The following is a 57,671-nucleotide window of genomic DNA, read 5'->3' as shown; positions in this document are numbered from 1 at the left end:
TTCGGATACGATTCAAATCGAGGAGTTCAGTTTCCATGTGAAAAAGGTGATCAAAGAGGAAATCCTGCCTAACGATGAAATCGGGAATATTGTAAAAAGCATTCTGCTGGTGGTACCGGATGAACAAACAATCATAGAGATGAAGAAACTCTATGGCTATGAGGGGGCAGACCGGCTTTCCTATGGGGATCATTTCGACCTTGCCGGGGATGAGAAAGCCAAAGAAGCCGCGATGGCTGCAATGAAGCAGCGTATTACGGAAGAAACAGCGGAATCGAGCTCGGAATATAAGTCAGAATACAGGGAAGCATTCTATATGCTGTATGGCGGATTACTGTTTTTGGGAATCTTTGTGGGGGCATTGTTCCTGATGGCGACAGTCCTGATTATCTATTACAAACAGATTTCCGAAGGATATGATGACAGGAACCGCTATCAGATCATGCAGAAGGTAGGAATGAGCAAGAAGGAAGTGCGGCGCTCCATCAAGAGCCAGATTCTCATGGTCTTCTTCCTGCCGCTTATGGTGGCGATCCTGCATGTGGCATTTGCATTTAAAACCGTGACCAAGCTGCTGGCAGTCCTGAACCTGACGAATGTACATCTCTTCTTTCTGTGTACCGTGGGGACAGTGCTTGTGTTCGCAGTGTTCTATGCAGGCGTGTTCTGGATTACATCCAAGGAATATTACAGGATCGTCCAGTAGAAGAATAGAGGGGGGCGCCGTGGAGGAGATGGTCTCGACCGTCCGCCTTGGCAGGTTATATACCTGAATTCTTAGCGGGGTCTTTTACGAGCTTAGTATTCATGGTATAATGCTCGAAGTTGGCGAGGTTATTTCGAGCCTACGGAGACATATACCTGAATTCTTAGCGAGGTCTTTTACGAGCTTAGTATTCATGGTATAATCAATAGATAATATTGGGGCTGATATCGGGTGCTTTTTTAGGAAGGGATGGATTTTTATGTCTGAATACAGGGATGCTGTAGATGGTGTGGTTCGGGAAGTGAAGAAGGCTGTGGTCGGGAAGGGGGATGTGATCGGGAAGATTATGATGGCGATCCTGGCCAGGGGACATGTTCTGGTGGAGGATATTCCGGGGACGGGGAAGACGACGATGGCGCTGGCTTTTTCCAGGGCAATGGGGCTTGAGGAGAAGAGGGTCCAGTTTACTCCGGATGTGCTGCCGGCAGACCTGACGGGGTTCACGGTGTATCAGAAGGCGACAGAGTCGTTTGTCTACCAGCCGGGGGCCGTGATGTGTAATCTGCTGCTTGCGGACGAGATCAACAGGACTTCCCCGAAGACGCAGTCGGCTCTTCTGGAGGCGATGGAGGAACGGCAGGTGACGGTCGACGGGGTGACCAGGCCTGTGGGGAATCCGTTTGTCGTGATCGCGACGGAGAATCCAATCGGGTCGGCAGGAACGCAGCTGTTACCGGAAGCGCAACTGGACCGGTTCATGATCTGTGTGAATATGGGTTATCCGACGGTAAAGGAGGAGGTCGAGATCCTGAAACGGAATCAGCTGGGGCGGACTACGGATGCCGTGGAGCAGGTGATGAATGCACAGTGGCTTTTGCAGGCGCAGGAGGAAGTGGAGAATGTATTTGTGCATGATGTGATTTATACTTATATCGCACAGTTGGCAAAGAAGACCAGGGAGATGAACTGGATCACCATGGGCTTAAGTCCCAGGGGGGCTGTGGCGATGACTGCGATGTCCAGGGCAGGAGCGTTTCTAAAGGGACGTAATTATGTGATTCCAGAGGATGTAACGGATGTTTTTTCCTGTACGGCGATGCATAGAATCCAGCTCAGCACAAAGGCGAAGGTCGGACATATTCAAAAAGAGGATGTTCTTGAGAAGATTCTGGAAGAGGTCAAAAAGCCGTCTGTTTCAAAACGTTAAGAATAGGAGCAGGATATGAAAAAAAGGATTGGCATTTATCTGGCCGTTGTGCTGGCTACCACATATTTGTTCCTGATGTATGATGAGCCGGCATTGACAGCAGTCCTTGTGTTAGAGTGTCTTTATCCGGTGTTCTCCTTTTTCTATTTGCGCTGGATGAATAAAAGGATTGCAGCCGAATTGTATAAAGTGCCTTCCATGGGGGAGAAGCATGGTAAGATCCGCATCCGGGTCCGGGTGAAGAATTCATCGCGTGTCTGGAGTGCCCGTTACCGGGTGGAAATCCGGGCGGGCAGCAGTCTGTTCAATGGGCGGGCAAAAGGGATGCAGGTCTGTAAGCGGTTATCTGGAATGGTAGAAAGCCATGGAATAAAGTCACAGGAATACATTTTAGACATCCCGTTTTGTGGAAGGACGTCCATTCGTCTGGAAAAGCTCTGGGTGTATGACTTCCTGGGGATTTTTAGCAGCCGGATCAGGCTTAGAGAAGAGGCTGTGATTGGGATTCTGCCTGCATTTGAATTGATGCCCTTGGAAATAACAAGAAGGACAAGGGAGTTCCTGGCAGATGCGGATGAACATTCTATGGAAAAAGGCGGAGATGATCCGGCAGAGACGTATCGTATCCGGGAATATCGTCCCATGGATTCGGTTCATGACATTCACTGGAAGCTGACCGCAAAGGAGGGAGAGCTTATGGTGAAGGAACGGGGATTCCCATTGGGCTGTGTTGTACTGATCTGGCTGGATTTCCCAGAGGAGGGCATGAGCGCAGAGGGATTTGACCGTATGCTGGAGAAAGCTGCCTCTCTATGTATGACCCTTGCAGAAGAAAAGTGCATTCACATGGCGGCCTGGTTCGAAGAGAAAAATGAACGGGTGGTGAAATATAAGATCAGCAATGCAGAGGATGCCTATGAGCTGGTATGGAGGCTTTTGGATATGGAGCCGTATAAAAACCATGAGATGGAGCAGATCGCTTACGAGGATGCATTTTTGGGAGACCATTTCAGCAGTACTATAGAAATAGACGGACAGGGACAGATTAAAGTAAATGGGGAGATACAGGAATTACTTCAAGTGTAAAACATCCAAGCCAAAGTCGACAGGATGTACTTTGTAACTAAGGCTTGAAAAAACCAAGCCTAAGTTACATAAGCAGGAGGATTTTATGATTAGCAATCGAAGGGGGCAGCCGGGGATCTGTCTGTATGAAGTGAAGAACAGAAAAGTGCCGGAATCGGGCGGGGGACGGGGACCGCTGCTATTTTTGGTGCGGTCACTGCTTGTCTGGCTATTGGCGGTGGCTTGGCAGAGGGGATTCCAGTCTGTATTCCCGATTCGCATGAATGAGAAGTGGATGTATGGTTTTCTGCTTCTCTTTTCTGTATTGGCCTGCCTGTGGGCGGCGGTATCCTTTTGGAAGCGTGCAGTCAGTCTGCTGATCTGCGGAGGGATGTGTGTTGTCTGGTTCTGGAAGAAACAGACGCTGTTGGTGGCGATGGTGAATCCGATTGCCAATGCCTATCTGCGGGTCCATAATGAGGGGGATATCCCTCTTAAGCTCTATCAGGAACCGACGGTTCCTGTGTGGATGAAGGGACTTTTATTGGCCGCTGCCATAGTCCCCTTACTTCTTATGTGGTCTTATGTGATTACAAAAAATCGGGGCAGAGTCCTGGTGTTTCTTTCCTTACTTGCACCGGCTGTCTTAGCGGCAGTGGAAGGATATTTTATCACACTTTCCTCCTGTTGGTTCTTATTGTTCAGTGCAGGAATATACTTTGCAGTATGTGGAGGCTATTCTGGGAAAATGGCACTAAAAAGCGGAATGTGTGCCTGCCTGTGTATGCTTGTTCTGCTTTTGGCTGGTTCAGCGGCTGTGAGGCCATTGGAAACGATGAAAAGATCTGAAAATGGGATTTATTTGAAGGCACGCAATGAGGTTTCTAAGAATGTCGTTCAAAAACTGGAGGATCTAACGGGCAGTTCTGAGAAGAAAGAGAAGAAAACAGACCAGACAGGCCCCGAAAAGCAGAAAGAGGAAGAGCAGAACAAAACAGATTTGGAAGAGCAGAAGACGGCAGAAGAGACGGAACAGGAAAAGGAGAAGAAAGAGCAGGGAACTACGCTTTCTGATCAAATATCCAACGAAAGTTTTCTGCCGGACAAAACGCAGAATCTAAAAGCAATCGCGGCATTTTCTCCGGGGGATGGAGATGGAATCATAGTCAAGACCTCTGAGCGCCCGAAGGGAACGTATTATTATCCAGAGGAATATGGTGGAAGCTATGACGGAAATTCTTGGAGTCCGGAGGCACTGGGGGATGATGTATCCCCAAAATACAGTGAATACCCAGAAAATTTGGAACGACTGATTTCTTTCTGCCAAGAGCAGAAGGTGGAGAATATAGAGGATGCGGCACGCTTCATCCAGCAGGAATTTGAAAAACAGACCGTGTATGATTATCAGCCGGGACCGACTCCAAAGGATCAAGATTTTGCTGAATATTTTTTGTTTGAGAATAAAAGAGGCTTTTGTGTACATTTCGCTACCACAGCGACGTTGATGTACCGAATCTTCGGTTATCAGGCAAGATATGCCCAGGGCTATGCAATCCCGGCATCGGCCTTTGAGAAGCAGCCGGATGGAACTTATGCGGCAAAAGTCACGGGGGATATGGGGCATGCATGGTGTGAGACCTATGAAAATGGATGGAAGGTCCGGGAGCACACACTTCCATATACGGGAAAGGAACCGCAGGTTCTTCCTCCAGCTCAGAACAGTAGTGAGAATTCCCCGGTAAAGGAGCCGGTGGTTCAAAAGGTGTTGACAAAAGTCCTGACAGCAGTGATTCTCCTCGTCCTGGCAGTAGGTCTCTTTCTATTTCAGTCAGCGGTGCGCAGGAAGCAGAGATTTCTCAGATGCAGGAAGTACCGACAGGGCAGAGGCATACTGGAACTGTATGAGAGTCTGTACGAGATTGCACTGTTTTTAGGAATGGAAAAATCTGATCCGGTCAGCACGAAAACATTCCATACGATGAAACAACTGATCGGTGAGATCCCGGAACAAGAATGGGAGTGGATTCATCAGATTGTTCTACAGACCTTGTTCGGGCAGTCATGTCCAAGTAAAGAGGAGCATGAAAAACTGTTTAGAATCGTATCTGATATGGTAAAGAAAGTCGGCCGGAAGCAAAGCGGACTCAAACGATTAGAATATCGATATATTAAAAGCCTGGGGTAAAATGATATGTTCCCTCTTTATTGGACAGAACCAGTAAGGAGGGTACATACAAAAAACCAGGCTTTTTATATCCTTTTTATTTCTTAGAAAAGAGTATCCTGAATATAATTCCTAAGGTCAGTCCACCTGATATGATATACCCAATGAAGCTAAGCCATGGAATACCGAACCATGTGGGCATAGAGGCGGATTCTACGATTAAGCTGGAACCGATAAAAAGGCCGACTGCTAAGATGCTCAATATAAAACGATTGGCCGTCCGGAGGATATCCATGCGGATTTCCTCCGAATCGGCAACCTGTAAGTTCAATTGTGCCTGACCGTTTTTGGTGATATTCAAAAGGTCAGAAAGCTGAGCCGGAATATCCAGCGATTTGTCCATGGATGTGTAGAATTGCCGTCCTTTATGTTTGAGCAGACTTTTCACATCCAATTCCTTCAATAGAAGAGTGGACATATGAAGCCTTAGGATTTGGAGAATATTTACTTCAGGAGCGCAGGCGGCCAGAGTTCCCTCCATGGTGATCATGCTGCGTCCCAGTAATGTGACATCCGGGGTGATTGCAAGCTTATGCTCTTTTACCAGCTCCAGCATTCGTTCAATGAGTTCGCCTAGCTTCATGGCTCCAAAATCCATGGACATATATTTACTCAGAATATCGTCGATATCTGTGTACAGACGTGCATGATTCACCCGTTCCCTTGGTTCCCCGAATGCCAGAAGCACATTTTTTAAAGCATAGATATCACCCTCCAGAATGGCAGTGATCGCCTTTTTCAAAAGCAGCTTATTATGCTGTGTCAGCTTTCCGGTCATCCCCAGATCGAGCCAGGCAATCTTGCCGCCCACGACCCAGAGATTACCTGGATGCGGGTCAGCATGAAAGAAACCATCCTCCAGAATCTGCTTACAGTAATTCTCTGCAGCCTTTTGACCAATCTCGGTCATATCGTATCCGGCTTCTGTTAAATATTTTGTCTCATCGATCTGAACTCCATCCATATATTCCATCACCAGAAGGCGCGGTGTTGTCAGACTAGGGAATACCTTTGGGCATGTGACATACACGATGTCCTTTTGATTCTCATAAAATAAATCCAGATTGGCGGCTTCCTGGATAAAATCCATTTCTTCTTGGGTGGTCTTCCACAATTCATCCAGGATAGTCTTAAAATCAATCAGATCCTCGGTTCCAATAGCCACCTTTAAGATTCCGGCAGCTCGTTTTAATAGTAGTATATCATTCTGCATCGTCTGTTTGATCGCAGGCCGTTGAATCTTGATTACCACTTTTGTACCATCTTTTAAAACAGCGGGATGTACCTGGGCGATGGAGGCGGAGCCGAGAGGAACTTCTTCAATATTAGAAAAAACATCTGTCAGCGGCTTCTTTAGTTCTTCCTCCAGTACTTTGGTAACAACAGAAAAAGACAGAGGCTTTACTTCTGTCCTTAACTTGGTCAGTTCTTTACAATAGGGCTCCGGCAGCATGTCCGAACGCATGGACATGATCTGCCCAAGCTTGACATAAGTAGGCCCCAAATCTTCTAGGATCTCCCTAAGCTTGACCGGGGTCAGACCGTGTGTGATCTGATGACGTCTCAGTACACCCAGAATCTCCTTAAGCCTCCGGTCGGAGGCGGGAGATTCTGTATTATTTTGTTCCTGCATTACTTTCGTTTCTTCCATAATAAGCTCCGTGTCTGGATTATCAGTATGTGATCAGTTTAGGATTCCAGCCTGATCTTCAAGAAATACTACAGAGGTGCGTTCTCGTTACAAGTCTTGGAATCCACATCTGCAGCATCACAGGGATTGGAAGCTTCCTCCTGAGAAGCCTCTTCACTTTCCGAAACAGCTTCAGGAGCATCTTCCTGGCTGCATTGGCATGTATCAGGAGTCTCCTCTGCAACAGCTTCCTCTGTGCATCCGCATCCGCAGGTACATTTCTCGGCCTTATCGTCTGCTTCCTCATTCGGTTCTTCACATTTCTGAGCGCGGACTGTCTCAGCTTCCGCAATCTTTGCTTTCAGGGCCTCAAGCTCCTCGGCAGTCATGTGGTCGACAGCGGCCATGGCATCCTTATATTCCTTTACAACGGTAACGGAAACGTGTTCTTTGACCTTCTCTTTAGCGCTCTGTTTGAGCTCCTCATTTAATACCTTGCCCTGCTCCATGGTCAGTTCTCCCTTTTTGACCAGGTTGTCTACAACATCCTTTGCAGTCTCTGCCGTAGTGGCAACAGCACCTACACCTGCTAAAAATATCTTTTTTAATCCTTCGTTCAGTTCCATATAGCACCATCCTTCCTTTGTGTGGTAAAAATAAAGTCAATTTATAAGTATATTATAGCACAAAGGTGACAACAAAAATCTTAAAAAAGGAGAAAAATAGTAAAGGAACTCTTAGGATTTCCCTAGAAGTTTTGGTAGAAATGTGATACCCTAAGGGCATCCCGCAATACATGTCCATTCGACAGTACACAAACAGATCGGAGGATTATGTACAAAGGGGTTCATTTCTCCAAAAAAGGAGTGTTTGACAGGAGGTTTTTATGATACGAGAATTGAAACAGGAAGACAGAGAACTCTATTTAAAAATGGCACATGATTTTTACCATTCACCGGCAGTACTGCATCCGGTTCCAGATTCTTACCTTGAGCGGACTTTCGAGGAATGTATGAATGGCGGGACTTATGCAAAGGCATTTATCCTGGAATATGAAGGGGAGCCAGCAGGATATGGTCTGGTGTCCAAGACATTTTCTCAGGAGGCGGGCGGACATGTCTATTGGCTCGAGGAACTTTACATCTTAGCTCAATATCGTTCCAAAGGGTTGGGAAGCGAGTTCTTTGCCTATGTGGAGGAACATAAGGAAGAAGGCGTTGCCAGATTCCGTCTGGAAGTGGAAGAGGATAATACCAGGGCAGCAGCACTTTATGAAAGACTGGGATATAAACCGCTTGATTATAAGCAGATGATAAAAGAATTTGAAGTTTAGGAGGAATTTATGATGACAAAAGCAGGAGAACGTAGTGTGGAGACTGTGGAGAAAGTGAACGGAGGGGCCGGATTTATTATGAAGGAAGCCCTGCTTACACCGGAGCAGTTAGGTGAGCACTGTAAGATGTTTTCTAAAGTGATTCTGAAACCGAACTGTGAGCTGGGACACCATGAACATCATGACGAGACCGAGACATATTATATCCTATCTGGGAAGGGAATGTATGATGACGACGGAAAAGCAGTTCCGGTCGAGGCAGGAGATGTGACATTCTGCGAGGATGGAAAAGGCCATGGAATGAAGAATACAGGAAGTGAAGACCTGGAATTTGTAGCCTTGATCTTAAAGAAGTAGTGTGTGGATGTCGGGCAGCATATAGAAGGTAAGACTTAGAAATCTGGAAGTTTATTCACATATTTAGATTGCATCTGATTTTGCCAGAACAAAAAAGTGCTCTGGAAATGTAATAAGAACATTTCCAGAGCATGTTTTTTATTATATTAGGAAAGTCCGAAGAACTATCCTATATAATAAAACCCCTCCGGGGGATGCGCACTTCGCGCAAGAGGAAGATGGCCGCAAGCGGCCGCGCTTCGTCGCGAGATTTCGGCCCGCCGAAATCTTTATTTTAAATCTTTGCTTTAATATCTCTGTGTTATATTTCAATATAGATATTATAATGCAAAGATTGTAATGCAAATATTATAATGCAATTATCCTAGAAGTTCCTTCAATATATGCAAGAGCCGTGTATTATCCTCTGGCATCATTACGCAGAATCTTACATATTCACCTTCCAGGCATTGGAAGGAGGAACAGTCACGAATCATAAGGCCCTGTCTGATGCATGCTTCGAAAACGTCAGGCGCGGTAATTCCATCCTTATGAAGCTGGATGAGGATGAAATTGGCATATGCATCGAAGACGGTGATATTCTTTAACTTTTTTAATTCTTTTTGCATCCGGTCGCGTTCACTTAAGATCAAATCACGGGTCTTACTGATATATTCATGGTCTCTCAACATGCGTTCCCCTGCAAAAGCACCGATACTGTTGAGTGACCAGGGAATCTGATGTTCCTTGACGCGCTCAAGAAAGGCTTGATTGCTTGTGACACCATACCCAAGCCGAAGACCGGGGGCGGCAAAAAATTTAGAAATACCGCGCAGTACCATGAAGTTGTCAAATTCTTGAACAAAGGACATGGCAGTAACTTCGCTGATGTCCGGTGCAAATTCTACATAGGTCTCATCGATCATGACAAAAGTGTTGGTATCTAGGCAGGCTGCTAAAATCTGCCTCATATCATCTGTTTTGATGACAGAAGAGGTAGGATTATTGGGATTACATATAATTAAGAGGTCAAAGCTTTCTTTCAATTTTTTTAAAAAGTCTGCAAGAACTAGGGAAAACCCGTTGTCAGGTGTCAGATGATAATATTCCTGAGTGCTGTCTGAAAAGGAAAGCTCTCTGGCATATTCTGAATAAGTCGGCCCCAGTATCAAAGTTTTTTTCGGACAGCGCTGTCCGATCAGCAGAGAAATTAATTCCGTTGAACCGTTCCCTACAAGAACATGATCAGGAGAAACACTGCAGTAATCTCCAATGGCGCGGCGCAGTGATTGATACTCTCTGTCAGGATAGGAGGAGATAATGTCCAGGTTCTGCCGGATATCCTCCTTAACGTTTTCGGAAAGCCCAAGTGGATTGACATTAGCTCCGAAAGAGATGATGGATTCCTTTGGAATTCCGTAATATTCCTCTATTTTTTCCAGGTCACTGCCGTGAAATTCTGGTTTTGTACTCATGTATACAATCCCCCTTCAAATAATTTCATTCACCCGTTGCAAGAAATACTATAATGATGATATAATTCATTATAGCGTGCTTATGAAAAAAAGCAAGAAAGCGAAAACATATCCATGTTACCAAAGCTCGAAAAGACCGAGCCCAAGTCGACAGGATGTACTTTGTAACTAAGGTTTGAAAAAACCAAACCTAAGTTACGGGAGCAGGGTAACATCCATGTCACTAAGGCTCGAAAGGACCGAGCCCAAGTCGACAGGATGTACTTTGTAACTAAGACTTGAAAAGACCAAGTCTAAGTTACATAAGCAGCATAAGAAAATGAGTAGGTGACGAACTTGAAGAGTAAAATTAAACGTCTTTCCAAAGGAGATTTTCACATTTCACAGCCAGAGATTATTTTCCCGGAGACACGGATTATTATGCGTGTTGGTGAGGGGGAGATGTATAAGGGGAGTTTCTCTTTGCAGAACCAAGGTGAGGGGACTATCAGAGGGTTAGTATATCCCTCTTCTTATCGTGTCCATTGTGAAGAACAGGGCTTTGATGGGAACCCGGTTAATATCTATTATACATATGATGGTTCCGGACTCGTGCCGGGACATGTTGAGCATGGTAAGTTTACGATCGTCTGCAATGGTGGGGAATATGATGTTGCATTTACTGCAATCATCGAGAAGCCATTTGTAATGACAAGTTATGGGAAGGTTCAGAGTCTGGAGGATTTTAAGAAGCTTTCCTTTAGAGATCCGGCAGAAGCGGAAAAACTGTTCCGTTCCAGAGATTTTTATGAAATATTGAAATATGAAGATAAGCGTATCCAGGCCCTGTATGATAATATGCGTAAATGGGAACTGGATCAGCAGGCGTTGGAGGAGTTCCTTGTCGGCTGCAAGCAGAAGGAAAAGATTTTCCTGACACTTGAGGAGGAGAGCCGTGCTTTCATGGAAGTGGAAGAGGCGCGCAAAGAGACTCTGACGGTGAAAAAGAATACGTGGGGATATCTCACAATTGATGTGCATACGGTAGGGGATTTCCTGACAGTAGAGCATTCCAAGCTGACGACGGAGGAGTTCATTGGGAATTCCTATCGTCTGGAATATATTATTACAACAGAGCAGCTACATCGGGGCAGTAATTTTGGGCAGATCATTTTAGAGACACCGTACGAGACTCTCGTCTATGAAATTGTGGTGGAGAAAGATGTGAAGCGTGAGGAGGATTACCGAAGCGCTGACCTTGAGTTCGCGAGCATCGTGAAGCGTTATCTGACCTATGAAGCCGGACGGATGGATTTGAATACGTGGACGGATGAGTCATTGAAGAAGATTGAGCATCTGCGTGAGGGGGATAATAAAAACGAGATTTATCTGCTTGTGCATGCGCATATCTGTCTTCTCGGTAAACGGTTTGAGGAGGCAAAATGGATTCTGGAATCCTATAATTATAACCGATTCGCAATCGGTAAGAACGTGGAGATGAGTTCTTACTATCTGTATCTGACCACTCTTTTGAGCAATGATTCCATCGGACAGCGCAGGGTGGCGGAGGAGCTTTCCAAATCCTATATGAAGCATCCAGAGAGCTGGATGATTCTCTGCATGCTTGTGAATGTGGATTCAGAGTATAAGATATACAGTGAACGGCTGCGTGTGCTGGAGCAGCATTTTGATGAAGAGAAGAGTCATAGCATTTGGTTTTATATGGAAGCCTTCAAGTGTTTCCGGGATAAGAGTTCTTCCCTTAAAAAACTGGGGACTTTTGAAGTACGGGTATTGTATTTTGCCGCAAAATATAAGCTGATGACGAAAGAACTGGCATTGTATACAGCGAATCTGGCGAGCCAGTTGAAAGGCTTTGACAAGCATTTGTATGAGACACTCGTACTTGCCTATAAGATGTATGAGGAATCCATGATCCTGACAGCGATCTGCACGCTGCTTATTAAAGGGAACTGTGTGGATAATCTCTATTTTAAGTGGTACGAAAAAGCTGTGGAATCAGAGCTAAAGATTGCGCAGTTATATGAATATTATATGGCGTCCATCCGGGTGCAGCATTTCCACAAGGCGCTCCCGAGGTCGGTATATCTGTATTTTATGCACGGAAATAATCTGGACTACCGTAAGTGTGCACTGCTGTATTCGAATCTGATTACACATGAGGATGAATCCAGTGAGATTTATGCGCACTACCGTGATGAGATGGAAGCCTTCGCATGGAATCAACTGGAACGGCGTCATATTGATGAACAGCTGCGCATTATTTACAAACGTTTTGTGACGGAGCGTTCCATGAATCCAGAACGGATCAAGGCATTGTATGATATCTGCCACGCTTATGAGATAACAACGAAGGTGCCGAACATGAAGTTCATCCACATCATTTCGGATAACGGCACGATTACGCAGAAGGTACCTTATACGGACCGCGGTACCCAGGTGTTTTTGTATGCAAAGACGGACAGGCTTGTATGGGAGGCCAGAGACGGAAGACATTTTACGGATTCCATCCCTTACGAGAGCCGGAGGCTGTTCTATGAACTGCGGTACATGGATATGTGCAAGAAGTATTTGAACAGCATGCGCCTCAACCGGATGGAGGAGGAAGAAGAGCCTCTGACGCTGGAGGTGGTAAGAGAACGCGGTGTGGAGAGCTATGAAGAGGATGAGTTATTCGCACTGTGCAGCAAGACGATCCGGGAAAATAATTATGAAAATGATGATTTCCTGACCTATATCTGTTTTGAATTATTTAAGAAGGGACAGTATGACAAGGTGATTCTGACCTACCTGTCCAACTATTATTGCGGCGCGACGTCGGATATGAAACAGCTCTGGCGGGAGGCACGGGAATATGAAGTGCACACCCATAAGCTGGGCGAGCGGATTCTGACCCAGATGCTTTTCTCAGAAGAATTATTTGCAGAGGTACAGGTGTTTGAGGAGTATTACGCGGAGGGTGCTTATTTCCGCCTACAGCAGGCTTATCTGGCATATATGGCAAGAGGTTATGTGGTGGAAGAGCGCAAGATCAGTAAGAGTGTGATCGATATTATCTGCCGTGAGTATGAGAAGGGCGAGGATACGATAGATATCAGTAAGATCGCGGTCCTGAAATATTATTCTACAAGGGAATATAATTCCACGATTCGTAAGACCTTAAAGAAGTTCCTGCAGGAGCTGTGCGGAAAACAGATTTATTTCCCATTCTTCCTGGCATATGAGAAGGACTGGCTGGTAGAGCTGCAGTTGTGGGACAAGACCTTGATTGAGTACAAGGGACAAAAAGGCAGCAGGGTCATGCTGTATTATCAGCTGCAAAAAGGAGAGACGGAGGCCGTGGATTACTCCACAGAGGTGCTGACGCCAATGTATGAGAATCTCTATGTGAAGAAGTTCGTACTGTTCTCAAATGAAAAGCTGAAATATTACTTTAAGGAAACGATAGACGGCAATACTTACCGGAGTGATAAGGAAAGCTGTGTAAAAGAAGTGACGCAGGGAGAATCAGGAAGATATGGACGTCTGAATGATATCCTTTTAAGTGAAGGCCGGGAGAAGGAAATGAAAATGAAGGCTTACGCGGCGGAGGACGCGATTGCGGCACACATGTTTGAACAATATTAGAAATAAAACATCCATGTCACTAAGGCTCGAAAGTACCGAGCCAAGTCGACAGGATGTACTTTGTCACGTAAGGCTTGAAAAGACCAAGCCTAAGTGACATAAGCAGGAGGAAACATCCATGTCACTAAGGCTCGAAAGTACCGAGCCAAGTCGACAGGATGTACTTTGTCACATAAGGCTTGAAAAGACCAAGCCTAAGTGACATAAGCAGGAGGCTAGTATGGGACACGGCAATATTATTGGGTATGAGATTAATGAGAAGACCTGCCAGATTAGTTTCTATAATGAGCAGCAGCTTGAACCGGAGACTATGGAGGTGGATGCGGATAATTATCAGATTCCGCTGATCATCGGAAAGCTTAGGGATACTTGGGCTTATGGTAAGGAAGCGAAGCGTCTTGTGACAATCAAGGAAGGTTTTACAGTCACGAGACTTCTGGATAAGAGCCTGGCAGGGGAGAAGATTGAGTTTGGGGAGGAGACTTATGATGCAGTCTGGCTTCTGTCCAAATTTGTGCAGATGTCACTGCAGTCTTTTCCGCAGATTGACGGGATTGTGTTCAGCGTGCCGGAGCTGACAGAGGAACTGGCACAGCTCCTGCGGGGAATTGCAGTGCGTATGAACATTGATAAGCGTCATATTTTTATTCAGGATTACAAAGAAAGTTTCTGCAACTATCTGTTTTATCAACCAAAAGAATTATGGCAGTATGAGGCGGCCCTGTTCTGCTGTGACAGGAATGAGATCAAGGCTTATATGCTGCGCCGGCTGAAACCGGGATTAGGCGGTGGAAAGACGACGTTTGTCACTGTGGATGAGGTGGCAAGCGCACATATGAAAGAATTGGCTGCTGTCTATCCCGTGCTGAATGAAGATAAAGCGAAGGAAGCGGATATGCGGTTCAGGAAGTTTATTGAGGGAGTTTTTGATAAACGTATTGTTTCTTCAGTCTTTTTGACGGGGGAAGGATTTGAAAATAACTGGTATCCGACATCTCTGCGCGTGCTTTGTAATGGAAGGCGGGCGTTTATCGGGAACAACCTTTACAGCAAGGGGGCCTGCTATACAGCATACCGCAAGATGTACATGCACATCGAAGACCCGGTATATTTGTCTGAGTCAAAGCTGACTGACCAGATTACAGTCAATATGCGGGTGGATGGACAGGAAATGTGGTATCCGATCGTATCCTGGGGCGCGCATTGGTATGAATCAAACAACCAGTGGGAAGTCCTTTTGGAGGATGTGGAGGATATCGAGCTACATGTAGAATCTCTTGTCCAGGGAACTTTGAAGACAGAAGTGATTCCTCTGGAGAATTTTCCGAAACGCGGAGAGTATTCCATGAGGCTGCAGTTAGAAACGCTGTTTCTGGATGAGAAGACATGCAAGATTACAGCAAGAGATGTAGGCTTCGGGGAATTTTTCCTGCCTACAGATTTTCAGGAAGAGAAGATTATTCACTTAGGAGGCAATGATGGGAAGTTTAATTCTTTGTCATGACAGACATGCAACGCATCCTTATGAAATTACGAGGATTCATTGCAAAATATATACAATTGAAGAATTGTGCTATTATCTGTGCAATAATCTCTACCTGATTGATTACACGATCATGAATGACCAGCTCTGCAACTGGCTGGAGGAGGAACTGGGGCTTGCCACACTTGCGGGGAATCTAAGAGATGTGATTCGTCTGCATGGTTCGGTGGAGAAGTTTGTACTTACGATTCTGAAAAGCTCGAAGATATTCAGGGAGCCAGAGATGATTCGCATCCAGAATGTATTAGAGCGATTGAAGAACCAGAAGGATATTGAACGCCAGAAATATAAGGGCGACAACCTATTAGAGAGCGGTGAGATTGAGGAGGCTATACTTGTGTATCAGGCTATTTTGAATGAAGAACCTGATGAGAGCGTAGACCCCAAGTTCTATGGGAAGATATATGCAGGACTCGGTGCCGCATATGGAAGGTTATTCCTGTATCAGGAATCGGCCAGGATGTATGACAGAGCTTACCAGATCTGCGAGGATAAAGCACTGCTTAAGCCATATCTTTATGCATCTTACAAATATATGTCTCTGGAGGAGTATCATATTCTTCTGACCAAACATGACGATTACGTAGAAATCAACTCACAGATGAGGCAGGAGATGGAAGATATCAAAGAACATCTGCAAATGGAGCCGAGTAACATTATGCTGGAAAAGTGGAAACAGCAGTACCGGCGGAGCCATATCTAAGGATAGTAAAAGGAGACGAAAGTCAGACTGCGTATAAAAAGGGAACAGACACTGTATGTATACAGTCTGTTCCCTTTCTTAGTTATCAGAGTTTAAGCTAAGCGCCTGTTTCGTTCGTTGAGACAGGCATCCGACCATTCTCAACATTCATATCTACCTTAATAGTGACCTGAATTACGGCGAGCAGATTCAGAAAAGTCCCTTCCCTACATTCTTGACATTAGCAGGGAAATATGATATTATATCGAAGTGATTTAGCGTGGTAAAGTAATCAATTGGTAAAATAATAAAGCGCCGCGCAAGGGAGGACGAACTTATGAAAAGAAAACTGGCATTAGCTCTGGCAGCGACACTGATGTTAACGACTGCGTTGGCAGGATGCGGAGGAAAAGAAGCGGATTCAAAGGATTCCGGTGACTCTGATAAGAAGGCAGCAAAGACAGAGGCTGCTAATGAGGAAAAAGAAAAGGGAGATAAATTTGTTCTTGGTTTTGACGCCAACTTCCCTCCTTACGGCTATAAAGATGATAATGGGGAATATGTAGGCTTTGACTTAGATCTGGCACAGGAAGTCTGTGACAGGAACGGATGGGAACTTGTGAAGCAGCCAATCGAGTGGGATGCAAAGGATATGGAACTGAATTCCGGTACCATCGACTGTATCTGGAACGGCTTTACGATGGATGGACGTGAGGATGAATATACATGGTCAGATCCATATGTAGATAACAGCCAGGTTGTGGTTGTTGCGGAAAGCTCAGGAATCAAAACCTTGGCAGATCTGGCAGGAAAGATTGTGGAAGTACAGGCAGATTCCTCAGCCCTGGCGGCTCTGGAGGGAGATCAGAAAGAGCTGGCAGGAACCTTTGCAAGTCTGACACAGGTGCCGGATTATAACACAGCATTCATGGATCTGGAAGCTGGCGCAGCGGAGGCCGTTGCTATGGATGTTGGAGTTTCCAAGTATCAGATCGAGTCCAGAGGCGGCGGATATGCAGCATTGGAGGAACCGATTTCTTCTGAACAGTATGCAATTGGATTCAAGAAGGGGAATGAAAAGTTAAGAGACCAGGTACAGAAGGCATTAGATGAGATGGCAGAAGACGGAACATTCATGACGATCGCAGAAAAGTGGGGCGTTGAAGAGTCTGTCTGCTTAGGAAAGTAAGAAAAGTAAAAATAAGATGAGTAAAAGGCCGGGATTCATCTCTGGCCTTTTATCCAGTTAAGAACCCGGAGGATGAATCAATGAAAATTAGTATTATGGCGATGGTAAGCCAGATGTCAGGCGGTATGTTGGTCACGCTTGAAATATTTTTTTCCACACTTTTGTTTTCCCTGCCGTTGGGATTGATTGTGGCATTCGGAAGGATGTCTAAGATCAAACCGATCCAGTGGATCACAAAAGCGTATATTTCTATAATGCGCGGTACCCCGCTCATGCTGCAGCTTATGGTAGTTTATTTCGGGCCGTATTACATATTTGGAATTCAGATTACTATGAGCTACAGGATCACAGCAACCTTGATCGCGTTTGCAATCAACTATGCGGCCTATTTTGCGGAGATATACCGCGGAGGGATCGAGTCCATGCCCGTCGGACAGTACGAGGCGGCAAAGCTTTTAGGCTACAGCAGAGTTCAAACTTTTTTCCGTATTATTTTCCCACAGGTGATCAAACGGATCATGCCTTCTGTAACAAATGAAGTCATTACTCTTGTAAAGGATACGTCCCTGGCATTTGCGATTGCGGTGGCAGAGATGTTTACCACAGCCAAACAGATCTCAACTGCACAGACCTCTGTAGTACCGCTGATTGCAGCCGGTGTTTTCTATTATATCTTTAACCTGGTCGTAGCGGTCATCATGGAAGGCATCGAGAAGAAGCTGAATTACTATCAATAGGAGGAAATGTCATGAGTTTGTTGGAGATGAAGCATATCAAGAAAAGTTTTGACGGCTTTGGAGTGGTGGAAGACATTTCCCTGACAGTGGAGGAAGGGGAGGTCCTTGCAATTATCGGCCCTTCTGGTTCTGGTAAATCCACACTTTTGCGCTGTGCAACGAATCTGGAGACGCCGGATGCGGGCGAGATCCATTACGAGGGGGAATATGGGCTGGTATTCCAGAATTTTAACCTGTTCCCACATTTTTCAGTATTAAAGAATATTACGGATGCTCCTATCAAGGTGCAGAAACGGAATAAGGATGAGGTATATAAAGAGGCAAGGGTCCTGCTTGAGAAGATGGGGCTGGCAGATAAGGAGAACGCCTATCCATATCAATTATCGGGCGGGCAGCAGCAGAGAGTATCCATCGCGCGGGCACTGGCTATGAATCCGAAAATTCTCTTTTTTGATGAACCCACCTCTGCTTTGGACCCGGAGCTGACAGGGGAAATCCTGAAAGTCATCAAGGATCTGGCAGCGGAGCATATGACCATGGTGATCGTAACACATGAGATGAATTTCGCAAGAAATGTGGCAGATCAGATTATTTTTATGGATAAGGGCGTCATTGCAGAACAGGGGACGCCGGAGGAGGTATTCAGTTCTGATAATACGAGAATGAGGGAATTCCTTGGAAAACTATCAGAAGAATATTGATAAATAGGCGATATAATATAAGTGATGCTTATATATAACTGCGAAAATAAATAATGAACATTAGATGATACAAGGCAGAGGGTATATTGATTTTCCCTCTGCCTTGTATTATAATCAGTGTGCAAGACCACAATTTTACCTGATACAAAAGATGGTCGTACTATATCAATCACGAAAAATACAAGAAGGATAGGTGTAAACGTATGAAAAAATTAGAGCAGCTTTACGAAGGAAAAGCAAAGAAAGTGTTTTCTACAGAGGATCCAGATATTGTAATCGTAGACTATAAAGATGACGCTACAGCATTTAACGGAGAGAAAAAAGGAACAATCGTTGGAAAAGGTGTGATCAACAACCGTATGACCAACTACATTTTTCAGGTCCTGGAAAAAGAAGGCGTGCCGACACACTATGTGGAGGAATTAAGCGACCGTGAGACAGCAGTAAAGAAAGTAGAGATCGTTCCGCTTGAGGTGATTGTGCGTAATGTGGCAGCAGGAAGCTTTTCTAAGAAGCTGGGAATCGAAGAGGGAAGAAAGTTACTTGCACCAACTCTGGAATTCAGCTATAAAGACGATGATCTCGGCGATCCGATGATCAACGATTACTTTGCAATTGCTATCGGAGCAGCAACAAGAGAAGAAATCGATAAAATCACAGAATATACATTTAAGGTAAATGATGTATTAAAGAAGTTCTTTGATGAGGCAGGCATTGAGCTGATTGACTTTAAGATTGAATTCGGAAGATTCCACGGAGACATCATCCTGGCTGATGAGATTTCACCGGATACATGCAGACTGTGGGATAAAGAGACTCATGAGAAGCTGGACAAAGACCGTTTCCGCAGAGACATGGGCAATGTAGAGGATGCTTATCAGGAAGTTTTCAAACGTATCGGCATCAAATAAGATAGAGAGATAAATCAATACCAGCCGCGTACCCAAATACGCGGCTGATATACAAATGGACAAAATTCAGGAGTATTCCCGGAACAATCATATATTAAGAAACGAATAGGAGATTACATTTATGAGTACGGATCGTTATGTCAGCCCTCTTTCTGAGCGCTATGCCAGCAAAGAGATGCAGTATATATTTTCACCGGACAAGAAATTCAGGACATGGAGAAGACTCTGGATCGCTCTTGCTGAGACAGAGAAGGAGCTGGGACTGAATATCACAGAAGAACAGATCGAGGAATTAAAGGCACATGCTGAGGATATCAATTATGATGTGGCGAAAGAGCGTGAAAAGGTAGTGCGCCATGATGTTATGTCACATGTGTATGCTTATGGTGTACAGTGCCCGAAGGCAAAAGGAATCATCCATTTAGGGGCAACTTCCTGCTATGTAGGAGATAATACAGATATCATCGTGATGTCTGAGGCATTGAAATTGGTCCGCACGAAGTTGGTGAATGTCATCGCAGAACTGGCGAAGTTCGCGGATGAATATAAGGCACAGCCAACTTTGGCTTTCACACATTTCCAGCCTGCACAACCGACGACTGTTGGTAAGAGAGCAACACTGTGGATGCAGGAATTTGAGATGGATTTAGAAGATCTGGATTATGTTCTTGGCAGCTTAAAGCTTCTTGGTTCTAAGGGAACAACAGGAACACAGGCAAGCTTCCTTGAATTGTTCGACGGAGATCAAGAGACCATCGACAAGATCGATCCGATGATCGCACAGAAGATGGGATTCAAAGCCTGCTATCCGGTTTCCGGGCAGACCTACTCCAGAAAGGTAGATACAAGGGTACTGAACGTACTGGCAGGAATCGCTGCAAGTGCACACAAGTTCTCCAATGATATCCGTTTGCTCCAGCACTTAAAAGAGGTAGAAGAACCATTTGAAAAGTCACAGATCGGTTCCTCTGCCATGGCATATAAGAGAAATCCGATGAGAAGCGAGAGAATTGCTTCCCTATCCAGATATGTGATGATCGATGCATTGAACCCTGCAATCACATCTGCGACCCAGTGGTTCGAGAGGACTCTGGATGACTCCGCTAACAAGCGTTTAAGTGTACCGGAAGGATTCCTGGCAATTGATGGTATCCTGGATCTGTGCTTAAATGTTGTGGATGGTCTTGTTGTATATCCGAAAGTCATTGAGAAACGTCTGATGTCCGAGCTGCCATTCATGGCAACCGAAAACATCATGATGGATGCCGTAAAGGCCGGTGGAGACAGACAGGAACTGCACGAGAGAATCCGTGAGCTTTCCATGGAAGCTGGAAAGAACGTCAAAGAAAAAGGCTTGGACAACAACCTGCTAGAACTGATCGCAGCAGATGAAGCCTTCAACATGAGCCTGGATGACCTCCAAAAGACGATGGATCCTGCAAAATACGTAGGACGTGCAAAAGAACAGGTGGAGGCATACTTAAAGAATGTCATTCATCCATTGTTGGAAGAAAACAAAGAAATCCTAGGCGTAAAAGCAGAAATTAATGTGTAGGTGAGGTTTTAGCTGCCGGGAGGGTTGATTTAAGTGGGTCGCTTTCGAAAAGCGGGACAAGACGGCGTCAGGGGTGCCTGCGCTGGTTGGAATACAGAGCGCTGCGATAAGCAGCAGTAAGAGAAAATACGAAAAATCAGGCGGAACCAGCCGGATTCACCGCCTACTCTGATGAGTAGACGGCTCAGCCGGCTTTAAAAGTTGTTTTGGAGAACAACTTTTATCCACCTGATTTTTTGTATTTTCCCTAACTGCTGCTAATCTCGCTAGATGTACTCCAACCAGCACAGGCACCCCTGGAGTCGTCTTGTCCCGCTTTTCGAAAGCTGCGCTCATCCAAGGTGGGCGGCAGATAAAATCTGCGCCGGTACGGGAGCGGGAGACCGGATGGTGATTGAGAGGCAGGAGGAAGAAAAATTGATGAATGATACAAAAGCATCCATCCATCTCCAGGTAGAATCTTCCACCTGGCGAATTAATCCGCTTCCCAGCCTAAGTTTCCCACCGATTACTAGGGGGCACTTCTGATTTGATGAGCCGAGCCGAAGAGGAAGGAGCAGGGCGGGGGTGTACCAGGGGAGGGGGACAGGCGGCATTCAGCGTGTGATTAGAAACACTTGGTGTCAAAGAGGAGAATCCTGTGGGCGCAGATTGATTACCGAATCAATCTGCGAGGACGGCTGAGCTGTGAAAGCATCGGCTTTCACAGTGAATCCGTCCGATCCCACAGGTTTCCCCTCTTTGACACCAAGTGATTCTTCACTAAGCGTCAGCCCCTGCCCCCCTTTCCTGGTACGCCCCCGCCCTGCTCCTTCCTCTTCGGCGTCCCCCTTTCACCTTTCATACTCCCCCCTCGTAATCATAAAAACTTTCTTGCGGCATTGGATGGGATGGGGTACAATGATAGAAAAGGAGGCTGATTATATGGCAGTATGGATTATTCTTATTATTGTAATCATCATTGTGATTTGGCTTGTGACTTCCTATAATGGATTTGTCACGCTGAGGAACAAGACAGAAGAGGCGTTTTCAGCAATGGATGTTTCGCTGAAAAAGAGATACGATCTGATTCCCAATTATGTGGAGACGGTCAAAGGATATGCGAAGCATGAATCAGGGACGCTCGAGAGGGTGATTTCTGCACGGAATGCTGCGATGAATGCTTCCACAGTGGAGGAAAAAATCGAGAAGGATAATATCTTAAGTGGTACTTTGAAATCACTGTTCGCATTGTCTGAGGCATATCCAGATTTGAAGGCGAACCAGAATTTCCTGCAGCTCCAGGAGCAGCTTTCACGGATTGAAGAGGAGATTGCAGGCTCCAGACGATACTACAACGGCGTGGTGAATCGCTTTAATACGAAGATCGAGATGTTTCCGGGGAATGTGGTGGCAGCGATCTTTGGATTTAAGAGGAAAGCACTGTATGAAGTGACAGAGGCAGACCAGAGAGAGAATGTGAAGGTTTCTTTTTAATCTCATCAAGGAGATCGTAAAGCGGATTGTACAGATCCGCTTTTCCATCTCTTTTGACAGAGAAAAGGAAAAGAGGGTAGTTTCAGACAGAGAGACAGGGAGATATGCTTATGAAAAGATACAGTAACAAGGCCATTCCTATGCTGATCTGGATTTTGATATGGCTGGTCGTGACGTATGGTGCCGGGTTCGTAGAATCTTTGGGAGCTTCCCAGACGGAGCTTCAGAATGATCCTAATATGCGGACCGATTATTTCAATACAGACATTGTGGTAAGGGAAGACCGGGCTTATGAGGTGACGGAACACATCGGAGTGGATTTTTTGGAGTCGCGCCATGGGATTTACCGTCATATTCCATATAAAGGTCTGGTCTATACGGCTGCAAAGGACGGCGGGAGCAAGGCGGTTCCGTACTATGCAAAGTTGACAGATATTAAGGTCAGTGAGGGATATACCATAGATTCGACGAATGGAAGTAAAGTTCTTAAGATCGGTTCGGAGAATTCTTATCTGTATGGTCCGAAAGAGTATCAGATCAGTTATACCTTTACCCCAAAAGTGCAGGAAAAGGGGTACAACGATGCCGTGTATAATGTCCTGCCGGGGCAATGGCAGAACCCGATTCCAGAGGGCAGTCGGTTTTCCGTTACATTTCCTAAGGAGTTCAACCGAAATGACCTTCGCTTTTACTATGGAAGTTATGGAGAAGACAGGGATGCACGGGAGGTCTTAAAAATCTCCTGGTCAGGGAATACGATGACCGGAATCTTGAAATCAGATTTAAAGCTTGGAGAGGGAATTACATTCCGAGTTCCGATGCAAGCAGGATATTTTACAAATGACGGCCGCCTGGACTTTCTTACATGGCTGCTGCTTGTACCAGGAGTCGTGATTTTCTTGCTGATTCTGCTCCTATTCTTCCTGTTCGGAAAGGATGAGCAGATGATTCCGTCCATTCAGTACCAGCCGCCGGAAGGACTGGACAGTGCTGCAGTTGGTTATATCATTGACGGAAAGGCACAGGACAAGGATATGCTTTCCCTGATTATTTACTGGGCAGATAAGGGATATCTTCGAATCGAAGAACTGGCTGACCATGAATTATGTCTGTATAAGCTGAACAGTCTGCCGCCAAATTCTCCGAATTACCAGCATACGATTTTTAATAAGCTGTTTGAAAAAGGAGACGAGCGCAAGATTAAGGATCTTCAGTATAAGTTCGCCGGCACACTTGATGTTGCCAAGACACAGCTTAAAGATTTCTTTCATACGCAGGGGAAAGATATGCTGTATACGCGGTCTTCCAAGATTTCGCGTTGGATTTCCACAGGCTTATGTACGCTTCCTATGGTCTGGTTCATCATTGTGACGGGAATTTATACGTATACGACTCTGGTCAGAGGAGTAGTGCAGTTGCTTTTATGGGGAGTGCTGCTGATCGGGGCACTTGTTTTCTGTATCAATATAGATGATTGGTATGCCAAAGGTGCAGCTTCCAGAAAGGGAACAGCGGCCGTTACATTAGGTGTTTGCTTTTTGTCAATGGCCGTTTACACAGGGAGCTATGTAGTGCGGGTCCGTCAGCGGGAAATATTTGATTTCACCTGGATTCTGGTGCTCCTCCTTCTGATGACTGGTGCGATGGTCGTGATGGCCGGATTCATGAAACGCCGTACCACGAAGTGCATCGAGTGGATGGGTAGGATTGCAGGATTACGGGACTTTATAGAGACTGCAGAGCTGGAACGTATGAATGAACTGGGGAAGACAGACCCACAGTGGTTTTATCATATCATTCCTTATGCCTATGTATTTGGGCTGTCTGATGTTTTTGCAGAAAAGCTGAAGAGTCTGGCCCTGCCGGCACCGCAATGGTATGCACCTTATCACAGTTATACATTCTTCGACTATTATATGTTTAACCGCTTGATGGTAAGCGGGTTGAATAAGACCGCATCGACGCTGGCAGTCACACGCCCGTCAGGTTCTGTCAGTACAGGATCAGGTGGATTCTCAGGTGGAAGCTTCGGCGGAGGCGGAGGATTTTCCGGCGGCGGCTTTGGCGGCGGAGGCGGCGGAAGCTGGTAGGACGAAGAACTGTCCATTTTAAGAAAATGTAAAGGAATGTTGCAAAATCGGTTGCAGGATTCCTTTTTCTTTTGTAAAATCTATAATCGTGGGTGTTTATTGGAAAATTATAGAAAATACAGGTGATTAAAATGGAATATTGTGCAGATGATTTCGAAATCGAAAGGAATAAGAGAAGATTTGCAAGGGCGGTCTATAAGACTTTGGCTGCCGTTTGTATCCTTGGTACAGCATGTGAGATGCCATCCATGGATGGAGAAGAAATAGCGGCAGTAAATGAAAGTGCAGTGGAAGAAAATGATAGAATGCGTGAAGGCAATATTTTTTCAGAATTATCAGTCAGCAGTTTGGGAGCGATCAAGCTTCCGAGGAGAAGTCTGAATGAGAGTTTAGAAAAATTGAAACAGGAGGGTCATAAGACGTCCGCTTTGCTTATGCCGCCAAGTTCAGGCAGATATACAGAGTGGGTGGACAGTTTATTTGATTCCTATACAGGAACAGAAATAACAGCAGAAATCCCGGAAGAAGGCGGAATAGCTGGCTCGGGAATAAGTCAGGCAGTCATAGATATGACAGAAAATGGCGGGATGTCTGGCACAGTGGGACAGGATATGCCGCCTGTTACACCAGAACATTCGACAGGACCGAACCATTCGATAGTGCCAAGTGTTCCAGACCAACCGGTCGCACCGGATACTCCCGATGTTCCGAATCATCCTGTGATTCCTGATATACCGGATGTGCCAGATTATCCAGATATTTCAGATACACCGGACAATCCGGATATCCCGGATGGTTCTGTGGTTCCAGAGGAACCAGATATTCCAGATACGCCAAATGAGCCGACAGTACCGGATTCACCGTCGGAGGAAGGGGATGCAGTTCCATCACCGCCAGGCGTTCTAATAAATGAAGAGGGAATGATCTATGGATTTTCGTCAGTGGAGGAGGTACTCATAGATGGGTATCTGGAACTGCCCGCCGAGGGATGTATTGGAATCTTAAGCAGTGCATTCGCAGGCATTGAGTCGGAGATTATGGAGATCCACGTTCCTACAAATATTACTTATATTGAAGAAGGTGCATTTTCTGGTATGCCGAATCTGTTCGGGATCTGGGTAGATGAAGGCAATCCCAGTTATTCCTGTATGGAGGGTGTGCTGTTCGATAAAGGTGTGACCACTCTTTTAGCATTTCCTGCAGGAAGGATCGGAGTCTATAATATGCCGGGGAGTGTGACCAGGCTTGCCGATTATTCACTTATGAATACAGGGTTAGGAAAACTTGAGATGAGAGCATGTGGACCAATCGAGATTGGAAGTGCAGTGTTTGGTGGAGGAAGTGGTAACGGCCTGGTCATCTTCGCACCATCCGATTATCTGACACAGTATGAGGAGGCTTTTGCAGGATTCGATGTCGTGATAAGAAAGTAATCTATCCTTCTGTCAGTTTTGGCGCATAGCTTGACAGCAAGTGCCAAGCTTGCGAGTGAACAATAACAAGTAATCATCAGAGTAATCTTAAGAGAAAGTCAGGGGTTCCACAAGGCAGAAATTTGTGTTAGAATGTCTAGGTGTTTGGAAGAAAGGGAGGGACGATTTTTATCGAGATTGAACTCTCTGAATGACTAAAAAGGCAGGACATACAATGATAGATTATAAACTTGTAATGAACACTGCCATATTGGCAGGAGAATTAATGCTGTGCAGCGGTGCGGAGACATACCGGGTAGAAGATACGATGAATCACATTCTGAATACGACCCATGCCCAGACCGTAGAGGTGAGCGTGATGATGACCGGAATCGTGGCAACTCTCGGGAATCCTGATATGGAACCGATTACTGCTACAAAACGGGTCCAGGAGCGGGGGACGAATCTGAATAGTATTATGGAAGTGAATGAGATTTCCCGGAGATACTGCGCTGGTGACCTGCCTTTGGAAGAGGCATATGAGAGGTTGCAAAAAATTGGTCCCAAGCAGTATCGTGTCTGGCTGTTCAATCTGGCGGTCATCATGGTATCGTCGGGATTTGCTCCGTTATTTGGAGGCGGTCTGATAGAAATGGCTGCAGCGATTGTTACAGGTGGAGTATTGGCACTTGTTATGACTGCTGGCAAGAAACTGCAGATCAGCGGGTTCATTCAGACATTGCTTTCTTCATTTGCAGTTGCCGTGTCAGCTATTTTATTAAAACAGGTGCTGCCTATGGTGGATGATAATATTATCACGATGAGCTCAATCATGCCTTTGGTTCCGGGGGTAGCAATCACTAATGCAGTCCGAGACACACTGCTGGGAGATTATATCTCGGGAGCCGCCAGAATTTTGGAGGCATTTCTGATTGCCGCTGCCGTAGCCTTAGGAGTAGGTACTGGAATGGCACTGATGGGTGTATTCTTTCCGGGAGGTGGTCTGGCATGATGTTTGTTCTAGGCGTATTGGGCTGTTTTGCCGCGGTATCGGCATTCGCGATTATCCTGGAAACTCCGCGTAAATATGTACTTCATGATGGAATTGTAGGCGGAATCGGGGGTTTTGTGTACTTGCTCAGCATCCAGATGGGGCAAGACGTAGTAATGGCATCGTTTCTCTCTGCGCTTGCGATTGCGTTGATGTCTCATACGTTCGCGAGGATTTTTAAGGCACCTGTGACTATTTTCTTGATTGCGGGAATTCTGCCGACTGTGCCGGGAGCGGGAATGTACAGAATCGTATACTACTTGATTGCAAATGACAGTGAGCGAAGCAGTTATTATCTGGTCCAGACACTCGAAGTTGCAGGAGTGATCGCACTGGCTATTTTTATCATGGATTCCATCTTCAAAGTGCGTATAAAAAAGACGGAGTCATAGCTATAATCACACGCTTTTGTTTGTTGAACAATTGCAGGTCTTGCTTTATAATAAAGGTAGGAAAAGAACCTGCGGCAATTGTTTGATGGAAATGAGAAAGGCGGGATGGGTATGCTGAGCAGTAATATCATACAAATGTTAGAAGATAGCAAGTATACGGTAGCCATGAGTGGGATTGAGATGCTTCACGAGAATGGATATTCCGGGTTAAGGGATGGAGAAGAAGCCTATGACATTGAACAGAAATATGGATACTCTGCTGAAGAGATTCTAAGCAGCACCTTTTATGCCACACGGAAAGAACTTTTCTTCGATTTCTATAAGAAGGAGATTCTTGCGCAGACGGAGATTCCTCCGGGAAAAGGGTATCTGAATTTACAGAAGTTGGAGGAGTACGGCCTGGTACAATGCGAGGTCAGTAAGAGGATCTTCGGTCTGTTAGAAAGGGCCGGATGCACACATGCAGTGAATCTGCATGGCTCCGTATATCACAATTTCTGCCCCCATTGTGGAAGAGAATATTCTTTGGATTATGTAAAGACGTCAAAGGGAGTTCCACTGTGCGAGAAATGTAAGACGCCAATCCGTCCGGGCATCTGCCTGTATGGGGAGATGGTGGATAATGGGGTGATGACCAGGGCAGCGGAAGAGATTCGCAAGGCAGATGTCCTTCTGGTCCTAGGAACCGGGCTTCATGCAGCTCTGTGTTATCGGCTCCTTCCATATTATACCGGAGATAAGCTGATTCTCATTACAAATAAAGAGCATTATTCTGATAAACTGGCCGATGTGGTGATCTATGGCAGAGTAGATGATGTACTGGAAAAACTGGTGAAGGAATATCAGACAAAATTAAAATAAAATAAGAAACAGAAAGTGGAGAAGAGAACATGAGTAAAGTAAGAACAAGATTCGCACCAAGCCCGACAGGGAGGATGCATGTAGGAAACTTAAGGACAGCATTGTATGCATATCTGATCGCAAAGCATGAAGGAGGAGATTTCATCCTGCGTGTGGAGGACACAGATCAGGAGCGTTTTGTAGAGGGCGCACTTGATATCATTTACAGGACCTTGGAAAAGACAGGGCTGATCCACGATGAAGGACCAGATAAGGATGCCGGCTATGGTCCATACGTACAGAGTGAAAGGAATGCATCCGGCCTGTATTTAAAGTATGCGAAGCAGCTCGTTGAGCAGGGCGATGCGTATTATTGTTTCTGTGATAAAGAAAGACTGGAGTCCTTAAAGACCTCCGTATCCGAGGATGGAACAGACATTGTCGTGTATGACAAGCACTGTCTCGGACTTTCCAAAGAAGAGGTCGAGGAGAATTTAAAGGCAGGGAAGCCATGGGTCATCCGCCTGAATGTACCGAATGAGGGAACGACGACCTTCCACGATGAGATTTATGGAGATATTACTGTTCCGAATGCAGAACTCGATGACATGATTCTGATCAAGTCAGACGGATTCCCGACTTATAACTTTGCTAATGTAATCGATGACCACCTGATGGAGATCACGCACGTAGTCAGAGGGAATGAGTATCTTTCCTCTGCACCAAAGTATAACCGTCTTTATGAAGCATTTGGATGGGACGTGCCAGTATATGTACACTGTCCGTTAATTACGGATGAGAATCATAAGAAGCTGAGTAAACGATGCGGCCATTCCTCCTATGAGGACTTGATCGATCAGGGCTTTGTATCGGAGGCTGTGGTGAACTTTGTTGCACTTCTGGGATGGAGCCCGGCGGATACGAGGGAGATTTTCTCTTTGGAAGAACTGGTGGAGGCGTTCGACTATCGTCATATGAGCAAGTCTCCGGCTGTATTTGATACCGTGAAGTTAAAATGGATGAACGGCGAATATTTAAAGGCAATGGATTTTGACAGATTTTATGAGATGGCAGAGCCGTACATGAAAGAGATCCTGACAAAGGATTATGACCTCAAAAAGATTGCTGGAATGATTAAGACCAGAATCGAGATTCTGCCGGATATCAAGGAGCAGATCGATTTCTTTGAGGAAGTGCCTGAATATGACATCCAGATGTATACACATAAGAAGATGAAGACAAATGCACAGACTTCTCTGGAAGTACTGACAGAGGTTCTTCCGCTGTTAGAGGTGCAGGAGGATTACAGCAATGATGCACTGTTTGAGACCTTAAAGGGATATGTGACAGAGAAGGGCGTCAAGATTGGATATGTGATGTGGCCGATCAGAACAGCAGTATCCGGCAAGCAGAATACTCCGGGTGGTGCTACAGAGCTTATGGAGGTTCTTGGAAAAGAAGAATCTTTAAAGAGAATCAAAGCAGCGATTGAAAAATTGAGTTAAGACCGTACGAAGGTTCAATCTGTCCGGGTGCAGGGAGTTTCCACTGCACCCGGCAGGTTTTTTAGAAGGAAAGAGGAAGATATGAGTTTCAGCAAAGCCCAGACAGAAGCAGTCACCCATGGGAAAGGTCCATGTCTTGTGCTGGCGGGTCCCGGTTCCGGTAAGACCCTGACAATCGTGAATCGAATGAAATATCTGATAGAAGAGTTAAAGGTACGGCCAGAAGAGATTCTGGTCATTACTTTTACGAAGTATGCGGCGGCAGAGATGAAGAACCGGTTTATCCAGTTGATGGGGAACAAAAGTCTGCCCGTAACTGTGGGAACATTCCATGGTATCTATTACGGTATCTTAAAATGGGCATACCGTTTCGGACCGCAGAATATTTTATCCGAGGAAGAAAAATACCAGTTGATCAGACATGTCGTGAATCATCAGGAGATTGAAATTTTTGATGAGGAGGACTTCCTGCAGGAGATTGCAACCGAGATAGGAAAGATTAAGAACAACAGACTGGATATCGAAGAATACAGATCTGTGAAATGTGATCCGGCAGCATTTTGTAATATTTACCGGGAATATGAGAATGAAAGAAAACGTGTACGAAAAATTGATTTTGATGATATGCTTGTACTCTGTTGTGAATTGTTTCAGTCAAGAGAGGATATCCTGAGAATGTGGCAGGAAAAGTTTCAATACATTCTGATCGATGAATTTCAGGATATCAATCAAGTACAGTATGATGTCATCAAGATGCTTGCAGCTCCCCAGAATAATCTCTTTGCAGTGGGGGATGATGATCAGTCGATCTATGGTTTTCGTGGGGCAGATGCAAAGCTGATGTTTCAATTCCAAAAGGATTTTCCGGATGCAAAGCAGATTCTTTTGGATATTAATTATCGTTCGACCTCGAATATTGTGGAGAATGCATTAAAGGTCATCGCCAATAATGAGCTGCGTTTTGAAAAAGCCATCCATGCGAATAAAGAACGCGGTGCAAGCCTGCATGTGCAGGAGGTACGGGATCCTGTGGAGGAGGCAGAGTATGTCCTGGATGAGATACAATCCAGGATAGAAGCCGGAGGAAAACCAGAGGATATTGCAGTGCTCTTTCGGATTCATACAGATGCAAGGCCGCTAGTGGAAGGGATGATGGAACGAAAAATTCCGTTCCAAATGCGGGAACATATGCCCAATGTTTATAATCATTTTATCGCAAAGGATATCCGTACGTATTTTAAAATGGCTCTGGGAAGCAGGGAGCGTCAGGAATTTCTGCAGATCATGAACCGTCCCAAGCGTTATATCGGAAGGGACAGCCTGTCGGGGAAGACGGTCGCTTTTGAAGACCTCAGACGGTTCTATTGTGATAAAGACTGGATGTTAGATCGTGTGGATCAATTTGAATGGGACCTGAAAATGCTGGTGAAGATGGCCCCTTATGCTGCAATCCAGTATCTGCGGAAACGAATCGGCTACGATGACTTTTTAAGGGAGTATGCAAAAGAACGGAAAGTCAAGATAAATGATCTTTTTGAGGTGCTGGCGGAGCTGGAGGAGGCGTCACGACCGTTTGCAACACTGGAAGAGTGGTTCACTCATGTGGAGGAGTACACGAATGCACTAAAGCTGCGTGAAAAGAAGAGGGAGGAAATCCGCGACGGGGTTCGTTTGATGACAATGCATGCGGCAAAGGGGCTTGAGTTTGACACTGTCTATATTATAGAAGCAAATGAGGGGCAGGTTCCTTATAAGAAGGCACTTAAAGAGCAGGGCGTGGAGGAAGAACGGCGCCTCTTTTATGTGGCAATGACAAGGGCGAAGGAAGTATTAAAGATCATTTACGTAAAAAATAAAAACGGAAAGGAGACTTCTCCTTCCCGCTTTGTGGATGAATTATTCCTCGTCTGAGTCGTCATCCAGATCCAGGTCTTCAAATTCCTGGGTATCGAGCCATTCGTCGAACTTGTCGGCTGCACGCTCGTATTCGTCATCATCCTCGATGTTCTCCAGTTCTGGTTCTCCCGGAACACTCTCGGAGAAACGGTAGAGGAAGACTTGTCCATCATCATTGCTGCCTTCTTCATCCAGCGGAAGCAGCGCGATATACTGCTGTCCATCCACTTCGTAGATGGTGAGTACGGCACATTCCAATTCCTCGTCGTTATCCAGTGTCAGTGTTACGGTAAGTGATTCGTTCTCGTTCATAAATGATCTCCTTTATTGTCGGCTTATTCTGCGGTTAAAGCAGCGGACCTTTGCAGAAAACGTAGTTTTATCTTCTGCCGGTATATATTAACTCTAACAAAAAGACGGCCAAAAAGCAAGGGGAAAACAAAGACCGTAAGTAATTGCTTTCGCCTTTTAGTCTGCCAAGGAAACAGTAACCAACTATTGACATTGAAGCGAAACAAGGTAGAATGGAAGAGACGGGATTTAGTTTTAATTTGAATTAGGAGGATACCATATGAAAAAAAGGATACTAAGCGTACTCTTTGCGGCATTACTGGCATCAGTGATGCTTGCAGGCTGCAAGAAAAATGTAGGTACGCCTGAAGATAATGCAGTACAGGAAACAGAGGATGACACAGAGGAAGAAGATCCAGATGCGTACGACGGCTATACATTTGGTTATAGCTGTATCGATATGGGAAATCCTTATTTTGATACCTTGCAGAAGTCCATTGAGACTTCCTTAAAAGAAAAAGAATTCCATCTGATCACCAAGGATCCAGGCTCTGATGCTGCGCTTCAGAACCAACAGATTCAGGAGATGATCGATGAGGGCGTGGATGCAGTATTTCTCTGTCCGGTAGACTGGGAACAGATCACACCGGCATTGGAGGCCTTAAAGGAGGCGAATATTCCTGTGATCAATATAGACACACAGGTCAAAGAAACAGACCTGGTCGCAGCTTATATTGGTTCTGACAATAAGAATGCAGGAGCATTGTGCGGGGAGGATTTGGTGAAGCAGCGTCCAGATGGTGGAAAGATCGTCATATTGGAATGCCCTTCCATGAATTCGATCAATGAAAGAATCACCGGATTTGAGGGTGCCATCGCCAATTCTGGATTTGAAGTCCTTGCCAGGGCCGATGTGAAAGGGAAGATGGAGACAGCACAGGAAGAGATGAAGAAGATTTTGGCTAAGAATCCGCAGATTGATGCGGTGATGTGTGGTAATGATCAGATTGCACTGGGAGCAGTCAAAGCAATCGAGGAGGCTGGGAGAAAAGAAATCCTTGTATACGGTGTGGACGGTTCACCGGGTGTGAAGAGCGAATTGTCTAAGCCAGGAACGTCGATGGAGGGAACCGGTGCGCAGTCCCCGATCAATATCGGGAAAAAGGCGGTCGAGATAGGGATTGCCATTCTGGAAGGCGATAGTTATGAGAAGGAGACATACGAAGAGACATTTTTCATTAATAAGGAAAATGTAGAGATGTATGGAACTGACGGCTGGCAGTAAAAGGAAGAAAGGAACTTAGGGGTATGAGAGAAGTGCAGGGATATCCACATCCACTGGGAGTGACGATCGGAAAAGACAGAATGAATTTTGCAGCAGCAGTACCGGAAGGAAAGCCCTGCCAGCTTATGCTGTACAGGAGTGGTATGGAGGAACCAGAACACGTTTTTGACCTACCGGCAGAAAAAGCCGTGGGAGAGGTGCGTTTTCTTGCTCTGGAAGGACTAGATGCCGGAGAATATGAATATCTTTATCAGGTGGATGGGAAGCCATGGATTGATCCTTACGTGAAGGAGCTGGCGGGACACCATATCTTTGGACAGAAAGAGAAGCTTTCGGATGGCCATTTACGTGGGAAAGTCAGTATCGGGGATTTTGACTGGGAAGACGATCAGCGTCTTTTGATTCCCTACCATGAGGTGATTGCCTACAGCCTGCATGTCCGGGGATTTACGATGCACAGCTCCTCAAAAGTGAAGCACAAAGGAACATTTCTGGGGATCGTGGAAAAGATTCCTTATCTAAAAGAGCTGGGCATCAACCAGATTCAATGCATGCCCGTCTATGAATTTGAGGAGTATCACGGGAACTATCAGAACTACTGGGGATACGGCAGAGGCCTTTATTTTGCACCGAAGGCGGCCTACAGTGCATCAGGATGTGCGGCATGCGAATTAAAGGAGATGGTCAGGGCCTGCCACAGTGCAGGAATCGAGGTAGTACTTGAGACCCCGTTTGCAGCAGGAATCCTGCCGCAAATGGCGCTTGAATGCCTCCGGTATTATATGCTGGAATACCACATCGATGGTTTTGTCGTGAATCCATACAATGTCCCGTGGGAGATGTTGACCAGAGATCCACTCTTAAAAGGCGTTAAGATCATGAAAAAGGAAGATGGTTTTCAGAATGTCATGCGCCGTTTCTTAAAAGGTGATGAGGGGATGGTCAATGACGTGATCTGGGCACTGCGCCATAATACGAACGAGGATGGGTGCTGTAATTATATTACGACGCACACAGGATTCACTCTGGCTGATCTTGTATCCTATGACGGTAAGCATAATGAGGCCAATGGAGAGAACAATCAGGATGGGCCGGACTATAACTATAGTTGGAATTGTGGAGTGGAAGGGCCGAGCAGGAAGAAGACGGTGACACAGCTTAGAAGAAATCAGGTCAGGAATGCCTTTTTCCTTTTGCTCCTGGCACAGGGGACACCGTGCCTTTTGGCAGGGGATGAGTTCGGCAATACCCAGAGTGGGAATAACAATGTCTACTGTCAGGATAATGAGCTTTCCTGGCTGAACTGGAATAAGCTTAAAAATCAGGAGGCTTTGTTTAAATATGTAAAGGCGCTGATCGCTCTTCGCAGCTCCCATCCGGTCCTTCATCGTTCTGACCTTTTGTCAGGACTGGATCAGACGGCATGCGGAACGCCGGATGTGTCTTACCACGGAGAAAATGCCTGGCGAATCCCGGCAGAAATCGCAAGCCGCCAGTTAGGAATCCTGTACAGCGGGAATGGATTGGGAGACCAGGATTGTTTTATCGCCTATAATATGCATTGGGAAACACATGCATTCGCACTTCCGACACTTGGAAAAAGAAAGAGGTGGTATCAGGCCATGGGAACTCAGGAAGGGGTTTTAGAGGAGGAGAAGCTTCTTGAGGACCAGAAGATGATGGAACTAGCACCAAGGAGTATTGTGCTTCTGCTCGGCAGGGAGACGAAAGAAGAAGTAAAATGCGGACAGGGAAATAGGAAAGAGGAAGGATATAAAAGGAAATGAAAGCAGTACAGCATTTTTGTACGATAACCAGACATAAGATTTTAGTGATGAAGGAATGCTTCCAGGTCGGTTTATATAAACAGGGACTTCTTCATGATCTTTCTAAGTACAGCTGGACCGAATTCAGGGTGGGATGCAAATACTACCAGGGCGACAGGAGCCCTAATAATGCGGAGCGTGAGAAGACAGGGTGTTCTCTTGCCTGGCTCCATCATAAAGGACGTAATAAGCACCATTACGAATACTGGATTGATTATGGGGACAACAAGGATGCAGCCATGACAGGGATGAAGATGCCTGTTCGTTATGTGGTGGAGATGTTTCTGGACCGGATTGCTGCAAGTAAGATCTATAAAGGTGCTGCGTATCGGGATACGGATCCGTTGGCTTACTTTCTGGGAGGCAAGGGGCAGTACCTGATGCACCCGGAGACGGAGGAACTTTTGGAGAAGCTTTTAAGGATGCTGGCAGAAAAGGGAGAGGAAGAGACCTTTCGGTATGTACGGCATGATATTCTAAGAAGGGATAAGAACAAAAAGGCTTCTGTGGAAGGAATCGAGACAACAACGGACGCGAAGATCCGGGATGAACAGAGCAGTCATGCATGAAGAACATGTGAGGACGGACAGATATTCATAGATTGAAAATAAAGGGCAGATGCTGAAGAATCGCAGGAACGAGACCACAGCATCTGCCCTTTATTTATCTGGGTATGGATTTCAGGGGGTCTTAGGATTACCCAGGGTAATACATCTGCGTATCCTGAATGTCGATCAATACCTCGTTTAAGTATTTTTTAGCCTGGTATTTTGCCATCGGAAGATTCATGTCCAGGTAATTTCCACAGTCCTTTGCAGATGCTCCCGGGACCTCACCTTCAAAGGAAGCGATGAAGCTAAACATTTCACGCATAAGGGGAACGATATCTGCGGATTCATAGTCCCCGGAGAGAAGCAGATAAAAGCCTGTGCGGCAGCCCATAGGACCGAAGTAAAGGACCTTCTCTTTATAGTCCGCATGGTTCCTTAAAAAGGTCGCACCTAAATGTTCTAGTGTGTGGACCTCTGCGGTATTCATGACAGGCTCTTCGTTTGGGTTGGTCATGCGGATGTCAAAAGTCGTCACAGGATAGTCGTTGACAGAGTCCTTTCTTGAGACATAAAGCCCGGGTACCAGTTTGATATGATCTATGGTGAAGCTTGTTATTTTTTTCATATAGATTCCTCCTTGAGATTTTCTTTGATACTACAGATTATTATAGCGGCAGTTGGGACTCCTGACAAGCGGGAATCTGCATGTAAGGAGAGATGGAAATATATCAGAAAAGCGGGGATAGGCATTGACTGGGAAGATGGGAGTGTTTATACTAAATAAGGTATTTTGAATCGATATGACATAAAAAGGGAAAGAGCAGGAGGCATTTATCATGAAATTGTATCTGGTCCGTCATGGGGAGACTCCATGGAACAAATTAAGAAAGGTCCAGGGGCATTCGGATATTCCGCTAAATGAATATGGGAGATATCTGGCAGAACAGACCGCTTTGGGGTTAAGAGAGGTAGATTTCAGTGTTGCATATACAAGTCCCTTGATTCGTGCACGGCAGACTGCAGAAATTATTCTTGCAGGCAGGGATATTTCTATTTATGATGAGCCAAGGATTCAGGAGATGGGATTTGGAGTCTGTGAAGGGATGTGCTGCAGAGGGGAGAACAAAGAACCAGGCAGCGATGAATTTAACAAGCTTTTTACGGATACCGCCAACTATCAGGTGCCGGAGGGCGGTGAATCTATTCAGGAAGTAGAAGCACGCGTGCAAAGTTTTCTGGAGGAAGTGTATAAAAAGGAAGAGCTGCAGGATAAAAATATCCTGATTTCTACGCACGGAGCAGCGCTGACCGCTATGCTGAATTGTATCAAGAACAAGAAAGAGCTTGCAGATTTCTGGGAAATGGGAGTACCGAAAAATTGTTCCGTCACAGAGGTGCAGGTGATTGATGGGAAGCCTGAGATACTCGTAGAAGGAAAGATTTTTTATTAGAAAGGACGCTTTGGAGGAGCTGTGTTTATCCAAAGCGTCTTTTTTAGAATTAGCAGTTATCATATTCATTCTAATGACTTCATTTACTTTCACTTTGCCTTTCTAATCGAAAACTGGTAAAATATACCAGACAGTACTTCCGTACAAATGTGCGATAATAGTAGTGTCGTAAAAGGAGGGAAAGGAATGCACAAAAGCTTTGGTTATGTGAGGGTATCTTCGAAAGACCAGAATGTAGAACGACAATTGGTGGCGATGGAGCCTTTGAAGATACCGGATAAAAATCTTTACGTGGAAAAGATATCTGGAAAAGATTTTGACAGGCCGCAGTATAAAAGACTTCTTAAGAATCTAAAGAGGGATGATGTTCTGTATGTGAAGTCAATTGACCGCTTGGGCAGGAACTATGAGGATATCATAGAACAGTGGAGGTACATAACGAAGGAAATCGGTGCTGATATTGTAGTGTTGGACATGCCGCTTTTGGACACACGGAAGGGAAAGGACTTGGTAGGGACGCTGATTGCGGATATTGTATTGCAGCTTTTATCCTTTGTCGCTCAGAGTGAACGGGAGAGTATCCGCCAAAGACAGGCAGAGGGAATTGCTGTGGCGAAGGCAAGAGGGGTCCATTTCGGGAGACGGTGCCTGAAAATACCCAAAACTTTTGAATTAGTGTACGGACAGTGGAAACGGAAGGAAATCAGTGCAAGAGAAGCATCCAGGAGGCTGAATGTGGATTTTAAAACATTTAAAAAGTGGTGCATCCAGAGGGAAGAAATGTAAAAATATGGTAGAAATAATGTAGAAAAAGGTAGACTTTATTCTGCATTATTGATAATATAATATTAGTTGGATGCATTTGTTGATGAAAAAGGTAGACTTTTGTCTGCAAATGCATTCTTATACTTTTTAGACAAAAAGTTTTATTCTGTCTTGGGAAAGAGTAACAGAATTCCCAAAGAATTTTTCTTCATTTAATATAGGTTAATCTTATCAATAATGCAGAATAAAGTCTGCTTTAATCCGCAGTGCCACAAGGAGGAGTAGTTATGTCAAAAGAAGAAGGGCTGTTAGAAGTCCTGACACATCAGGTAGGTGCGAATTATATTTCTGATTTAAGGAAGAACTCATTCCATGAGTCTTTGATCAGTGTGATAGAGAACTTAGAGAGTTCCGCCTATTCTGTTAAGGAATGGTGTGATGTGCTGGACTATTTGTCAGGAAAGAAGTTAGAAATCGGGAGTCCACAGGAGGGTAAGAAGGCCCTGATTCAGGCTTTAGAGGAAGCGTAAAGAAAGTAAAGGGAAACAAGAAGAAAAGCTGCTTCACGGTATCGCTGATATTACTATCAGCCCGTGATGCAGCTTTTTTACTAAGAAAGTTGCGAAGCAGCTTTTGAATATCCGCTTCGGCAGACGTCCTTTGGAAAAAAAGATGTCTTCTAATCTTCGTCTTCTGTCTCCACAGTATAAGTATATCTCTTTCTAGCCATCTCATCGCTTTCCAGATACTCATCATAAGTAGTGATCTTATCAATCAGTTTACCGCCAGGTACGATTTCCATAATGCGGTTTGCCGTTGTCTGTACGATCTGATGGTCACGTGATGTGAAGAGCAGTACGCCTGGGAATTTGATCATTCCGTTGTTCAGGGCAGTGATAGACTCCATATCCAAGTGGTTGGTCGGCTCATCAAGAAGCAGGACATTAGCGCCTGAGATCATCATCTTGGAGAGCAGGCAGCGTACTTTTTCTCCACCGGAGAGTACTTTCAGACGCTTCACGCCATCCTCACCTGCAAACAGCATTCTGCCAAGGAATCCACGGACATAAGTTGCATCCTTGTCATCCGAATATTGGGTCAGCCATTCTGTGATGGTATAATCATTATCGAACTCACCACCAAAATCCTTCGGGAAATAAGCCTGTGAGGTGGTAATTCCCCATTTGTAGGTACCTTCATCCGGTTCCATCTCGCCGATCAGAATCTTGAACAGTACAGTCTTTGCAAGCTCGTTGCTTCCAACAAAAGCGACCTTGTCATCATGTCCCAGTGTGAAGGAGATATTGTCCAGAATCTTCTCACCGTCGATCGTCTTGGAAAGTCCTTCTACGGTGAGGACCTCATTGCCGATCTCACGCTTCGGACGGAAATCGATGTAAGGATATTTTCTACTGGAAGGCTTGATCTCATCCAGCTCGATCTTCTCCAAGGCTTTCTTTCTGGAGGTAGCCTGTTTGGATTTGGATGCGTTGGCACTGAATCGGGAAATAAATTCCTGCAGCTCCTTGATTTTTTCTTCCTTCTTCTTATTCGCTTCCTTCATCTGGCGGATTAAGAGCTGACTGGATTCATACCAGAAGTCATAGTTTCCGGCATAAAGCTGAATCTTGCCGTAGTCGATATCTGCAATCTGTGTACATACCTTGTTCAAGAAGTAACGGTCATGAGATACAACAATCACGGTGTTCTCAAAGTTGATCAGGAATTCCTCCAGCCATGCGATGGCATCCAGATCCAGATGGTTCGTAGGCTCGTCCAAAAGCAGGATATCTGGATTGCCGAACAATGCCTGCGCAAGCAGGACCTTGACTTTTTCTGCTCCGGTCAGGTCTTTCAGATATTTGTAGTGGAGTTCAGTGTCGATTCCAAGTCCGTTCAATAAGGTCGCAGCATCTGATTCTGCTTCCCAGCCGTTCATGGTAGCGAATTCAGCCTCCAGTTCGCTGGCTTTGATTCCGTCCTCGTCTGTAAAATCTTCTTTGGCATAAATAACTTCCTTTTCTTTCATGATTTCATACAGACGTGCATTTCCCATGATAACGGTATCCAATACCAAGTATTCATCGTATTTGTAATGATCCTGCTGCAGAAAAGAAAGACGCTCACCTGGTGTGATGACCACTTCTCCCTTAGTCGGCTCCAACTGACCGGACAGGATCTTTAAGAATGTGGATTTGCCGGCTCCATTGGCGCCGATCATTCCATAACAGTTGCCTTCAGTGAACTTGATGTTCACATCTTCAAACAGCGCTTTTTTTCCAACGCGCAATGTCACATTATTTGCACTGATCATGTTCATAATCTCCTTTAAAAAATCGTATTCAGTCTGCGGGCAGAATAGCTCCCGGCAGTACTTTTATCCCAACGCTTATATTAACACGAGAAGCAGGGAAATGGCAAGGTTTCCGTAGGTTTTCGGGAAATTTAACAAGATTGAGGTTTTCGAATCAGGAAAATCGTTATATAATGGGAACATAAAAGCGAGGAGGCATAAAAAATGCAGAAAGCAACATTAGTACTGGAGGGCGGAGCTACCAGAGGAGTATTCACATCAGGGGCATTAGATTACCTGATGGAGAAGGAATTATATATGTCACATGTGATCGGTGTGTCGGCGGGGGCCTGCAATGCAGTAGATTATGTGTCGAGACAGCCGGGCAGGACAAGGGACTGCATGATACCGACAGATAAAAGCGGGAATTATTATTATGGCTTCCGTAAGTTCGTAAAGGAAAAGAGTCTGATGAACATGGATCTGATTTTTGATGTGTTTCCGAATCAGTTAATTCCTTTCGATTATGATACCTATTTTCAATCAGAGATAGAATGTGAGCTTGTGGTGACGAATTGTCTCACCGGGAAAGCAGAATACTTTAACGAGAAGAAGAGCAAAGAACGGTTGATGAAAATCTGCCGTGCGTCTTCGAGCATGCCGTTAGTTACCCCAATCGTGAATATTGAGGATGTGCCTTATCTGGACGGCGGGCTGGCGGACAGTGTACCTTTAAAAAGAGCACTGGAACAAGGAAATGAGAAGGTCGTGGTCATTCTTACAAGGAATGCGGGATACCGAAAGAAGACGGTATCAAAAGGGATGGCTAAGCTGTACCGTAAGGCTTACTCCTCCTATCCGAAGCTTGTGAAGGCGATTCTTCGCAGAAGCTTCTATTACAATCGAACAATGAATCAGTTGGAGGCTTTAGAGAGAGAAGGGAAGATCTTTGTCCTTCGTCCTCTTGTGAAGCCGGTGGCAAGACTGGAGCGGAACAAAGAGACATTGAACGCTTTTTATGACCATGGATATCAACTGATGGAAAAAGAATATGACAGATTGATGGAATATCTGGAAAAATAAGGACAGGAGGTACAATCTATGAATCTGTATGAACATCACATTTCTACACAGTATGCACAGCAGATGATAAAAGTGACGAACATGGTGAGGGAAGACGTGGCAAAAAGCGGTGTGAAGGAAGGCATTGCCGTTGTGTTCTCTCCTCATACGACCGCGGGATTCACTATCAATGAGAATGCAGACCCAGATGTCGTTCATGACATGCTCCTGGGATTTGAAGAGGTGTTCCCGACTAAGGCAGAGTTTTACCAGCATGCGGAGGGCAATTCCCATGCGCACATGAAGACGACGATGACAGGACCGGCCCAGACCTTGATTTTACATGATGGAGAGATTTTGTTCGGTATCTGGCAGGATCTGTATTTTTGTGAATATGACGGACCGAGGAACCGGACATTTTTTGTGAAGATCATAGAGGGGTAGGAGATTATGGTTAAGAAGACATTAGATTATACACAGAACAGAGAACTATCCTGGCTGCGCTTTAACCAGAGAGTTCTGGAGGAGGCGAGGGACGAGACCGTGCCTCTTTTGGAACGTATGAAGTTCGTTGCCATTTTTACGAGCAATCTGGATGAATTCTTCATGATCCGTGTGGGTAGCCTGTACGATATGGCTTCCGTAGATAATAAGAGCGTTGATCTAAAGTCCGGCATGACGCCGCAGGAACAGTTGGATGCAATTTATGCAGCAGTGGCACCGCTTTATAAGGAGCGGGACAAGACGTATTCGGAGATTAAAAAGCAGCTCCATCCTTACGGAGTGTGCGGATTGGATTTTAAGGAGTTAGAACCTCAGGAGAAGAAATATGTAAAGAAGTATTTCAAGGAACAGATCCTTCCGATACTTTCTCCCCAGATCGTGGACGCGAACCATCCATTCCCACATCTTCTCAATAAAGACATTTATGTGGTGGCTGACTTAAAGTTCGAGAATAAGAGCATGATGGGAATCGTGCCGGTCCCACAATTCATTTCAGATATCCTGTATCTTCCAGGTCATGATATCCGTTATATCCGTATGGAGAAGGTGATCATGGAATACTTGGATATTGTATTCGAACAGTATCAGGTATCCGGGAAGAATTACATTTGTGTGACACGCAATGCGGATGTCTCCCCAGATGATGAGGCCTATGCTGACAGTGAGGATTTCCGGTTCATCATGAAAGAGACCCTGCACAAGCGGAGAAGGATGGCGGTGGTGCGTCTTGAGGTCGCGAATCCGCTGACCAAAGAGATGGAGAAGTATTTCTGCGATAAGTTCAATATCACGCCGGAATGTATTTTCCGTACCAAGATGCCGATGAAGCTGGAATTCATGTTCGCCATTGCGGAAAAAGTGCCGGCTTCCATGAAGCGTTCCCTGATCGATGAGCCGTTCATTCCGCAGCCGTCGTCTTCCGTGACGGAGGGCAGTGTGATGGCACAGGTGAAGAAAAGGGACATCCTGCTTTCCTATCCTTATGAGAGCATGGAGCCGTTTCTGCAGATGATTCGGGAAGCCTCCGTCGACCCGAATGTCATGACCATCAAAATCACAATTTACCGTCTGGCTAAGAAGACCAGGCTGGTCGAGTATCTATGTGCTGCTGCGGAGAATGGAAAAGAGGTCACAGTCCTCATTGAGCTGCGTGCACGGTTCGATGAGCAGAATAATATTGACTGGTCCGAACGTATGGAAGAGGCCGGATGCCGGGTGATCTATGGTTTTGAGGGGTATAAGGTACATTCTAAGATTTGCCTTATTACATATCGGAATAAGAATGAAATCAAGTATATCACGCAGATCGGAACCGGAAATTATAATGAAAAGACGGCCAAGATGTATACAGATTTCTCCTTGATGACTGCCAGCCAGGCAATTGGGGAGGATGCGGCAGTATTTTTTAAGAATATGTCTATCGGTAATTTAGATGGAGCATACCAGCATCTGATCGTGTCTCCGACCAGCTTAAAGCCGAAGGTGCTGCTCCTTATGGATGAGGAGATTAAAAAGGGTGCCGACGGAAGAATCATTATGAAAATGAACTCTGTGACAGATATGGATTTCATCAATAAAGTAGCAGAGGCTTCTAAGGCGGGTGTGAAGATTGATTTGATCGTACGCGGAATCTGCTGCATCCTGCCGGGAATTCCAGGTGAGACTGAGAACCTGACTGTCACCAGCATCGTGGGACGTTATCTGGAACACCCCAGAGTATTTGTATTTGGTCAGGGGATGGACCAGAAGGTCTATATTGGATCTGCGGATATGATGACGAGAAATACAGAAAAACGTGTTGAGGTCGCCTGTCCGATTTATGACGAAACCATTAGAAAACGTTTGGTACGCAGCTTGAATGTGATGCTCGCGGATAATGTAAAAGCAAGGATGATGCAAAGCGATGGAACCTACCAGAAGAAAGAAGTATCTGAGAAAATCATAAATTCCCAGGAGGTCTTCATGAAAGAGGCTCTGCGTGCGAAGAGACCACAGCAGATCGTGGAAAAGCCTTCTTTCCTGAAGCGTCTGAGAAGATTCTTTCGATAATCTAGGCTTGACAGGAGGAAAAGTAAAATGAGCATTTTAGAAAAAAGAGAATTTGGAACCACGAAAGATGGAACAATGGCATATCTTTATACAATCGAAAATCAGAACGGGATGAAGATGACAGTCACAGATTTCGGAGCAGCATTGGTGAATCTGTTCGTACCGGACCGGGATGGGAACCTAAGAGACGTAGTCCTTGGATATGACGATGCCCGGACCTACGAGGAGAGAGGCGCGTTCTTTGGAGCAGCGGTCGGAAGGAGTGCCAATCGGATAAAAGGAGCTGCCTTTGAAATCAATGGTGTTTCCTATCAGTTGGAAAAGAACGACAATGGAGAAAATAACCTTCACAGCGGGAATGACTTTTATAATAAACGTTTCTGGAAGGTGGTACAGGAAAAAGAGGATTCCATCACATTTGAACTCTACAGTCCAGACAAAGACCAGGGGTATCCAGGAGCACTTACGATGCGTGTCACCTATGAATTGACAGCGGATGGAACACTCCATTTAGAATATGAGGCAGTCCCGGACAAGGATACGATTATTAATATGACGAACCATAGTTATTTTAACCTGGGAGGACATGACAGCGGGGATGTATTGAACCATAAGCTGACCATCGATGCGGACTATTTTACAAGGGCAGACGCACAGTCCATTCCGACAGGGGAACTGCTGGAGGTCGCCGGCACTCCGATGGACTTTCGAAGTCCTCATGCAATCGGGGAAAGGATTGATGCAGATTATGAGGCCACCCGCCTGGGCGGTGGATATGACCACAACTGGGTATTGAAAAATGATGGGAAATTTGCTAAAGTAGCTGAAGCTGCAGATGAGGAGAGCGGCATTGGGATGGAGGTCTGGACGGATCTGCCGGGCATGCAGGTGTATACGGCAAATTTCCTGGAAAATGAGCCGGGAAAAGGCGGTGTCCTATATCAGGGACGCTCTGCAGTCTGTTTCGAGACACAGTATTTCCCGGATGCCATTCATCATGATCATTTTGCAGGCCCGGTATGTAAAGCAGGAGAGACTTACAGGACTGTCACAGAATACCGGTTTGATAGACTATAAAGAGAAAAGCAGGCAGTATAAGTATTTATGGGGAAATCAGTATATATCGCGGAGAAACCGAGTGTAGCTCAGGAATTCGCAAAAGCATTAAAATTGAATACAAGACGCAAGGATGGGTATTTGGAATCTGATGATGCGATCGTGACCTGGTGTGTCGGACATCTGGTCACGATGAGCTATCCAGAAGTGTATGACCCGGCTCTGAAACGCTGGAGCTTGAATACGCTGCCCTTTATTCCAGAGAACTTTAAATATGAGGTGATTCCGGCGGTGGCGAAGCAGTTCCAGATCGTGAGCAGCCTTCTGAATAGAGACGATGTGGAAACAATCTATGTTTGCACGGACTCCGGGCGGGAAGGAGAATATATCTACCGTCTGGTGGAGCAGGAAGCTCAGGTGGAAGGAAAGAAACGGCGGCGTGTCTGGATCGATTCCCAGACAGAGGAGGAAATCCTGCGTGGAATCCGGGAAGCAAAGGACTTATCGGAATATGATAACTTGAGTGCTTCTGCCTATCTAAGGGCAAAAGAAGACTATCTGATGGGAATTAATTTTTCCCGTCTGCTGACCCTGAAATACGGGAACAGCATCTCAAACTATCTGCATACCAAATATGCAGTCATTTCTGTAGGACGTGTCATGACCTGTGTGCTGGGAATGGTCGTACGCAGGGAAAGAGAAATCCGTGATTTTGTGAAAACGCCGTTCTACCGTGTCCTTAGCACCATCGAGGCACAGGGGCAGACGTTCGAAGGCGAGTGGAGGGCTGTAAAAGGCTCCCGGTATTTTGAATCCTTCGATTTATATAAAGAGAACGGTTTCAAAAAAAGAGAAAAAGCGGAAGAATTAGTGGATCACCTCAAGAATCCAGAGCCGGTGAACTGCCAGATTGTCTCGATTGAGAAGAAAAAGGAAAAGAAAAATCCTCCACTTCTATATAATCTGGCGGAGCTGCAGAATGACTGCTCCAAACGGTTCAAGATCAGTCCAGATGAGACGCTGCGGATCGTGCAGGAGCTTTATGAGAAAAAACTGGTTACATACCCAAGGACCGATGCCAGAGTGCTGTCCACTGCGGTGGCAAAGGAAATCAACAGGAATTTGAATGGTCTTTCCAAGTATCCGATGGCGGCTCCCTATCTTCAGGATATCCTTGGATTTGGCAGTCATAAAGGGCTGGCGAAGACAAGATATGTCAATGATAAGCAGATTACGGACCATTATGCCATTATCCCGACAGGGCAGGGCTTGAGTGCTCTGAAATCTGTTTCTGCGACAGCCGGAAAGGTCTATGATTGTATCGTGCGGCGGTTCTTGAGTATTTTTTATCCGCCGGCCGTATACCAAAAGGTTTCGCTCACAACGAAAATCAAGGAGGAATGCTTCTTTTCCAGCTTCAAGGTTTTGGCAGAGGAGGGATATCTAAAGGTGGTGGGCGTTCCTCAGACGAAGAAAAACAGTGCTTCATCGGGAAACCCCGGCACAGAGGCTGACGGACAGAATTCGGATATACAGGATATTGGAGAAGAGTCTGGGCAGGATTTGGATACCAGCTTCTTCCAGGTGATTCAGGGTCTGAAGAAGGGAGCGGTGCTCCCGGTGAAGGCACTGGAGATCAAGGAGGGGGAGACTTCCCCGCCGAAACGTTATAATTCTGGTTCCATCATCCTGGCCATGGAAAATGCCGGCCAGCTCATTGAAGATGAGGAGCTGCGCGCCCAGATCAAAGGAAGCGGAATCGGGACCAGTGCGACCCGCGCTGAGATTCTGAAAAAGTTAATTCATATTAAATATTTGGCGCTCAATAAAAAGACACAGATCATTACCCCAACCCTCCAGGGGGAGATGGTGTTCGATGTGGTGGAGAATTCCATCAAATCTCTGTTAAATCCAGAGCTTACTGCAAGCTGGGAGAAGGGACTGAATTACGTGGCTGACGGAGAAATTACACCGGATGAATACATGAAGAAGCTGGATCATTTCATCATCAGCCGGACCAATGGGGTAAAGGGGCTGAATAATCAGTATCAGCTCCGCGGCTGCTATGACAGGGCTGCGCAGTTCTATAAAAAACAGGGAACAAAGAAACAGGAAACAAAATAAGAGAGAAACGACTAGACCGGCGGAACAGGCAGTGCACTGAGATGGCGGCAATGTGAGAAGGAGGAATGGGCATGAGAGAAGTATTAGTGACAATTCCGGTGGAACCACAGCATAAGATATGTTTGGAGAATGCGGTGCCAGCCTCAGAAGGAGGCCGTGAACTGCATTTTACCTATCTTGCAAAAGAGAATGTGACGCAGGAGATGGTAGAGAATGCGGAGGTGATCTTGGGGAATGTGAACCCAGAATACTTAAGGCGGGCCGGCAGACTGAAACTGCTGCAACTGGACAGTGCAGGGGCTGCCTCTTACACAGTCCCCGGGGTGATGCCTCCAAAAGCCCAGCTGGCGAATGCAACGGGGGCGTATGGTCTTGCGGTCTCAGAACATATGCTGGCCTCTGTATTGATGCTGGTCAAAAAGCTGCATCTTTACCAGCAGAATATGCAGCATCATCAATGGAAAGATGAAGGTCAGGTCAGCTCGATCCGTGATTCTGTCACTCTGGTAATAGGTCTCGGGGATATAGGCGGACAGTTCGCCAAGAAGATGCACGCGCTGGGCAGTCATGTCATCGGAGTGCGCAGAAACCAGGCGAAAAGGCCGGATTATGTAGATGAAATGTACCAGATGGAGGAATTAGATTCTTTATTGGGAAGGGCAGATATTGTTGCCTGTTCTCTTCCCGGAACTCCCCAGACCGAGCATCTGATCAATAAAGAACGAATCGCAAAGATGAAGGACGGAGCATTTTTGATTAATGCAGGCAGAGGCAGTCTGATTCCGACCAAAGATTTATGTGAAGCGTTGTACAGTGGAAAGCTGGGCGGTGCGGCAATCGATGTGGCGGAGCAGGAACCGCTTCCAGAAGACTCTATGCTCTGGGATGCGCCGAATCTTTTGGTGACGCCACATATTTCAGGAAACTACCACATGCGGCAGATCAAGGAAATGATCGTTGAGATTGCCGCAGACAATTTAAAGGCAGTCATGTCAGGCGGCCGCATCAAGAATGAAGTAGACTTTCAGACCGGCTATAGAAAATTCCAAGAGCCGGAAGACATTTAGGAGGAGATTATCATGACACAATTAACTGTAAAAGAACTTTACACACTGGAGGAGACGATCGCAAAGGATATTTTTGAGGGAGTGGTCTATCCATGGGAGGTTCTTCCAAAAATCAGTGGTTTCATCTTGGAACTTGGTGCAAAATTGAGTGAAGAGGAATATGAAAAGCGCGGCGAGAACATCTGGATCGCAAAATCCGCAAAGGTGGCGCCGACAGCCTCCATCACTGGTCCCGCAATCATCGGAAAAGAAGCGGAAATCAGACATTGTGCATTTATCAGGGGCAATGCGATTGTTGGAGAAGGAGCCGTTGTTGGAAATTCGACTGAGTTAAAGAACGTGATCTTGTTTAATAAAGTACAGGTTCCTCATTACAACTATGTCGGTGACTCTATCCTCGGATACAAATCTCATATGGGTGCAGGCTCTATTACTTCCAATGTAAAATCCGATAAAAAGCTGGTGGTCGTAAAAACACCAGAGGGAAATATAGAGACAGGAATGAAAAAATTCGGTGCGATGCTGGGTGACGAGGTAGAAGTAGGCTGTGGGAGCGTTCTAAATCCTGGAACAGTGGTAGGCAGCCATACAAATATCTATCCGTTGTCATCGGTAAGAGGATATGTACCGGGTGGAAGTATTTATAAAAAGCAAGGCGAAGTTGTAGAAAAAGAATAGTATAATAAGATGTACGGACGTAAGGGCGTAAGGCGGTATCAGTGAAATAATATATTGTCTTACGCCCTGATTCTTTTTGTGCTCGACAGCCTTTCCACATTTCAAGGAATCTTTTCCAATGCCGGATCTGCTGAAATTTCTCTGGCAAATAGAATATCTATATGATATAATAACTCCATCAACCGGCATTTCATGAAAATTCTATTTTTCTGAAAATTCAGGCATTTCGCCAGCGAATTCAAGTTGATAAAATTAAAAGAGAATGGTCGTGATGCTTATGAGTGTAGTGTCTCTTTATTGAAATCGCATAGGGCGTATATTAAATAAGGGGAACCGTGTTTGGCAGAAGCCGATGAAAGTAAAAAGATAAAATAAAAAAGAAAAGTCCTGATTAATGGACATGTAATGTTGTATAATAAGTTTATAAAATTGTTGTTGACATTTGACAATAAGTATAATAGTATATTAGTAGAAAACGAACAATTGTTCGAACGACAAAAAGGAGATTTTTTAATTATGGCAAATAGTAATGAAGATAAGAAGAAAGCGTTGGATGCAGCGATTGCAAAGTTAGAGAAGGATTTTGGAAAAGGAACAGTTATGAAGCTTGGGGAATCAGGTGCCAAGGTGGCAGTTGAGACAGTACCTACAGGATGTCTGAGCCTGGATCTGGCACTGGGGCTTGGCGGTGTTCCGAAGGGGCGTGTGATTGAGGTCTACGGACCAGAGTCCAGTGGTAAGACGACAGTCGCATTACATATGATCGCAGAGGTACAGAAGAGAGGCGGGATTGCCGGATTTATTGATGCAGAGCATGCGCTGGATCCGGTATATGCGAAGAATATTGGTGTAGATATCGATGAATTGTATATTTCACAGCCGGACAGCGGTGACCAGGCCCTGGAGATCGCGGAGACGATGGTGCGTTCTGGAGCGATTGATATCATTGTTATCGACTCCGTTGCTGCTCTGGTTCCGAGACAGGAGATCGAGGGAGATATGGGAGACAGCCATGTAGGTCTTCAGGCGAGATTGATGTCTCAGGCTTTGAGAAAGCTGACTCCGGTTATCAGTAAGTCGAACTGTGTTGTGATCTTTATTAACCAGTTGCGTGAAAAGGTCGGTGTTATGTTCGGAAATCCAGAGACGACAACGGGTGGACGTGCATTGAAGTTCTATGCATCTGTCAGAATGGATGTCAGAAGGATTGAGACCTTAAAGCAGAGCGGTGAGATGGTTGGTAACCGTACCCGTATCAAGATTGTTAAGAATAAGATCGCACCTCCTTTTAAAGAAGCAGAGTTTGATATTATGTTCGGAAAGGGGATTTCCAAGGAAGGAGATATCCTAGATCTGGCAGCAGGAATCGACGTAGTGAACAAGAGCGGTGCCTGGTATGCATACAATGGTGAGAAAATCGGACAGGGAAGAGAGAATGCCAAGGCGTATCTCGCAGAACATCCAGAGCTTTTGGAAGAACTGGATCACAAGGTGCGTTCCTATTACAAGCTGAATGGGGAAGGCAAAGATGAGACAGAGGAAAGTGATTTAAAGCTGACAAAGAAAGCAAAAGAAACTGCAAAAGCAGATACATCTGCAAAAACGGCAGATAAGGCAGAGAAGAGTGCCGTAGGCAGCCCAGAGGCCGTGAAAGCAGAATAAAGAACAGCAGGAATAGACAGGAGAATATATAGATTATGACAGTTACTAAGTTAGAATCTGTTATGAAGACAAAATATAAAGTATTCCTGGATGGAGAGTTCGCCTTTGTATTATATAAGGGCGAACTTTCGCGTTATGGAATCCGGGAAGGGATACAAGTGGAAGATGAACTGCGTGAAAAGGTCATGAATGAAGTCATATTGAAGAAGGCCAAACTCAGGGCCATGCATCTTCTGGAGGATATGGACCGCACAGAGTCGGGACTTAGGGATAAGCTGAAGCAGGGACTGTATCCAGAGGAGGCAGTGGAAGGAGCGATCCAATATGTGAAGTCCTTCGGATATATTGACGATCTCCAATATGCGCGTCGGTTCATTGAGAGCAGGAAGCACATGAAAAGCAGAAGAGAGATCTATGCCCAGTTGTGCAGTAAAGGTGTTTCATCAGATAAAATCGAACTGGCATTCGAAGACTGCTATGAGATGGGCGGAGAGAAGGAAGCTATTTTGCAGGTGATCCGCAAAAAAAAGGTCGATCCGACACAGGCGACAGAGGAAGAAATGCGCAGATTATACGGTTATTTGGCCCGGAAAGGATTCCGTTATGATGATATCCGTCAAGTGATACAAAATTATAATGAGAATGCTTGACATAGTTGTGAAAACAGTATAAAATTTAACTGTTGTATTTAAAGCAAAATGTACAATGAAAATTGAATAAGGAGGTGCTCCTGTGCCAACAATGATTAGTATTGTTATTGCCGTAGCCCTCGCGTTGATAGTTGGTATTATTACTCACTTTGTAACGGTTTCCAATTTGAAGAACAATGCAGCTTCTAAGATTGGGAATGCCGAAGCAAAGGCAAGAGAGATAATTGATGATGCCGTAAAGACTGCTGAGACAACGAAAAAAGAAGCTCTTTTAGAGGTGAAGGAAGAGTCGATCAGGACGAAGAATGAACTGGAAAAAGAGACGAAGGAAAGAAGAGCCGAATTGCAGCGCTACGAGAAGAGAGTGCTCGCAAAAGAAGAGGCCGTGGATAAGCGGTCAGAGGCAATCGAACAGCGGGAAGTCAAGTTTACAGCAAAAGAAGAACAACTAAAGCAGCGTGAAGTGAAGGTAGAAGAACTCAGTCAGAAGAGAGTACAGGAACTAGAAAGAATCTCAGGACTTACCTCCGAACAAGCAAAAGAATATCTGTTGAAAACTGTTGAAGAAGATGTGAAACATGACACAGCTAAGATGGTCAGAGAGCTGGAATCACAGGCGAAGGAAGATGCGGACAAGAAAGCAAAGGAATATGTTGTCAATGCGATCCAGAGATGTGCAGCAGACCATGTGGCTGAGACTACAATTTCTGTAGTGCAGCTTCCAAGTGATGAAATGAAAGGAAGAATCATCGGACGAGAGGGACGTAATATCAGAACTCTCGAGACTTTGACCGGCGTCGAGCTGATTATCGACGATACGCCGGAAGCAGTCGTCTTATCTGGATTCGATCCAATCAGAAGGGAAGTTGCAAGGATTGCCCTTGAAAGGTTGATTGTGGATGGACGTATCCATCCTGCAAGAATCGAGGAGATGGTAGAAAAAGCACAAAAAGAAGTGGACACCATGATCAGGGAAGAAGGAGAGGCAGCAGCGTTAGAAGTTGGTGTGCCGGGAATTCATCCAGAACTGATTCGTCTGTTAGGACGTATGAAGTTCAGAACAAGTTATGGTCAGAATGCATTGAAGCATTCTGTGGAGGTTGCCCAGTTATCAGGACTTCTGGCCGGCGAGATCGGTCTGGATGTCAGGATGGCGAAGCGTGCAGGTCTTCTGCATGATATTGGCAAGTCGATCGACCACGATGTGGAAGGTTCACATATTCAGATTGGTTCAGACCTTTGCAGGAAGTATAAAGAGTCTGCTACAGTCATCAATGCAGTAGAAGCTCATCATGGAGATGTAGAGCCTCAGACATTGATTGCATGTGTAGTACAGGCAGCCGATACGATTTCTGCAGCAAGACCAGGTGCAAGAAGAGAAACAATTGAAACATACACAAACAGATTGAAACAATTAGAAGAGATCTCAAACCAGTTTAAAGGTGTTGAGAAGTCTTTTGCTATTCAAGCAGGTAGAGAGATTCGAGTAATGGTAGTTCCGGAACAAGTATCTGATGATGACATGGTACTTATGGCCAGAGAAATTGCAAAGCAGATTGAATTTGAGTTGGAATATCCAGGCCAGATCAAAGTAAATGTAATCCGTGAATCACGAGTTACAGATTATGCGAAATAATCCATATCAGATAGGAATTGAATGTACAGCCCTTGTCGAAAGACAAGGGCTTTTTTATGATACAGGAAAGCTCGAAGATTTTCCTGTATCATAAAAATCCTTCGGGGGATGCGCACTTCGTTACTTGGAATATACTATATGATATTTCTCGTTCATTTCTGGTGCAGGCTCTACATCAACATCTATAATTTGGCTGATGATTCCGTGACGGCACAGTGTTCGGGATACGGAATATCCCATATATTTAGCGTGTGGCCAGTTATCGTCTGTTTTTCCATTTCCAACAGGCACATATAAAGTCATTTCTGTTTTCCCTTCCTGATCGGCCTTTACCATTTGGTCGATCAAATCTTGGCTGACAGAAATACAGACTTTCGAATTTAAAGATCCCATATTGGACTCTCTGAAGATCTGTTCGCCGACCAAGATATCCATGAGAACGATATACAAGATTAATGGAACGGCCAAGGTGGTTTTCGGATGTTCTTGTAATACATATATAAATGATCCCATTACAAATAAAAAGCCGTAAAAGAAGATTCCGAAAGAGACATCTGTTCTTGATAAATAGCCACTTCCTGATACACCACAAAGCAGTACTAAAAAGATTGTGACAACTACGGTGCATATCAAAGTTTCTATTACAGTGTCTCGATAATATTTATCAATTTCTCTTTTGTTCTTAGAACGTATCCAGGTTACTATAGCAATTCCAACTGCCAATATAAATATCCGGCATGTCATTCTATTTAGTTGATACAAATATGCAAAAAGAATGTTAAGTGTTTCTTTGATTTGGATACTACTAGAAGCGATGCTGGCGCTTCGCTCTCCAGCAGCTTCATATACCAGGGAAATCAACCAGAATCCAATACATACAATTGAGAAAAGATTTTCTTTGATGAATTCCCATACTGTTTTCTGTCTTTTTTTTATGAAAGAAATAAATGCTAATAAGAAGTTGTATCCTATATAAGAAATTAAAATAATAGTTGGAAATAAATTTGATAAAATTGAAAGGTAGATCAATAATATCAAACAACCTTTTTTAAGAAGATTTCCGTTATTCCATGTTGTATTAAGATCTGTTGGGCCAGCCATAAACCATAATACAATGCCTGCATTCATCAAATTGGGCAATACATAATAAAAATAGCAAGTAACATTCTCGGAAAAGAATAAATAGGAATTTCCTGCCCAGCCGTTTTTTAGAATGCTAAAATGAAACAACAAAAATGCAAGTGTACATACTATTGCCTGTGTGTCTGTCGCTTTAAATTTTACTTTTATCCATTTCCAGAACAAAATCAAATAAATGAAGATTGCTGCACTAATTACAAAACCAAAAGTCAGAGTCATAGATAAAAGATAATCATGAACAAGTGGCTTGACTAAAAAAGCAGCGATATAGGCAATGAAAGGCAGGAAAGTTTCCGGGAAGACCCTGCATGGATTCCAGTCTTTCCATAAAGGATAAGCCTGTCTTACATAGGAAATATTACTCCAATCATCTGAATCATAGATTACTAAAGGATGGATCTCTGTAAAAAATATAAATAAAAACAAAAAGGTACAGGCCCAGAAGAAAAATTTACCGTAAGCGCTTGGCTTAAACTTAAATTTTTCACTCTTTATTTTTTCTGTCTGCAATGCTCCTATTTTTGAACTCATTTTGTTGCGTTCCCCCTACATTCGTCATTTTTTCTGAATTGAAATTGGTAATCAAATCTGATTTAGATATTAGCATATATTTCATAATATGACAATTCATAGCAGCCAATAAAAGGGGCTCATGATTATTTTAAAATAAAACGGAAAGCAAACGGATCAGTCCTCAAAAGTGAGGTTGGAGAAGCTTGGCAGCGAGTTTGGACAGATGTCGCAGACAGGGGCAGAAGACAAAATGAAATAATTCCTGAAAAGTTTTTTAGGAAAATGCAGGATTTTGATTTATAAATTGCAAAACAAGGATTTGGGAGGTGGAAAGAAAGGCGAAATTGGAAAAAATAAGAATCTGAGAGAAAATAATCTTGCATTACTGCAGAACTTATATTATAATAAAAAACCAGTATATGTCTCTGTTGGTTTTTGATATCTCATGGGCTGGCCTTATCGGCTTTCGGGTACAATGGGGAAGTTCTATTGGGTTTCTGAGAATCTTGGGAACACTTATAGAATCAGCAGCCTTTCAATAGAAAGGTCTGCTAAACTTAAAAATTTTTATTATGGAAAATGGAGGATGGAGAAATGTCATTAACATTATCAAAAAAAGCATCAGGCGTAAAGCCTTCATCAACTTTAGCAATCACTGCAAAGGCGAAGGCAATGAAGGCGGAGGGAATCGATGTCGTTGGATTTGGTGCCGGGGAACCGGATTTTAACACACCAGAAAATATCAATGAAGCGGCAATCAAGGCAATCAAAGATGGATTTACAAAATATACTCCTGCATCCGGGACAGAAGAGCTAAAGAAGGCGGTCTGTGCAAAATTTGAGAGTTTCAATGGGCTTCATTATGAACCGAATCAGATCGTGATCAGTAATGGTGGAAAGCACTCTCTGACGAATATTTTTGAAGCAATCCTGAATCCAGGGGATGAGGTGATCATTCCGGCTCCATATTGGCTGACATATCCTGAAATCGTAAAGTTGAGCGATGGCATCCCGGTAGTGGTATATGGCTCAAAGGAAAATGGGTATAAGGTGACAGCACAGCAGATCCGTAATGCAGTTACAGAGAATACAAAGGCACTGATCTTAAATTCTCCTTCCAATCCGACAGGTATGATTTATTCGGAGGAGGAGCTTCGTGCCATCGCGGAGGTGGCAGTGGAAAAGGATTTCTACGTTGTGGCTGATGAGATGTATGAGTATCTGATCTATGGGGAGAAGAAGCATATCAGTATCGCTTCTCTGGGAGATGAGATTTACAAAAGAACAATCACATGCAGCGGAGTATCCAAAAGTTATGCTATGACAGGATGGAGAATCGGTTACACAGGTTCCAGCGTGGAGATCGCTAAGCTGATGAGCAGCGTACAGAGCCACCAGACCTCCAATCCGAACTCCATTGCACAGAAGGCGGCCCTGGAAGCTCTCTCAGGTGATCAGTCAGCCGTTGCAGCTATGAAAGTGGAATTTAATAAAAGAAGACAGTATATGTATGAAAGAATTGCTAAGATGCCGCTTCTGGATCTGCTGGAGCCAGAAGGTGCTTTCTACGTATTTATTGACTTCACAGATGTATTAGAAAAGTCATATAAAGGACAGAAGATCGGTACAGCCGCAAGAGCAGCAGAAATTCTTCTGGAAGAGTACAAGGTAGCAGTCGTACCATGTGCAGATTTCGGATTTGACAATTTTATCCGTTTGTCTTATGCTATTTCTTTAGAGGCAATTGAGAAAGGTCTCGACAGAATAGAAAATTTTGTTTCCTCCCTGTAGGAGAAGGAAAAGGAGTAAGTATGAGCGGACAGATTAAAAGATTAAATCGTGAATTAAAGTTCAAAGGGAAGATCATTGATTTTTATCAGGATACGATGGAGATTGATGGGGACCATACAGCCGTGTGGGATTTTATCAAGCATAAAGGCGCTGCAGCGGTCGTACCAGTGACGGATGAAGGAAAGATTCTGATGGTCAGACAGTATCGGAATGCCCTGGAGCGTTATACACTCGAGATTCCGGCAGGAGCCTTGGATGCAGAGGATGAGCCTGGAATTGACTGTGCAGGACGTGAACTAGAGGAAGAGACTGGTTACCGCAGTGAAGATCTGGACTGGCTTATTACGCTTCGCACAACCGTTGCATTCTGTAATGAAAAGATCGAAGTTTTTGTTGCAAGGAATCTGATTCCTTCTAAGCAGCATTTGGATGAGGATGAATTCATTGATTTGAAAGCTTATACAATAGAAGAATTGAAGGAGAAGATTTTTTCTGGAGAGATTGAGGATGCGAAGACGGTTTCTGCACTGCTTGCATACGATACCAAGTATAGAAACCAAACATCCCCCGCATAAATAAGAAACCCTGGCATATAATGAAATATCTGAACAATAGGAGGAACGCCTGTGAAGATACTTCATACAAGAAAGCAATTATTTGTTTTCTTTATGCCAGGGTTTTTATTTGGAATTTTATATGTCAACTTCATCATGAAGAAATATACGGCTGAGCCAGGTATTTTCAGCGATTATTTCCTGAAACAGTATCAGTCGGCAGATATTGCTGCCGGAGAATATATCTGGTACCTGATTCGGGTGCGCGCTGTTCCATTTCTATTGCTGTTAACGTTAGCATTCACAAAAATAAGAAAATTGTCTTCCATAGCTTTTCTGATATGGACGGGCTTTTCTGGTGGAATGCTCTTCTCTATGGCAGTCCTCGGTATGGGAATCAAAGGCAGTATTCTGTGTATCGTTGGAATATTGCCCCAGTTCCTTTTGTATATCCCGGCATATATGGTGGTCATCTGGTATGGTTATACCTATCCCCAGAACAGATGGAATACACAGAAAAGTATCTTCGTAGGACTCGCCATGGCGGTGGGGGTGCTGCTGGAGGCTTATGTAAATCCAGGACTTATCCATGCTTTCCTGGGAACCCTCTAAAGTGAATTTAAGACGGTGACGTGAGATGTCTGTGGGCGTCTCTGTCAGGAACAAAGGGGGCAGGCTTAGCGGGACAATCACTGTGCTAAGAGACACTAAACGAACCAGCGGCGGATTTTACGGAACTTGAGGGATTCACCGTGTTTTCTGATGAAAACGCGGCTCAGCCCTCAATGGATTTTGATGCTGTACATCAAAATCCATCCGTGAAATCCGCCGCTGCTTCATTAAGTGTCTCTAAAGCTCGTTAAAAGCCCGCTAAGCCTGTCCTCTTTGTTCCTGGCAGAGCCCCCCACAGACATCTTCCGAAGCTGACGCATCAAACCAGACGTAAAACCGTCCAGGGGATTCTGACCGAAGCTGCGTATGGGAAGATAAATGTATATATTTCCAGGCAGATTCTAGTTTATGCGTTAACTGATTATTCCGGGCCTGCGGCCCACCTAGGCCGCAGTTTAGCGCAGTTAGACCGCGCATCAGCTCATTTGATACAATCCGCGTTTCGGCACATGCCGATCGCAGATCAGC

49 protein-coding genes (1 of these 49 running past the window's edge) are annotated in these 57,671 nt (G+C 45.0%); 42 read left to right on the top strand and 7 right to left on the bottom strand.

Annotated features, from left to right (window positions below):
* From HGO97_RS19465 to HGO97_RS19450, 4 genes are all read left to right on the top strand, one after another.
* Positions 1-706: the 3' end of an ABC transporter permease gene (locus HGO97_RS19465; RefSeq protein WP_216244536.1), read on the top strand. It extends 1,268 nt beyond the left edge of the window; the window shows 706 of its 1,974 coding nt (coding positions 1,269-1,974); its start codon lies off the left edge, out of view; the stop codon is at positions 704-706.
* 259 nt (positions 707-965) lie between these two features.
* Entirely contained in the window at positions 966-1,913 is a 948-nt protein-coding gene (locus HGO97_RS19460) for an AAA family ATPase (RefSeq protein ID WP_216244535.1), read from the top strand.
* Positions 1,914-1,928: 15 nt separating this feature from the next.
* Positions 1,929-2,999 (top strand): DUF58 domain-containing protein, encoded by a 1,071-nt coding sequence (locus HGO97_RS19455; protein ID WP_216244534.1) that lies wholly within the window; start codon positions 1,929-1,931, stop codon positions 2,997-2,999.
* A gap of 85 nt (positions 3,000-3,084) precedes the next feature.
* Entirely contained in the window at positions 3,085-5,163 is a 2,079-nt protein-coding gene (locus HGO97_RS19450; RefSeq protein ID WP_216244533.1) for a transglutaminase domain-containing protein, read from the top strand.
* A 76-nt stretch (positions 5,164-5,239) separates the two neighbouring features.
* Here the strand turns inward: HGO97_RS19450 and HGO97_RS19445 are convergent, their stop codons facing one another.
* The gene (locus tag HGO97_RS19445; RefSeq protein WP_246597607.1) at positions 5,240-6,853 is read right to left on the bottom strand and encodes an ABC1 kinase family protein; all 1,614 of its coding nucleotides are present in this window, start codon (positions 6,851-6,853) and stop codon (positions 5,240-5,242) included.
* A 68-nt stretch (positions 6,854-6,921) separates the two neighbouring features.
* A complete protein-coding gene (locus tag HGO97_RS19440) occupies positions 6,922-7,458 on the bottom strand; it encodes a phasin family protein (RefSeq protein WP_216244532.1) in 537 nt (178 codons plus the stop codon).
* A gap of 260 nt (positions 7,459-7,718) precedes the next feature.
* On the opposite strand from HGO97_RS19440, the gene HGO97_RS19435 reads away from it, so the two are divergent.
* Both HGO97_RS19435 and HGO97_RS19430 read left to right on the top strand, forming a co-directional pair.
* The gene (locus HGO97_RS19435; protein WP_216244531.1) at positions 7,719-8,165 is read left to right on the top strand and encodes a GNAT family N-acetyltransferase; all 447 of its coding nucleotides are present in this window, start codon (positions 7,719-7,721) and stop codon (positions 8,163-8,165) included.
* Positions 8,166-8,177: 12 nt separating this feature from the next.
* Positions 8,178-8,522, top strand: coding sequence for a cupin domain-containing protein (locus tag HGO97_RS19430; RefSeq protein ID WP_216244557.1), 345 nt, complete (start codon positions 8,178-8,180; stop codon positions 8,520-8,522).
* Positions 8,523-8,881: 359 nt separating this feature from the next.
* Here the strand turns inward: HGO97_RS19430 and HGO97_RS19425 are convergent, their stop codons facing one another.
* Positions 8,882-9,976 (bottom strand): pyridoxal phosphate-dependent aminotransferase, encoded by a 1,095-nt coding sequence (locus HGO97_RS19425; RefSeq protein ID WP_216244530.1) that lies wholly within the window; start codon positions 9,974-9,976, stop codon positions 8,882-8,884.
* A 336-nt stretch (positions 9,977-10,312) separates the two neighbouring features.
* Between HGO97_RS19425 and HGO97_RS19420 the strand changes: the two genes are divergently transcribed.
* The 16 genes from HGO97_RS19420 to HGO97_RS19345 all read left to right on the top strand — a co-directional run bounded on the left by HGO97_RS19420 (position 10,313) and on the right by HGO97_RS19345 (position 31,598).
* A complete protein-coding gene (locus tag HGO97_RS19420) occupies positions 10,313-13,603 on the top strand; it encodes a DUF5717 family protein (protein ID WP_216244529.1) in 3,291 nt (1,096 codons plus the stop codon).
* 220 nt (positions 13,604-13,823) lie between these two features.
* Complete coding sequence (locus HGO97_RS19415; RefSeq protein ID WP_216244528.1) at positions 13,824-15,107, top strand: DUF5716 family protein; 1,284 nt, start codon at positions 13,824-13,826, stop codon at positions 15,105-15,107.
* The gene (locus HGO97_RS19410) at positions 15,082-15,849 is read left to right on the top strand and encodes a hypothetical protein (RefSeq protein WP_216244556.1); all 768 of its coding nucleotides are present in this window, start codon (positions 15,082-15,084) and stop codon (positions 15,847-15,849) included. The genes HGO97_RS19415 and HGO97_RS19410 overlap by 26 nt, the downstream gene beginning before the upstream one ends.
* Positions 15,850-16,165: 316 nt before the next feature.
* Positions 16,166-17,017, top strand: a complete 852-nt coding sequence (locus HGO97_RS19405; RefSeq protein WP_216244527.1) for an amino acid ABC transporter substrate-binding protein — start codon at positions 16,166-16,168, stop codon at positions 17,015-17,017.
* 80 nt (positions 17,018-17,097) lie between these two features.
* Positions 17,098-17,754 carry an amino acid ABC transporter permease gene (locus HGO97_RS19400; protein WP_216244526.1) on the top strand — a complete coding sequence of 219 codons (657 nt, stop codon included), beginning with the start codon at positions 17,098-17,100 and terminating at the stop codon, positions 17,752-17,754.
* 11 nt (positions 17,755-17,765) lie between these two features.
* Complete coding sequence (locus tag HGO97_RS19395; RefSeq protein ID WP_281420008.1) at positions 17,766-18,455, top strand: amino acid ABC transporter ATP-binding protein; 690 nt, start codon at positions 17,766-17,768, stop codon at positions 18,453-18,455.
* 203 nt (positions 18,456-18,658) lie between these two features.
* The gene (gene purC / locus HGO97_RS19390) at positions 18,659-19,366 is read left to right on the top strand and encodes a phosphoribosylaminoimidazolesuccinocarboxamide synthase (RefSeq protein ID WP_109729305.1); all 708 of its coding nucleotides are present in this window, start codon (positions 18,659-18,661) and stop codon (positions 19,364-19,366) included.
* A 121-nt stretch (positions 19,367-19,487) separates the two neighbouring features.
* Positions 19,488-20,921, top strand: coding sequence for an adenylosuccinate lyase (purB, locus tag HGO97_RS19385; RefSeq protein ID WP_216244525.1), 1,434 nt, complete (start codon positions 19,488-19,490; stop codon positions 20,919-20,921).
* Between the two features lie 924 nt (positions 20,922-21,845).
* Positions 21,846-22,397: a LemA family protein gene (locus HGO97_RS19380; protein WP_216244524.1), complete on the top strand. Its 552-nt coding sequence runs from the start codon at positions 21,846-21,848 to the stop codon at positions 22,395-22,397.
* Between the two features lie 110 nt (positions 22,398-22,507).
* The gene (locus tag HGO97_RS19375; RefSeq protein WP_246597605.1) at positions 22,508-24,487 is read left to right on the top strand and encodes a DUF2207 family protein; all 1,980 of its coding nucleotides are present in this window, start codon (positions 22,508-22,510) and stop codon (positions 24,485-24,487) included.
* A gap of 131 nt (positions 24,488-24,618) precedes the next feature.
* Positions 24,619-25,920 carry a hypothetical protein gene (locus HGO97_RS19370; RefSeq protein WP_216244523.1) on the top strand — a complete coding sequence of 434 codons (1,302 nt, stop codon included), beginning with the start codon at positions 24,619-24,621 and terminating at the stop codon, positions 25,918-25,920.
* A 214-nt stretch (positions 25,921-26,134) separates the two neighbouring features.
* Entirely contained in the window at positions 26,135-26,911 is a 777-nt protein-coding gene (locus tag HGO97_RS19365) for a threonine/serine exporter family protein (RefSeq protein WP_246597603.1), read from the top strand.
* The gene (locus tag HGO97_RS19360) at positions 26,908-27,342 is read left to right on the top strand and encodes a threonine/serine exporter family protein (protein WP_216244522.1); all 435 of its coding nucleotides are present in this window, start codon (positions 26,908-26,910) and stop codon (positions 27,340-27,342) included. The genes HGO97_RS19365 and HGO97_RS19360 overlap by 4 nt, the downstream gene beginning before the upstream one ends.
* A gap of 111 nt (positions 27,343-27,453) precedes the next feature.
* Entirely contained in the window at positions 27,454-28,203 is a 750-nt protein-coding gene (locus HGO97_RS19355; RefSeq protein WP_216244521.1) for an SIR2 family NAD-dependent protein deacylase, read from the top strand.
* A 29-nt stretch (positions 28,204-28,232) separates the two neighbouring features.
* Complete coding sequence (gene gltX, locus HGO97_RS19350; RefSeq protein WP_216244520.1) at positions 28,233-29,687, top strand: glutamate--tRNA ligase; 1,455 nt, start codon at positions 28,233-28,235, stop codon at positions 29,685-29,687.
* A gap of 81 nt (positions 29,688-29,768) precedes the next feature.
* On the top strand, positions 29,769-31,598 hold the full coding sequence (locus HGO97_RS19345) for an ATP-dependent helicase (RefSeq protein ID WP_216244519.1): 1,830 nt from the start codon (positions 29,769-29,771) through the stop codon (positions 31,596-31,598).
* Here HGO97_RS19345 and HGO97_RS19340 read toward each other — a convergent pair.
* Positions 31,584-31,895 (bottom strand): DUF1292 domain-containing protein, encoded by a 312-nt coding sequence (locus HGO97_RS19340; protein WP_216244518.1) that lies wholly within the window; start codon positions 31,893-31,895, stop codon positions 31,584-31,586. The two genes, HGO97_RS19345 and HGO97_RS19340, sit on opposite strands and share 15 nt — an antisense overlap.
* Before the next feature lie 259 nt (positions 31,896-32,154).
* Here HGO97_RS19340 and HGO97_RS19335 point away from each other — a divergent pair, with 259 nt between their 5' ends.
* Genes HGO97_RS19335 through HGO97_RS19325 form a run of 3 tightly spaced genes read left to right on the top strand, consistent with a single transcriptional unit; the run spans position 32,155 to position 35,554 of the window.
* A complete protein-coding gene (locus HGO97_RS19335) occupies positions 32,155-33,159 on the top strand; it encodes a sugar ABC transporter substrate-binding protein (protein ID WP_216244517.1) in 1,005 nt (334 codons plus the stop codon).
* Between the two features lie 23 nt (positions 33,160-33,182).
* Positions 33,183-34,946 (top strand): alpha-amylase family glycosyl hydrolase, encoded by a 1,764-nt coding sequence (locus HGO97_RS19330; RefSeq protein WP_216244516.1) that lies wholly within the window; start codon positions 33,183-33,185, stop codon positions 34,944-34,946.
* Positions 34,943-35,554, top strand: a complete 612-nt coding sequence (locus HGO97_RS19325; RefSeq protein WP_246597602.1) for a DUF5662 family protein — start codon at positions 34,943-34,945, stop codon at positions 35,552-35,554. The genes HGO97_RS19330 and HGO97_RS19325 overlap by 4 nt, the downstream gene beginning before the upstream one ends.
* Before the next feature lie 127 nt (positions 35,555-35,681).
* On the opposite strand, the gene HGO97_RS19320 is transcribed toward HGO97_RS19325, so the two are convergent.
* The gene (locus HGO97_RS19320; protein WP_216244515.1) at positions 35,682-36,161 is read right to left on the bottom strand and encodes an S-ribosylhomocysteine lyase; all 480 of its coding nucleotides are present in this window, start codon (positions 36,159-36,161) and stop codon (positions 35,682-35,684) included.
* Between the two features lie 211 nt (positions 36,162-36,372).
* On the opposite strand from HGO97_RS19320, the gene HGO97_RS19315 reads away from it, so the two are divergent.
* The 3 genes from HGO97_RS19315 (at position 36,373) to HGO97_RS19305 (ending at position 38,282) form a co-directional block, all read left to right on the top strand.
* A complete protein-coding gene (locus tag HGO97_RS19315; RefSeq protein WP_216244514.1) occupies positions 36,373-36,987 on the top strand; it encodes a histidine phosphatase family protein in 615 nt (204 codons plus the stop codon).
* 186 nt (positions 36,988-37,173) lie between these two features.
* Positions 37,174-37,773 (top strand): recombinase family protein, encoded by a 600-nt coding sequence (locus HGO97_RS19310; protein WP_216244513.1) that lies wholly within the window; start codon positions 37,174-37,176, stop codon positions 37,771-37,773.
* Positions 37,774-38,039: 266 nt separating this feature from the next.
* Complete coding sequence (locus HGO97_RS19305) at positions 38,040-38,282, top strand: hypothetical protein (RefSeq protein WP_216244512.1); 243 nt, start codon at positions 38,040-38,042, stop codon at positions 38,280-38,282.
* A gap of 149 nt (positions 38,283-38,431) precedes the next feature.
* On the opposite strand, the gene HGO97_RS19300 is transcribed toward HGO97_RS19305, so the two are convergent.
* Complete coding sequence (locus tag HGO97_RS19300) at positions 38,432-40,066, bottom strand: ABC-F family ATP-binding cassette domain-containing protein (protein WP_216244511.1); 1,635 nt, start codon at positions 40,064-40,066, stop codon at positions 38,432-38,434.
* A gap of 204 nt (positions 40,067-40,270) precedes the next feature.
* Here HGO97_RS19300 and HGO97_RS19295 point away from each other — a divergent pair, with 204 nt between their 5' ends.
* From HGO97_RS19295 to rny, 10 genes are all read left to right on the top strand, one after another.
* Positions 40,271-41,128 carry a patatin-like phospholipase family protein gene (locus tag HGO97_RS19295; protein WP_216244510.1) on the top strand — a complete coding sequence of 286 codons (858 nt, stop codon included), beginning with the start codon at positions 40,271-40,273 and terminating at the stop codon, positions 41,126-41,128.
* Between the two features lie 18 nt (positions 41,129-41,146).
* A complete protein-coding gene (locus tag HGO97_RS19290) occupies positions 41,147-41,551 on the top strand; it encodes a secondary thiamine-phosphate synthase enzyme YjbQ (RefSeq protein WP_216244509.1) in 405 nt (134 codons plus the stop codon).
* 6 nt (positions 41,552-41,557) lie between these two features.
* Positions 41,558-43,660 carry a polyphosphate kinase 1 gene (ppk1, locus tag HGO97_RS19285; protein ID WP_216244508.1) on the top strand — a complete coding sequence of 701 codons (2,103 nt, stop codon included), beginning with the start codon at positions 41,558-41,560 and terminating at the stop codon, positions 43,658-43,660.
* A 27-nt stretch (positions 43,661-43,687) separates the two neighbouring features.
* Positions 43,688-44,737: an aldose epimerase family protein gene (locus tag HGO97_RS19280; protein WP_216244507.1), complete on the top strand. Its 1,050-nt coding sequence runs from the start codon at positions 43,688-43,690 to the stop codon at positions 44,735-44,737.
* A gap of 27 nt (positions 44,738-44,764) precedes the next feature.
* Complete coding sequence (locus HGO97_RS19275) at positions 44,765-46,840, top strand: DNA topoisomerase (RefSeq protein ID WP_216244506.1); 2,076 nt, start codon at positions 44,765-44,767, stop codon at positions 46,838-46,840.
* A 71-nt stretch (positions 46,841-46,911) separates the two neighbouring features.
* Positions 46,912-47,907: a D-2-hydroxyacid dehydrogenase gene (locus HGO97_RS19270; RefSeq protein ID WP_216244505.1), complete on the top strand. Its 996-nt coding sequence runs from the start codon at positions 46,912-46,914 to the stop codon at positions 47,905-47,907.
* Between the two features lie 12 nt (positions 47,908-47,919).
* Positions 47,920-48,585, top strand: coding sequence for an LbetaH domain-containing protein (locus HGO97_RS19265; RefSeq protein ID WP_216244504.1), 666 nt, complete (start codon positions 47,920-47,922; stop codon positions 48,583-48,585).
* A gap of 516 nt (positions 48,586-49,101) precedes the next feature.
* Entirely contained in the window at positions 49,102-50,247 is a 1,146-nt protein-coding gene (gene recA, locus HGO97_RS19260) for a recombinase RecA (RefSeq protein WP_216244503.1), read from the top strand.
* Positions 50,248-50,282: 35 nt separating this feature from the next.
* Positions 50,283-50,897, top strand: coding sequence for a regulatory protein RecX (locus HGO97_RS19255; protein WP_216244502.1), 615 nt, complete (start codon positions 50,283-50,285; stop codon positions 50,895-50,897).
* Between the two features lie 91 nt (positions 50,898-50,988).
* Positions 50,989-52,533, top strand: a complete 1,545-nt coding sequence (rny, locus tag HGO97_RS19250) for a ribonuclease Y (protein ID WP_216244552.1) — start codon at positions 50,989-50,991, stop codon at positions 52,531-52,533.
* A gap of 120 nt (positions 52,534-52,653) precedes the next feature.
* Here the strand turns inward: rny and HGO97_RS19245 are convergent, their stop codons facing one another.
* Positions 52,654-54,204 (bottom strand): hypothetical protein, encoded by a 1,551-nt coding sequence (locus HGO97_RS19245; protein ID WP_216244501.1) that lies wholly within the window; start codon positions 54,202-54,204, stop codon positions 52,654-52,656.
* A gap of 274 nt (positions 54,205-54,478) precedes the next feature.
* Here HGO97_RS19245 and HGO97_RS19240 point away from each other — a divergent pair, with 274 nt between their 5' ends.
* The 4 genes from HGO97_RS19240 to HGO97_RS19225 all read left to right on the top strand — a co-directional run bounded on the left by HGO97_RS19240 (position 54,479) and on the right by HGO97_RS19225 (position 57,143).
* Positions 54,479-54,625 carry a hypothetical protein gene (locus HGO97_RS19240; RefSeq protein ID WP_216244500.1) on the top strand — a complete coding sequence of 49 codons (147 nt, stop codon included), beginning with the start codon at positions 54,479-54,481 and terminating at the stop codon, positions 54,623-54,625.
* A gap of 155 nt (positions 54,626-54,780) precedes the next feature.
* On the top strand, positions 54,781-55,977 hold the full coding sequence (locus HGO97_RS19235) for a pyridoxal phosphate-dependent aminotransferase (protein WP_246597599.1): 1,197 nt from the start codon (positions 54,781-54,783) through the stop codon (positions 55,975-55,977).
* Positions 55,978-55,997: 20 nt separating this feature from the next.
* Positions 55,998-56,552 carry an NUDIX hydrolase gene (locus HGO97_RS19230; RefSeq protein ID WP_216244498.1) on the top strand — a complete coding sequence of 185 codons (555 nt, stop codon included), beginning with the start codon at positions 55,998-56,000 and terminating at the stop codon, positions 56,550-56,552.
* A 51-nt stretch (positions 56,553-56,603) separates the two neighbouring features.
* Positions 56,604-57,143: a stage II sporulation protein M gene (locus HGO97_RS19225; protein WP_216244497.1), complete on the top strand. Its 540-nt coding sequence runs from the start codon at positions 56,604-56,606 to the stop codon at positions 57,141-57,143.
* The last annotated feature ends 528 nt before the right edge of the window (positions 57,144-57,671 follow it).

The sequence above is a fragment of the Faecalicatena faecalis genome (assembly GCF_012524165.2).
Taxonomy (GTDB): Bacteria; Bacillota; Clostridia; order Lachnospirales; family Lachnospiraceae; genus Faecalicatena_A; species Faecalicatena_A faecalis.
Note: the sequence above shows the minus strand (reverse complement) of the source record. Positions and strands in the feature narration are given on the sequence as shown.

Bases quoted from the DNA above. Each gene is read 5' to 3' on its own strand.
- HGO97_RS19275 (WP_216244506.1), top strand. From the start codon at position 44,765: ATGGGGAAATCAGTATATATCGCGGAGAAACCGAGTGTAGCTCAGGAA.
- HGO97_RS19375 (WP_246597605.1), top strand. From the start codon at position 22,508: ATGAAAAGATACAGTAACAAGGCCATTCCTATGCTGATCTGGATTTTG.
- HGO97_RS19395 (WP_281420008.1), top strand. From the start codon at position 17,766: ATGAGTTTGTTGGAGATGAAGCATATCAAGAAAAGTTTTGACGGCTTT.
- HGO97_RS19445 (WP_246597607.1), bottom strand. From the start codon at position 6,853: ATGGAAGAAACGAAAGTAATGCAGGAACAAAATAATACAGAATCTCCC.
- HGO97_RS19330 (WP_216244516.1), top strand. From the start codon at position 33,183: ATGAGAGAAGTGCAGGGATATCCACATCCACTGGGAGTGACGATCGGA.
- HGO97_RS19425 (WP_216244530.1), bottom strand. From the start codon at position 9,976: ATGAGTACAAAACCAGAATTTCACGGCAGTGACCTGGAAAAAATAGAG.
- HGO97_RS19455 (WP_216244534.1), top strand. From the start codon at position 1,929: ATGAAAAAAAGGATTGGCATTTATCTGGCCGTTGTGCTGGCTACCACA.
- HGO97_RS19310 (WP_216244513.1), top strand. From the start codon at position 37,174: ATGCACAAAAGCTTTGGTTATGTGAGGGTATCTTCGAAAGACCAGAAT.
- HGO97_RS19400 (WP_216244526.1), top strand. From the start codon at position 17,098: ATGAAAATTAGTATTATGGCGATGGTAAGCCAGATGTCAGGCGGTATG.
- purC (WP_109729305.1), top strand. From the start codon at position 18,659: ATGAAAAAATTAGAGCAGCTTTACGAAGGAAAAGCAAAGAAAGTGTTT.
- HGO97_RS19270 (WP_216244505.1), top strand. From the start codon at position 46,912: ATGAGAGAAGTATTAGTGACAATTCCGGTGGAACCACAGCATAAGATA.
- HGO97_RS19340 (WP_216244518.1), bottom strand. From the start codon at position 31,895: ATGAACGAGAACGAATCACTTACCGTAACACTGACACTGGATAACGAC.
- HGO97_RS19345 (WP_216244519.1), top strand. From the start codon at position 29,769: ATGAGTTTCAGCAAAGCCCAGACAGAAGCAGTCACCCATGGGAAAGGT.
- HGO97_RS19325 (WP_246597602.1), top strand. From the start codon at position 34,943: ATGAAAGCAGTACAGCATTTTTGTACGATAACCAGACATAAGATTTTA.
- HGO97_RS19315 (WP_216244514.1), top strand. From the start codon at position 36,373: ATGAAATTGTATCTGGTCCGTCATGGGGAGACTCCATGGAACAAATTA.
- HGO97_RS19410 (WP_216244556.1), top strand. From the start codon at position 15,082: ATGGGAAGTTTAATTCTTTGTCATGACAGACATGCAACGCATCCTTAT.
- HGO97_RS19265 (WP_216244504.1), top strand. From the start codon at position 47,920: ATGACACAATTAACTGTAAAAGAACTTTACACACTGGAGGAGACGATC.
- rny (WP_216244552.1), top strand. From the start codon at position 50,989: ATGATTAGTATTGTTATTGCCGTAGCCCTCGCGTTGATAGTTGGTATT.
- HGO97_RS19335 (WP_216244517.1), top strand. From the start codon at position 32,155: ATGAAAAAAAGGATACTAAGCGTACTCTTTGCGGCATTACTGGCATCA.
- HGO97_RS19235 (WP_246597599.1), top strand. From the start codon at position 54,781: ATGTCATTAACATTATCAAAAAAAGCATCAGGCGTAAAGCCTTCATCA.
- HGO97_RS19415 (WP_216244528.1), top strand. From the start codon at position 13,824: ATGGGACACGGCAATATTATTGGGTATGAGATTAATGAGAAGACCTGC.
- HGO97_RS19365 (WP_246597603.1), top strand. From the start codon at position 26,135: ATGATAGATTATAAACTTGTAATGAACACTGCCATATTGGCAGGAGAA.
- HGO97_RS19360 (WP_216244522.1), top strand. From the start codon at position 26,908: ATGATGTTTGTTCTAGGCGTATTGGGCTGTTTTGCCGCGGTATCGGCA.
- HGO97_RS19230 (WP_216244498.1), top strand. From the start codon at position 55,998: ATGAGCGGACAGATTAAAAGATTAAATCGTGAATTAAAGTTCAAAGGG.
- HGO97_RS19320 (WP_216244515.1), bottom strand. From the start codon at position 36,161: ATGAAAAAAATAACAAGCTTCACCATAGATCATATCAAACTGGTACCC.
- gltX (WP_216244520.1), top strand. From the start codon at position 28,233: ATGAGTAAAGTAAGAACAAGATTCGCACCAAGCCCGACAGGGAGGATG.
- HGO97_RS19355 (WP_216244521.1), top strand. From the start codon at position 27,454: ATGCTGAGCAGTAATATCATACAAATGTTAGAAGATAGCAAGTATACG.
- HGO97_RS19255 (WP_216244502.1), top strand. From the start codon at position 50,283: ATGACAGTTACTAAGTTAGAATCTGTTATGAAGACAAAATATAAAGTA.
- recA (WP_216244503.1), top strand. From the start codon at position 49,102: ATGGCAAATAGTAATGAAGATAAGAAGAAAGCGTTGGATGCAGCGATT.
- HGO97_RS19245 (WP_216244501.1), bottom strand. From the start codon at position 54,204: ATGAGTTCAAAAATAGGAGCATTGCAGACAGAAAAAATAAAGAGTGAA.
- ppk1 (WP_216244508.1), top strand. From the start codon at position 41,558: ATGGTTAAGAAGACATTAGATTATACACAGAACAGAGAACTATCCTGG.
- HGO97_RS19430 (WP_216244557.1), top strand. From the start codon at position 8,178: ATGACAAAAGCAGGAGAACGTAGTGTGGAGACTGTGGAGAAAGTGAAC.
- HGO97_RS19300 (WP_216244511.1), bottom strand. From the start codon at position 40,066: ATGATCAGTGCAAATAATGTGACATTGCGCGTTGGAAAAAAAGCGCTG.
- HGO97_RS19370 (WP_216244523.1), top strand. From the start codon at position 24,619: ATGGAATATTGTGCAGATGATTTCGAAATCGAAAGGAATAAGAGAAGA.
- purB (WP_216244525.1), top strand. From the start codon at position 19,488: ATGAGTACGGATCGTTATGTCAGCCCTCTTTCTGAGCGCTATGCCAGC.
- HGO97_RS19305 (WP_216244512.1), top strand. From the start codon at position 38,040: ATGTCAAAAGAAGAAGGGCTGTTAGAAGTCCTGACACATCAGGTAGGT.
- HGO97_RS19460 (WP_216244535.1), top strand. From the start codon at position 966: ATGTCTGAATACAGGGATGCTGTAGATGGTGTGGTTCGGGAAGTGAAG.
- HGO97_RS19280 (WP_216244507.1), top strand. From the start codon at position 43,688: ATGAGCATTTTAGAAAAAAGAGAATTTGGAACCACGAAAGATGGAACA.
- HGO97_RS19295 (WP_216244510.1), top strand. From the start codon at position 40,271: ATGCAGAAAGCAACATTAGTACTGGAGGGCGGAGCTACCAGAGGAGTA.
- HGO97_RS19380 (WP_216244524.1), top strand. From the start codon at position 21,846: ATGGCAGTATGGATTATTCTTATTATTGTAATCATCATTGTGATTTGG.
- HGO97_RS19440 (WP_216244532.1), bottom strand. From the start codon at position 7,458: ATGGAACTGAACGAAGGATTAAAAAAGATATTTTTAGCAGGTGTAGGT.
- HGO97_RS19435 (WP_216244531.1), top strand. From the start codon at position 7,719: ATGATACGAGAATTGAAACAGGAAGACAGAGAACTCTATTTAAAAATG.
- HGO97_RS19405 (WP_216244527.1), top strand. From the start codon at position 16,166: ATGAAAAGAAAACTGGCATTAGCTCTGGCAGCGACACTGATGTTAACG.
- HGO97_RS19450 (WP_216244533.1), top strand. From the start codon at position 3,085: ATGATTAGCAATCGAAGGGGGCAGCCGGGGATCTGTCTGTATGAAGTG.
- HGO97_RS19290 (WP_216244509.1), top strand. From the start codon at position 41,147: ATGAATCTGTATGAACATCACATTTCTACACAGTATGCACAGCAGATG.